We start from the raw sequence: 56,117 nt of genomic DNA, 5'->3' as shown, positions 1-56,117 counted from the left end.
GTCGCGGGAGGCTGACCGCAGGTTCATGCCGGCATCGATAACCAAGGTCATGACCACTTTCCTGTCGTTCGAATGGATCGAGGAAGGACGACTGGTGCCCCGTCAGGTGTTCACCGTCGATCCCGTAGTTTGGGATGAGTGGAATAATGTCGGGTCGACGATGTTCTTGCCGAACCGGGCCCGCGTGACCGTCGATGACCTGATCCATGGTGTGACCACGGTTTCTGCCAACGATGGCGCGGCAGCGCTGGCGCACGGCGCAGCAGGTTCGATCGAGGCCTGGGTTTCGGCAATGAATGCGAAAGCCCGCGAAACCGGAATGCGAGACAGCCACTTCGGAACACCCAATGGCTGGATGGACAATGGCAAGACCTTTACGACGGCACGAGACCTGGGGTTGCTCGCCGCTACGATGATCCGCAAGCATCCCTCGAAGTACCGTCACTACGTGGGCCGCACTGAGTTTACGTACAATGGCATTACACAGCCAAATCACGACCCGATCTCGGGCCGCGTACCGGGCGCCGATGGTATCAAGACCGGCTTCACTAATCAGGCAGGCTACGGGTTCCTGGGTTCAGCCGAGCGTAAAGGCCGTCGCCTTGTCATGGTTGTCGCAGGTAGTCCCCGGTCGTCAGTGCGCGATCGTGCCGCGCGCCAGTTGCTCGAATGGGGCTTCCAGGAGTTCGAACAGACGCGTCTATTGGCCAGGGGAGCGATCCTCGGAGAAGCGCAAGTGCAGGGCGGAGATACAGGAGCGGTCGACCTTGTCGCTCCTCAGGGTGTGTTCGTCAGCTTGCCAAAAGGCGCCGATCCCAAGGTGAAAATGACCATCACGTACCGAGGGCCATTGCGGGCACCGATAGCGGCAAACGAACAGGTAGCGGAGTTATTGGTCCAGGCAGACGGAATGCCCGAATATCGCGTCCCACTTCATGCAGCAGAGGACGTCGGTGAAGCGGGTATTCTGGATCAGGTAGCAAATGGGATTCGCGGATGGCTGCGATGACGCAGGGGCGGTTCATTTCTTTCGAGGGCGGCGAGGGCATGGGCAAATCGACCCAGGCGCGCTTGCTGGCGAACTTTCTTGAGAATTCCGGGACGAGTGTTGTCCTCACCCGCGAGCCCGGAGGAACGCCGGGTGCGGAAGCCATACGTGAGCTTCTCCTTCATCCCCCGGGCGAAGGCTGGGAAGCAGAAGCGGAAGCTTTGCTGTTCGCTGCTGCCCGTTCGGATCACGTGGCGCGACTGATCAGGCCGGCAATCCACGATGGCAGATGGGTGATTTGCGACCGTTACCTGGATTCGAGCCGTGCTTATCAGGGAAGGGCGGGTCAGGTCGGCGATGCCGCGGTTCGACAGCTCCATGCGATCGGAAGCCACGGCCTCCTGCCTGATGCGACGATCGTCCTTCGCGCTTCTACGCAACAGGTGGAACGCCGATTGCGCGAGAGGGATGGCGATGAGACTGATGCCATCGGAGGTCGCGAGAACAGCTATCACACGGCAGTAAATTCCGCATTCGAGGCCTTCGCTTCCGAAGAACCGGACCGCTTCCTGATGGTCGACGGCGAGGGGACGATCGAGGAAGTCCACCAGCGTGTTCTCGATGTGCTGTTTTCGTTCTTGCCGGAGAAGCGTTCTTGAGCCTTGTCGGTCATGAAGATGCGTGGGCGCAGTGGCGATCGGCCCTGGGCGGCGAGCGTATGCATCATGCCTGGCTGTTGGCCGGGAAGAAGGGGCTTGGCAAAGCGAGCTTCGCTCAGGCTGCGGCGAGGGAACTGGTCGGCGTCGATCCCGGATATGGCGATCATCCGGACATCCTGACCCTGACTTACGGTCCCAAGAACAAGGAAGAGGCGAAGAAGCGCGACGACGGTAAGCCATACGATCTGGCACGCGGTATCAAGGTTGAGCAGGTTCGCGAAATTCAGCGTCGCCTGACGACGCGGCCGACCATGGGGCCGCGTAGGGCGGTCATCATCGATCCGGCCGACGATATGGAAACAGGCGCATCGAACGCCCTCCTCAAGAGCCTTGAGGAACCGCCCGAAGGGACGTTTTTCCTTCTTGTAGCGCATAGCCCCGCTCGTCTGTTGCCGACAATTCGCTCCCGCTGCCGGACGGTTCGCTTTCCCACGCTGTCCAAGCAGGAAATAGATGCCTTGCTACGGGACCTGGCCCCGAATGCAGATATCGCTACGAGGGACGCGGCCATCGATGCGGCCGCCGGTTCCCCCGGGGCGGCGGTGTCATTCGTGGAGCGCGACCTGGGATCGGCAGCGCGTTTGATGCGGGCGATCATCGAAAAGGGCGACCGCGACTTTGCCCTTCGCGGGGAACTGGCTGGCGTCATCGGCGCCAAACAGGACATTCCGCGACTGCAGGCCATTCTCGATCTCGCCCGCGCTATGCTGGCGGAACGGGTCGACGAAGCAGGCCCCGATCCGCGCAAGCTGGTCGAGACACATAGCGAACTCGTGCGCCTGACAGGTGAACAGCCAACCTATAATTTCGACCCCGGTTTGCTTGCGATGGAAATCGGTACCTTGCTCGCCGCAGCAGGGGCGGCTAGCGAACGCCGCAATGGCTGAACCTTTCTATATTACCACCGCGATCCACTATCCCAATGGCAAGCCGCATATCGGCCATGCCTATGAAACGATCGCTGCCGATGTAATCGCGCGTTTTCAACGCCTGATGGGCCGCGACGTGCGGTTTCAGACCGGGACCGACGAACATGGGCTCAAGATGGCCCAGAAGGCCCGCGACCTGGGGAAGACCCCGCGCGAATTGGCCGACGAAATGTCGGGCGCGTTCCGGGATTTGTTCGACCGTCTCGATATCACGTACGACCGTTTTATCCGGACTACCGACGAAGATCACCACAAGGCGAGCCGTGCGATCTGGAAGGCCATGGAAGCCAAGGGCGACCTCTACCTCGATCGCTATGAGGGATGGTATTCGGTCCGTGACGAAGCTTATTACGACGAAAAAGAGCTCGTCGAAGGGGAGGGGGGCGAGAAGCTGTCTCCCCAAGGCACGCCGGTAGAGTGGACCGAAGAGGAAACGTGGTTCTTCCGCTTGTCCAAATATGCGGAACCGCTGCTTGAATTGCTGAGGACACCCGGCTTCCTTGAGCCGGCAAGCCGGCGGAACGAGATGATCGCCTTTGTCGAGGGTGGTCTGAAGGACCTGTCCGTCAGTCGCACCAGCTTCGACTGGGGCGTCAAAGTCCCGGGCCATGACAACCACGTCATGTACGTTTGGGTCGATGCACTGACCAACTACATAACCGGCGTTGGTTACCCCGACGGTGGTGAGGCGTGGGACAAATACTGGCCCGCCAGCCTGCATCTGATCGGCAAGGACATCGTTCGTTTTCACACGATCTACTGGCCCGCTTTCCTGATGAGCGCGGATATCCCGGTCCCAAAGCATGTGTTCGGCCATGGCTTCCTGCTCAATCGCGGCGTGAAAGAGTCGAAGTCGGCAGGCAACGTCACCGATCCGAACGAACTGGTCGACCTGTTCGGTGTCGACGCCCTGCGATACTTCCTCATGGCCGAAGTCGTATTCGGTAAAGATGGCAGCTATTCCGCCGAAGCACTTGTAAACAAAGTGAATGCGGAGCTCGCAAACAGCTTTGGCAATCTTGCGCAGCGAACCTTGTCGATGATCCACAAGAACATGGACGGCAAGTTGGAGGCGTTCGAGACGAACGGCGATGACAAGGCATTGCTGGGCACGGTTCAAAGCGCCTGCCGCGAAGTTCTGCCACAGGAATTCGAGGCGATGAATTTCAGCGTCGGCATCGAAGCCTGGCTCAAAGCTGTCTTTGCCTGCAATGCCTATGTCGACGAGCAGGCCCCGTGGGCTCTCAAGAAATCCGATCCGGAACGAATGCAGGCGGTCTTGCAGACGCTGTTCATCGCCATTCGGGATCTGGCAATTGCCATCCAGCCTGTCGTCCCGACCAAGGCAGCCGTCGTCCTCGACCAGCTAGGTGTTGCTGCGGACAGGCGAACTTACGCCGATCTTGCGGACGAGGGCTGGTTCTCCGCGTTGATTGTCGAGGGTCACTTAATCGAAAAGCCTACTCCGGCATTCCCGCGGCTTGAACTGCCAGAAATAGAAGCGGCGTCCTGATGCTTGTCGATAGCCATTGTCATCTCGAATACGAAGGTCTCGTCGAGAACCAGTCAGCCGTCCTCAAACGGGCTCGTGATGCAGGGGTAGGGGCCTTCCTCAATATCTCCACCAAGCGCGATGAGTGGGACCAGGTCATCGGCACCGCATCCAAGCAAAACGACGTTTGGGCCAGCGTGGGGATACACCCCCATAATGCAGATGATCATTCCGACCTGACCTGCGAAGAACTGCTCGCGACTGCAAGCCATCCTAAGGTAATCGGCCTCGGTGAGACAGGGCTCGATTACTATTACGATCATTCGGATCGCGCCGAGCAGCAGCGGCTGTTCCGCATCCACATCGATGTGGCGCGCGAGACTGGCCTGCCGGTCATCATCCACACTCGCGACGCGGAGGAGGATACCCTCGCGATCCTGAGTGACGAGATGGAGAAGGGGCGTTTTCCGGCTCTCATCCACTGCTTTACGGCCTCATCCGGGTTCGGAGAGGAAGTCCTGCGTCTCGGACTTTCCATCTCGCTGTCTGGGATCGTTACGTTCAAGAATGCCAAGGACTTGCAGGAAGTGGCGAAGGCCGTTCCCGCCGAACGGCTGCTAGTTGAAACGGACAGCCCGTTCCTTGCGCCGGTTCCGCATCGCGGAAAGCCATGCGAGCCGGGTTTCGTGCGGGATACAGCGGCGTTCATCGCGGAATTACGCGGTGACTCGATCGCCGAACTCGCCAGTTACACGACCGACAACTTCTATCGGCTGTTCTCCAAGGCCGCCGCATGAAGCTTTTGATGCTTGGCTCCGGTACGTCGACCGGCGTACCGCGCATCGGGAATGATTGGGGCGAATGCGACCCCACTAATCCGCGCAATAGGCGGACGCGGGTATCGATTATCGTCGAGAACGACGCTGGCAAGCGTATCCTTATCGATACGTCGACCGACCTGCGGGCTCAACTTCTGGCTAATGATATCGGCAAGGTGGACGCGGTATTCTGGACGCATGACCATGCGGATCATTGTCACGGAATCGATGATCTCAGGGTGATGCGATACGATCGCACCAATCCTCTTCCGGGCTACGCGAGCAAGGTCACTTGTGGGCGGTTGCGCAAGCGTTTCGACTATGTTTTCGAAGGCCAGTTCGGTTATCCGACCCTTATGGATTTGCAGGAAGTCGGCCAAGTACGCTTGGTTGCTGGTTTCGATTTCAAGTATGTAGAGATGCCGCACGGGCCCGTCACGAGCACTGGTTTCAAGTTTGAAGCGGACGGAAAATCAATTGGTTATGCGACTGACTTCAGTGAGATAACTAAAGAGATGGTTGCGTGTTTCAAGGGCACGGATCTACTCGTGGTCGACTGCCTCCGCCGGAGGCCGCATCCCACGCATGCTCACCTTGAAATGGCGATCGATTTTGCGCGCCGTTGCAAGGTCAAACGAGCCGTGTTGACGCATCTGGACAAGAGCATGGACTATGCGACTCTCGATGCCGAGGTTCCGAAGGGTTTCATCGTTGGATACGATGGTTTGGAGGTTACGTTATGATCGGTGGTGGCTGGGTCTGGGCTGCATTGATGGGCGCTTTGGCGATCGCGTATCTAACCGGAATGCGGCGCGATGGAATGACGGGCGGCAAGATGGTCCGGATTGCCTTGATCTGGGTAGCAATCATCGTTGTTGCATACATTCTGGTAAGCTGGCTGACAGGCATGGATTGAGGGTAACCTCGTGCATCAAGCTCGCCATATATTTAACATAATATATATTATCACATCGGGATAGGCATTTGGCGACCTCCGATACCAATGTAGACCTATCCCCCACTCAGGTAGACCATATGCCCCATGATATAGATCGCCTGCTTACCATTATGGAACGCCTGCGCGATCCGGTACGCGGTTGCGAATGGGACACGGCGCAAACCTTCGAAACTATCGCTCCGTATACAATCGAGGAAGCTTACGAGGTCGCCGATGCGATCGAACGTGAAGATTATTCCGATCTTAAAAGCGAGCTCGGCGATCTTCTATTCCAAGTGGTCTTCCATGCGCAGATGGCGTCCGAGGCCGGACATTTCGACTTCCGCGCTGTGGTGCAAACGATCTCGGAGAAGATGGAACGACGCCATCCCCATATTTTCGGCGACGAAGGCGGCGTAATGGAAGACGCGCGATGGGAAGATCTGAAAGCCGCCGAGCGCAGCGCCGCAGGCTCGGACAGCGCGATGGACGGTGTAGCCCAGGCCCTTCCGGCGCTGATGCGCTCCCAAAAACTGCAAAAGAGAGCGGCACGCCATGGTTTCGACTGGCCTGACACCGAAGGCCCACGCGACAAGGTTCTCGAAGAAATCGAGGAGTTGAGAGAAGCCGCTCCGCACGAAAAGGAGGAGGAAGCCGGTGATCTCCTCTTCGCTGCCGTAAATTTGGTGCGCGCCTATGGGCTTGACGCGGAGCAGGCTCTGCGCGCTGCGAATGCGAAGTTCGAACGCCGCTTTCGCGCTATGGAAGAGCTTGCTGGCGATGACTTCGAAACGCGTGATCTCGAGGCACAGGAAGAACTCTGGCAAGCTGTAAAGCGCGCCGAGAAGTCCTGATCATAGGCTTTCAAATTGTCCCAGCTCCTTGGGATTCAGCCGCACGGTGAAGCTCCGCATGGGGCCCTGGGGCCCCTCCTCCAGTGCTTCTTCCTCCAGAATGTCGCCATGGGCGTGCAACCAGGCGATTCGGCGGCCATCGCTTGCCGGAAGTTCGAAACGTCGCACCGTGGCGCGGGACGTCAGGATCTCGCCCACCCGATCGAGGAACTGGGGGACCCCTTCCCCGCTCAGTGCGGACACGGCAACGACATCCTCGGAAGCCTGCGAAAGCCCGCCGAGTTCTTCGGCCGCCTCCTCGTCCAGCAGGTCCCACTTGTTCCATACTTCCAGAATGGGGATCGCTTCGGAACCTTCTTCCGAATTGATCACACCAAGCTCTCTCAAAACATTGAGAACCTGCACTTTTTGTGCTTCTGCAGAAGGGTTGGACATATCGCGGACGTGGCAGATAAGGTCTGCCGCGGTCACTTCTTCCAAGGTCGCACGGAAGGCCGCCACGAGCTGGGTCGGAAGGTCCGAGATGAAGCCGACGGTATCGGAGAGGATGGCCTTTTCAACCCCGGGCAGAGCAATTGCGCGCATCGTCGGGTCCAGCGTAGCGAACAGAAGGTCCTCTGCCATGACCTCTGCACCCGTCAGACGGTTGAAAAGGGTGGACTTGCCGGCGTTGGTGTAGCCGACAAGGGCGATGACAGGCCACGGCGCTCGCTCCCGCCGTTCACGGTGCAGCCCTCGTGTCTTGCGAACCTGTTCCAGTTCCTTGCGCAAGCGCCCCATGCGCTGACGGATCATGCGCCTGTCGGCCTCGATCTGGGTTTCACCCGGTCCGCCGAGGAAACCGAAGCCGCCACGCTGCCGTTCGAGGTGGGTCCAGCTGCGCACAAGGCGGCTCTGCTGGTAATCCAGGTGGGCCAGTTCGACCTGCAGGCGCCCTTCGGCCGTGGCCGCACGTTCCCCGAAGATTTCCAGGATAAGGCCTGTCCGGTCGATGACCTTGCGAGCCAGCTTGTCTTCCAGATTGCGTTGCTGGATCGGGCTGAGTGCCCCATCTACGACAACCAGCTCCGCCTCGTTCTGGTCGCAGGCGATGCGGATGTTCTCCACCTGCCCCGACCCGAACAGGAGGTTCGGTTTTACGTCGCGGACCGGGAGGACAAAGCTGTCGGCCACGACGATACCGATTGCGAGAGCCAAGCCTTCGGCTTCTTCGAGGCGGCTTTGCGAGTCGAGGTCATAGGATACCCCACGGATATCCGGGCACACGACAAGGGCCCGCGCACCGCGCGAGACTTCGCCCATCAGATCGTCATCGAAGCTCAGTGTTCGTCCTCGTCCCAGTCCTCGGACAGGTCGACCGGGGTGGCGGGCTGAATTGTGGAGACCGCGTGCTTGTACGCAAGTTGCACATAGCCATCGCGTTCCAGCATCATGCAGAACAGGTCGTAGGCGGCGATCTTGCCCTGGAGCATGACACCATTCACCAGGAACATGGTCACCTGCGCCTCGGCTTCGCTGACCCGGCTAAGAAATACGTCCTGAAGCAAGCGCTGTTTCGCGCCGGAGCCCTGGCTGGCGAATTGTTCGGCGTCGACCGGCTGTCCGGGCATGATCGTACTGACTGCGTGCTTGTAGACGAGCTGGGACTGTCCATCGCGGCGCAGCAGGATCGAGAAATTGTCGAACCAGGTAACGATGCCCTGAAGCTTGACGCCCTTCACCAGGAATACCGTCACCGGCGATTTGTTCTTGCGCAGCAAGTTGAGAAATGCGTCCTGCAAGCTCGGGGCCTTGCCCTTGCTTTGCGGTTCCTGCGCTGCACGCGGTCGCGCAGATAATGTGCGGTCGCCGGCCATAATCATCGCTCCTTCTTTTTGGCGCCTGCATCTGCAAACGCAATCTGGACGCTCTTGCGGCGTCCGGGGTTCGGGCAACGAGTCCCGCAACCGCGGGCAATGTGACGTTTCCGCGCTTTTTGGGCAACAGGATAATTCTGTTGTCGCAAAAGTGGAAATTGTGTCCGAGCGCTATTTCCGATCGCTATTGCGACGTTCCGCCATTCCCAGAAGCTTGAGCTTGCGGTGCAGAGCCGAGCGTTCCATGCCAATAAAACTCGCCGTTTTCGAGATGTTGCCGGAGAACCTGCGGATCTGGATGGCCAGATATTCGCGCTCGAAACTTTCGCGCGCCTCCCGCAAGGGTGCCCCCATCAGCTGCGCCATTCCGCCGCTGTCGCCAAGTTTGCCGCCAGTCACTTCTTCGGAAAGCATGTCCGCTTCGACGGTGTCGAGATTCTCGCGCGGTGTGAGGATGATCGTGCGTTCCACGACATTGCGCAGCTGGCGGACGTTTCCGGGCCAGTCGTAAGCCTGCAGCGCAGCCATCGCTTCCTCGCTGATGTCGGGTGGACGGATGCCCTGCTCGATCGCGTAGCGGGCGAAGAAATGTTCCGCCAATGCGGGAATGTCATCGCGCCGCTCCGACAAAGAGGGCACTTCCACCGGCACCACGTTGAGGCGGTAGAACAGGTCTTCGCGAAACCGCTTCTCCTCCATTTCCGCCTCGAGTTCGCGTGCAGTCGATGAAACGACCCTGACGTCGACGCCGATCTGCCGCGTGCCGCCTACCCGCACGAAGCTCTGGTCGGTCAGCACGCGCAGGATCCGAGCCTGGGTCGAAAGCGGCATGTCCGCCACCTCGTCGAGGTAGAGCGTGCCACCGTCTGCCGTTTCCAGCAGGCCGGGCCGAACCAGCTTGCCTTCGGCTTCTTCGCCGAACAGCTCTTCCTCGAAACGTTCGGGCGTGATGCGGGCCGAGTTGACGACGACGAAGGGCTTGTCTGCCCGGGTGGACCAGCTGTGAAGCAAGCGCGCGGCTACTTCCTTGCCGGATCCCGCGGGGCCGCTGATCAGGACACGGCTGCCAGTGCTGGCGACCCGTTTGAGAGTGGCGCGAACGTTGTTGATGGCGGCCGAGTTGCCGGTGAACTCACCGCCCTCGCCCATGCCTTCGCGCAGGCGGGAGTTCTCGCGGCGCAAGCGTTCGGTCTCTGTTGCGCGCTCGACGAGGTGGAGCAGCCGTTCCGCCTCGAAAGGCTTCTCGATAAAGTCCATCGCACCGCGGCTTACGGCGGACACTGCGGTGTCGATGTTGCCATGGCCGGAGAAGATGATCACGGGCAGTTCGGGTTCGCGAGCCTTGATCGCGTCGAGGACCTCGAGCCCGTCCATCTGACTACCGTGAAGCCACACATCGAGCAGCACCAGGCTGGGGCGTTTCTCGTCGACCGCATCCAGTGCGGACGTGCTGTCAGCGGCGGTACGGCATTCGTAGCCCTCGTCGCTCAGGACGCCCGCCACGAGCTCGCGAATGTCGCGTTCGTCATCGACGATGAGAATGTCGAGTGCCATGATTATCTTCCTGCTTTCTCGGTATTCGTTCGGTCTTCGCCCAGGGAGGGGCCGCGATGCGGATCACGTGCGATCTTTAGCGTGACGCGCGTTCCGCCCTCCTCGATCGAGGAGAAATTCATTTCGCCACCGTGCTCTTCGACGATCTTGTTCACGATCGCGAGACCGAGGCCGGTGCCCTTCTCGCGCGTGGTCACGTAGGGTTCCAGGATGCGTTCCCGATCCTGGGGAAGACCGATCCCGTTATCGCTGATCGCGATGGCGATGAACTTCTCGTCTTCCGTCACTTCGACGGCGATTACGCCGCGGTAATCGGGTTCGGCATTCGCTGCGCGAGCTTCGATCGCCTCGGCGGCGTTCTTGAGGATATTCGTGACTGCCTGGCCCAACTGGTGGCGGTCGGCTTCGACCATCAGCGGGCCGTCAGTTTCGGTGCTCAGCCCGTAATTGATCTGCGGGTTCGCCACCTCCTGCAGGAACATCGACTGGCGCACAAGGTCGAGCGCATCTTCCTGCCGGAAAACGGGTTTCGGCAGGCGGGCAAAGCTGGAGAATTCATCCACCATCGTGCGCAATTCACCGACCTGCCGTACGATCGTGTTGGTCAGTTCATCGAACAAGTCGCCGTCCTGCTCGATCTGCTTGCGATAGCGGCGCTTGAGCCGTTCGGTCGCCAGCTGGATCGGGGTCAGCGGGTTCTTGATCTCATGTGCGATGCGGCGCGCGACGTCCGACCATGCGGCCTGCCGCTGGTCGAGCAGCTGACGGGTGATGTCCTCGAAGGTAATCACATGACCGTCGCCTTCGGGAACGAGACGTACGGCAAGCGTCATTAGCTCGCCGTGCCGCGAGTGGCTGACCACGCCGCGATCCAATCCTGCTTCGACGAGGACGGCGATCTGCGGCACCATTGCGTCGAGCGTTTCAGGATGTTCGCTGCCCTCGCCGCCTTCCAGAAGCATGTTCTGTGCGGGCGCGTTCATCAGAAGTACCCGACGCTTGCCGTCGATGGTGATGACCCCGGCGCTGACCGATTCCAGCACGGCCTCGATGAAGCTGCGGCGATCCTCCAGCTCCTCGTTCGCGCCGACGAGCGCGTCGGTCTGCTTCTCGATCTGGGCGGTCATGCGATTGAAAGCGCGGTAGAGCAGGCCGATTTCATCGGCTCCCGTCCGGCCTTCGACGCGCAGGGCAAAGTTACCTGCACCGACCTTGCGAGCTGCGCCGACGAGATCGGTCAGCGGCTCGACCTGCCGGTCCGCGAACCGCAGGGCGAACCAGACCGCCAGTCCGACGAGCGCGAGGCTGACGAAGAACAGCGCAAGGTTGAAGCGCAACTGGAGCGCCCTCGCCCGCTTGGTCAGTTCCTCGTATGCGGTAGAAATCGATCGGGCGCTTTCCCAGCTACGGAAGCTTGCCGCTTCGGCGTTGCGTGCCGTGTAAAGGTATATTCCGGCCGTACGGTCGATCGGTGCAACGGCCTCGATGCGCTCGGGACTGCCCTTGATGGCTACAGGTTCGCCGCCGCGCAGGGCGCGCAGGCTTCCCTCCGTGAAACCGACCGGATCGCTTGCCTGGTTGATCCCGTATACGACGGCGACCCGGGCTGTGCCATCGGGCATCGTTTGCATGATCGCGCTTTCGATGACGTCGCGCGGTTCGGCCTGGTAACGGTAGGCCAGCTGGAAATCGGGATCGGTGATCGAAACCTGCTGCAGGATCGAGCGCATATCCATCGCCATGGAAATGGTTTCCTGCCCCAGATCGAGCTGGTTGTCTTCGTAGTAGACTTCAGCCAGCTGGTTTGCGTTCTCCATCAACCCGCGTGAATTGTCCGAAAACCAGAAGTCCACGCCCGACTGGAACAGGACGGCCGCGAAGGCCGACACCAGCAGCGTCGGCACAGCTGCAATCATGGAGAAGAAGAACACCAGTCTCACGTGAAGACGCGCCGTGCTGCCTGCCGCCCGTCTCAGCGCCAGTCTGCGACCGGCGAGGACAAGCAGGGCCATTGCAGGCACCATTGTCCCGATCAAGAGGACCGCAACCTGCCTGCTCGGCAGCAGTTCGCCGGTCGGTGGAGCACGCGTGAAGGCGGCCCAGGTGGTGACCACCATTATGGCGAAAATCGCCACGGCGAAAATCTCCACCAAGGAAATCAGGTTGGCGCGGCGGGAGGCGACGACAAATCGCCGCCACCAACGCGGAGTGCGCTTCGGGGAAGAACCGGCCATAGTCGCCATCGTGGCTAGTTTACGACACCTCTGTTGCAGATATGCAAGACGAAAAACGACGAAATGAACATCAACGTCGTCGGACGTATCGCTCAGGCTCTATTTCGAGGTCGCTTAACCGCTTCCGAAGGGTGTTGCGATTTATGCCCAATAGCTGTGCAGCGCGCAGCTGGTTGCCCTCCGTTTCCTGCAACGCATGCTCGAACAGGGGCTTTTCGAAGGCGGCTAGCGCACTGTGATAGAGCGTGCCGGGGACGCTGGCTTGCGCGGACAACCACATCTGCAACGCAGTATCGAATGGCGTCGCGGCGCCTCGTGATGTCTCCTCGATCGCTGGAAGAGCATCGTCGACCGTTTCAGCGTCGATCACGTCTTCGCGCGCGGTCAGCGCCAGGCGGAAAACGACATTGCGCAATTCACGCACATTGCCTTTCCACCGCTGGGCTTCCAACCGCTTGATAGCACCATCGGAAATGCCGTGGTTCGGCAGGCCTTCCGCAACCGCCTGCCCCAAGAAATGCTTTACCAGCGCGCCCACGTCCTCGCGCCGTTCCCGCAAGGGCGGAAGATGGATCGGGACTACGTTGAGGCGATAGTAGAGATCCTCGCGGAACGAGCCGCTGGCGATCATCGGGCCGAGATCCTTGTTCGTCGCAGCGATAATCCGCACGTCGACCCCGATCTCCTGGCGTCCGCCGACGCGGCGAATCTTTCCGGACTGCAGCGCCCTGAGGAGCCGGGTCTGCGCTTCGGCAGGCATATCCCCAATCTCGTCGAGGAAAAGCGTGCCTCCGTTGGCCTGCTCGAACTTTCCGATCTGCTGCGATACTGCCCCTGTGAAAGCACCGCGCTCGTGCCCGAATAACTCGCTCTCCAGAAGGTCGTGCGGGATCGCGGCCATGTTTACAGCAATAAAGGGGCCAGTGCGGCGCGAACCCAGTTCATGGATCGCCTCTGCCACCAGTTCCTTGCCGGTACCGCTCTCACCGGTGACGAGGACCGAGAGGTCGTTGCGCAGGACGCGCGTGATCATCCGGTAGACGTCCTGCATCGCCTTGCTTCGCCCGATGAGCGGTAGCGAGCCCTCGCCCTCGCCCTCGAGACTGTCCGCGCTTTGTGCCGATCGTTTCGTGGCCTGACGAACGGCGTGGGTCAATTCATCGAGGTCGAAAGGCTTGGGGAAATATTCGAAGGCACGGCTATCGCTCGCCCTTACGGCGGTATCGAGCGTATTCTGGGCGGACAGCACGATGACCGGCATGTCGGGCGCTGCTTCATGGACATTTGCTATAGACGCCAGGCCATCCCCGTCTTCCAGCATGACGTCAGTAAGCATGACGTCAAAGGTGTGACCTGCAAGCAAGGCGTCACGCTTGCCTACGGTGCTGCACGCCGTGACGTCGAAGCCTTCGTCGCGCAACGCTTCTGTAATGACGGTGGCGATTGCGCGATCGTCTTCAACTAGGAGAACGCGGTTCGTCATCGATCAGTCATCCTTCTGCGCAACGGGCAGGTTTATGCGAAAGTGGGTGAGGCCTGCGCGCTCATCCCGTTCATGCGCGACCCTTCCGCCCATGTCGCGCAGGAGCTTGCGCACCAAGGCCAGGCCAAGGCCCTGCCCCTGCGACTTGCCGGATACGAAGGGTTCGAAAATCTGCTCCCGCAATTCAGGCGGCACGCCCCGCCCCATGTCGGTTACGGTTATCTCGACCGGCAGGCGAACAGGCTTGCCAAGACGGATGGCGGAAAAGACCAGTCCGCTAACGAAGCGTGTACGCACGACGACGCGGGCATCCTCCACCCCCATGCTGGCATCGCAGGCGTTGGCGAGCAGGTTTATCAAGACCTGTTCAAGCGCGCCGCGATCCGCCTCGACCTGCGGCAGGGAAGGATCGAATTCTTCGACCAGTTCGCAGGCGTTTTCGCGGCCCGCCCTGACGGTGGCCATTGCCCCGCGAATTGCTTCGTGGAGATTGCAGGGACCGGTCTCGACCGGGTTGGAACTGCCCAACTGCTGCATCCGGTCGATCAGGTTGGCTATGCGCGCAACCTCGCCTTCGATCATCGTGGCAAGCGGCTTGTCCCGCTCGCTGGCGCGCTTCGCCAAAATCTGGCTCGCCCCGCGAATGGCCGAAAGGGGGTTCTTGATTTCGTGAGCAAGGACTGCCGGTGCGCGTAGTTCGGTGCGGTCCTCGTCATCGTTCTCGTTTCCGCCCTGCCCTGCTTCGGAAACGGTGATGACACGCCATCCCGGATGGGCGTGCAAAGGCGAACAACTTAGATTGACGAGATGGTCGCGACCCGCTGCGCTAACCGTCAGGCCGCGCGCGATCAGCTGTGTGTCAGTTTCGAGGAGCGACTTTTCAACCCGCTCGGGAGCGATGCTCATGAGCTCGAGAAGCCTGCAGCCGATGATCCGCCGCGCGCTCCTTCCTAGCAATTCTTCTGCGGGCGGGTTGGCTTCATGCACGAGCCCTTCCGGATCGACCAGCAGGACGGCAAAGACCATTCCTGCAAGCTGTACCGACGCCGAGGGCGCTTCGCTCACGCTGCTCGCCGTTTGAGAAACGGTTCGTAGAAACGCTCAAGTTCGTCAAGTACGACAGGGGCTTGATCGATGAAGTTCACGCGATTGCGGAACTCGGCAGAGCCGTGCATCCCTTTCGTATACCAGCCAAGGTGCTTGCGCGCGATCTTCACGCCCACGTCTTCGCCGTAGAGTTCCAGCATATCATTGTAATGCTCGACCACGACTTCATACTGCTCATTGAAGGACGGACTTTCGAGCGTCTCGCCGGTGCGCCACCAGTGCATGACCTGAGATAGCAGCCAGGGCTTACCATAGGCCCCGCGGCCGATCATCAATCCATCGGCACCTGACTGGTCGAGGGCCTTGGCGGCATCGTCGACCGTGCAGATGTCGCCATTCACGATGACGGGAATGGAGACCGCATCCTTGACCTTGCGCACGAAGGCCCAGTCTGCACTGCCCTTATACATCTGGTTGCGCGTGCGGCCATGGACGGTGACCATCTTCACGCCGAGATCCTCTGCGATATGGGCCAACTCAGGTGCGTTGAGATCGCTGTGATCCCAACCCATGCGCATCTTCACGGTTACGGGCACGTTCACCGCCTCGACGGTGGCTTCCATCAGCTTGGTCGCAAGCCCGACTTCACGCATCAGGGCTGATCCCGCGAGTTGCCCCACGACCTTGCGAACGGGACAGCCGAAATTGATGTCGATAATCTCGGCGCCATTGCCCTCCTGGAGCTTGGCTGCCTCGGCCATGCTGCCTGGATCGCAGCCCACCAGCTGCATCGAAACAGGCTCTTCGGTCGGGTCCCAGGCGGCCTTCTGAACGGACTGCCGTGTTTCGCGGATCGCCGCCTCGCTCGCGATCATTTCGGTCACGTTGAGGCCCGAACCATACCGCCGCACCATCTTGCGGAAAGGCAGGTCCGTGACGCCCGTCATCGGGGCCAGAACGACAGGCGTGTCGATCCGGACGCGGCCGATGTCGATCGGTCTCGGTGGTACGGGCGGTTTGGGATGTGCGCTCATGAGTTGTGCGTGTGCCTAATAATTGGGCAGGCACATAGTGCGTTGCAGCGAAAACGGCAAGCGGCTAGCGGGCAAGGCGATGGCAAACCATCCCCCCCTCCCCACCTTCGCCGCGATCGTCGTCGCTGCTGGCAAGGGCATTCGTGCCGGCCAGCCCCTTCCTAAGCAGTTTGCGAGGTGGCGCGGCAAGCCTGTCGTGCGCCATTCGGTCGAGGCTTTTCTCGGCGAAGGTGCAAGTCAGGTGGTCGTTGCAATCCCGCCCGGCGGTGAAGCGCTTGCACGAGAGGCTTTGGCCGGTCTGGAAGTGTTGTTAGTCGAAGGAGGCAGCACCCGGCAGGAATCGGTCGCGAACGCGCTGGAAGCAATCGGGTCTGCAAATAGCGTCCTCATTCACGATGCCGCGCGCCCGGACGTCCCGCGTGCGGTGATCGCTGGCCTGCTGGAAGCGCTGGGAAGTCACGAAGGCGCGATCCCGACCCTGCCCGTCGTCGACAGTCTTGCGATCGAGGCCGACGGCCTGATGTCCGGTTCGGCGGATCGTAATGTCCTGCGGCGGGTCCAGACCCCGCAGGCTTTCCGCTTCGATGCAATCCGGAATGCTCACAGGGCTTGGACCGGCACGAGCGATGCGGGCGACGATGCGCAGGTCCTTCGCGCATGCGGAGGAGAAGTGACCCTCGTCGAAGGTGACGAGCGACTGAAGAAACTGACATTTGCGGAGGACTTCGTGACCCCATCCCTCGACGTGAGAACCGGCATGGGTTTCGACGTGCACCGACTGGTGCAAGGTGAAGAGCTATGGCTCGGGGGTATCCGTATCGACTACGAGAAAGGCCTGTCCGGCCACAGCGATGCCGACGTTGCCCTCCATACCATTGTGGATGCGCTCCTCGGTGCCGTGGCACGCGGCGATATCGGCGATCATTTTCCTCCGAGCGATCCGCAGTGGAAAGGTGCGAGCAGTGACAAGTTCCTGCTCCACGCCGTGAAGCTGGTTGGCGAGGCCGGGTATCGAATCGGCAACATCGATCTGACGATAATCTGCGAAGCGCCAAAGATCGGCCCCCATCGCGCTGCCATGAGAGCGCGGATCGCGGACCTCGCGGGCGTTGACATCGACAGCATATCGGTGAAGGCGACCACCACCGAAAGGCTGGGATTCACCGGTCGCGGCGAAGGTATCGCTGCGCAGGCAATCGCAACGGTAATCCGCAACTAGTTCAAGAGGTGAGCATGACGCTCCAGGCCCTACTCCCCGAAGAAATCGACGAACTCGCCAAGCGGGTGATCGAGGAGAATTCGGCCGCAGGACGCAAGGTCGTGGTGGCGGAAAGCTGCACGGGCGGGCTTGTTGCGGCAGCGCTGACCGAAATTCCCGGCTCCTCTGCCGTTCTGGACCGCGGGTTCGTGACCTACTCGAACGAATCGAAAATCGAGATGCTCGACGTCTCGCTCGATATCATCGAGACTTTCGGAGCGGTTTCGATCGCCTGCGCATGGGCCATGGCCAAGGGAGCATTGGCGCGCAGCAACGCCGATGTCGCCGTGGCCATCAGCGGCGTTGCAGGTCCCGGAGGCGGGACCCAGCACAAACCGGTCGGCACAGTGGTTTTCGCCAAGGTCGTGCGCGGACAAGAAGGCGAGCCCGAGGGCGAATTGAAGCGGTTCGAACCGACGTCGCGCGCCGACATCCGCAAGGAAGCGACCCTTTGCGCGCTTGATCTGTTGCTGCCTTAAAGGTTCGCCGCGGCGTTCTCGCGGCCGTAGAGGTCATCCGCCCGCTTCTCGAAGGCTTCGACCATCTTGCGAAAAGCCCGGTCGAAATACTGGCCGGCCAGCGCTTCGAAAACAGCATTGCGAAAGCTGAAATCGACGCAGAAATCGATTTCGCACCCGCCATCGGGCAGGCAGCGGAAGGTCCACTTGTTGTCGAGATCCTTGAGCGGACCGTCGACGTAGAACACTTCGATGAAGTCCGGTCGGCTCTTGACTACCCGTGACGTGAATTTCTCGCGGATCGCCTTGAAGCCGACGAGCATGTCGGCGACCATTTCGGTCTCGCTGTCGCTGCGTACCCGCGTGGCCACAACCCACGGCAGGAACTTCGAGTAGTTGCCAACATCGGCTACCAGGTCGAACATCTGCTCGCAGCTATAGGGGAGCCGCCGGGTCTCGGTGATGCCTGGCATCAGGCGGACGCCCTCGCCTGCTCCTTCGCAAGCTTGGCTTCACGAGCCGCCCGCATTTGCGCAAAATCGTCGCCCGCGTGATAGCTCGACCGCGTCAACGGACTCGAAGCCACCTGAAGGAACCCCTTTGCACGCGCGATCGAACCATAGGCTGCGAAAGCCTTTGGTGTGACGAAATCTTCCACATTGGCGTGGCGAGGCGTGGGCTGGAGGTACTGGCCCATGGTAATGAAATCGACGTCCGCGCTGCGCATGTCGTCCATCACCTGGTGCACTTCGAGGCGCTGCTCGCCAAGGCCGAGCATGATGCCCGACTTAGTGAAGATCATTGGATCGTGCGACTTCACTTCTTCCAGCAACCGCAGCGAGGCATAGTAGCGCGCGCCAGGGCGGATCGTGGGATAGAGACGCGGCACGGTTTCGAGGTTGTGGTTGTAAACGTCCGGTCCCGCCTCGCAGATTGCTTCGACTGCCGGGCGCATCTTGCCACGGAAGTCTGGCGTGAGGATTTCGATGGTCGTGTCCGGCGTTTCGCGACGCAGCGCCTTGATCACCTTCACGAACTGACCGGCACCGCCATCGGGCAGGTCGTCACGATCGACACTGGTGATAACGATGTGCTGCAAACCCATCTGGCCAGCCGCGATTGCGACATTCTCCGGTTCCATCGGATCGACGAGGCGCGGCATTCCGGTCTTCACATTACAGAAGGCGCAGGCGCGCGTGCAGACATCGCCCAGGATCATGACGGTGGCGTGCTTCTTGTCCCAGCATTCCCCGATATTGGGACAGGCCGCTTCTTCGCAAACCGTATTGAGCTTGAGGTCGCGCATAAGCTTGCGCGTTTCCTGATAACCTTTGCTGACGGGCGCCTTCACCCGGATCCAGTCCGGCTTGCGCTTCTTGCGCGGGCGTTCGTCTTCGGGAGCGGGAGCGGAAGAAAGGTCGTTCATTGCGCCGCCCATCTAGGCTTGCCGAGCCTCCCAAGCAACCCGTGGATATGTTGCCCATTGCTTACTTGCCGTCGCATCCGGCGCATTCTACTGAATCGCGTATGGATGCTGCAACACTAGAGACCTTCACATCACCCGTGATCCTGTTCTTCGTGCTGGGCATGCTTGCGGCCTTTGCGCGGTCCGAACTTGCGGTTCCGGAAGCTCTCGCCAAGGGGATGTCGCTTTACCTTATGGCGGCGATCGGCCTCAAAGGCGGGGTCGCCGTTTCGGAAAGCGGTGTCGACACGACGGTCGCCTTGGCCCTGCTAGCCGGTATTGGCGCAAGCTTTCTCATCCCATTGTTCGCTTTTGCAGTCCTCAAGGGATTTGCAAAACTCGATACGCTCAATTCCGGCGCAGTGGCGGCCCATTACGGGTCGGTCAGCGTGGTGACATTCGTGACCGCCGTCGAAGTCTACGAACTACGCGGCATCCCGCCGGGCGGTTTCATGGTCGCGGTAATGGCCGCAATGGAGACTCCCGCGATCCTCACCGGCCTGTTGCTCGCTCGCAAGGCGATCGACAAGAAGGATGCGAAGAACGATCAGGGCACAGGCGAACTGCTGCATGAGGTGTTTTTCAATGCATCGGTGGTGCTCCTTCTTGGAGCATTCGCTATCGGCATGATTTCCGGCGCCAGCGGATTTGCAGATGTCGAGCCGTTCTTCCAGGCAGGTTTCAAGGGTGTCCTGTGCCTGTTCCTCCTCGACATGGGTCTGATCGCGGCGCGGCGTCTGATGGATGCGCGGGCGATGACAGTCCGCCTCGCTCTCGTGGCGATAATCCTGCCCCTCGTGAATGGAGCGCTCGGAACGATCCTGGGTAGTGCAATCGGCCTCGACGTCGGCTCTGCAGCCGCACTTGGCGTCCTGTGCGCCAGTGCCAGCTACATCGCCGTGCCAGCAGCCATGCGCCTCGCCCTGCCCCAGGCCGATGCAGGCATCTACCTCACCATGTCGTTGAGTGTGACCTTCCCGTTCAACATCCTAATCAATATCGGCTTGATTGGCGCTCTGGCGAGCCGTCTGGCTGTCGCCTGAGGGAATTGATATGATCGAAACCGTCATCAGGAAACGCATCGAGATTTTGACCGACACGGCGCTCCAGCGCCGCGTTACCGACGCCATCGACCGTGCCGGCATTACCGGGTGGACGGTGACGCCTGTTCAGTCCGGCAAGGGCCGCGAAGGCCGCTGGCGCGAGGAACGCGTGATGGGCACGGACAAGGTGCTGATCCTGACGATTGCTCCCCAGGACAAGGCGATGGCCCTGGCAGAGGACATCGCGCCGATCCTGACCAGTCATGGGCTGTTACTGTCGATGTGGGACGTAGAGGTAATCCGCGGGGAGCGTTTCTGATGCCCGAGTTTACCGAACTACTGCGCGGTTATCATCGCTTCCGCGCCGACGGTTATCCCGAGCAGAGGGAACGGTATGACAAGCTCGTGGCCGAGGGGCAGAGCCCGAAGCTCATGATTATTGGCTGTTCCGACAGCCGTGTGGACCCTGCACAGATATTCGATGTCGATCCGGGCGAGATTTTCGTCGTGCGCAATGTTGCGGCGCTCGTTCCGCCCTACGAAGAATCTGCCGGCCAGCACGGGGTTTCGGCCGCTCTGGAATTTGCGGTCAATTTTCTCAAGGTTCGCCAGATTGTGGTAATGGGCCACGGTATGTGCGGTGGCTGCCAGGCTGCGCTGTCCCGCGACCTTTATGGGAATGCTCCGGGCGAAGGCGGGTTCATCGCGAACTGGGTTGGCCTGCTAGATGATGCGCGGGATGAGGTTGTGGCCAAGCACGGCACTGAAGGAGGGGAAGCCGAACGCGCAATGGAACTTGCGGCGGTTGGCGTCAGTCTCGCAAATTTGCGGACCTTCGCCTGCGTTCGCAAGCGCGAGGCCGATGGTTCGCTCAAGCTTCGTGGCGCTTTCTTCTCAATCGCGGAAGGCGTTCTCTATGTACGCGACGAGGAAACGGGTCAGTTCCAGCCCGCGAAGTGACTTGCGCGCGGGGCTCTGCACCGCCAAGGATCATCCATGCCTGAAAAACCCCTACAAAACATCGCCCTGCTGATCGATGCGGACAACACGTCACCCAAGGGGATCGATCCGGTGCTGACCGTGATGGCCGAACTGGGGCAAGTGAACATCAAGCGCGCCTACGGTAACTTTACCAAGCCGAATCTCTCGAATTGGGGGCCGCTGAGCCACAAGTACGGTATCCTTCCTTACCAGCAGTTCGATATGACAGCTGGTAAGAACGCCACGGATATGGCGATGACTATCGACGCGATCGACCTGCTTTACCAGGGCAAGGTCGATGGGTTCGGGATCATGAGTTCCGATAGCGATTTCACGCCGCTGGCAACTCGCCTCAGGCAGGATGGCTTGCTCGTCTATGGATTTGGCAGCAAGAACAAGACGCCCGATGCCTTCAAGAGCGCGTGCACGCGCTTCATCGACATCGACGCCCTGATAAAGGGCGCGTCTGACGAGCCTGATATGCCCAAACAGAACGGCAAGAAGAGCAAGGGCGGCATCGACGAGGAACTGGTCGAACTGCTCGGTACGGCATGGAAAGCGGCCCGGCGTGACGACGAAGGCTTCGCCCAGATGGGGGAAGTCGGCCAGATCGCAGGCAACCGGTCCAGCTTCGATGTACGCAATTACGGATTCAAGCGACTGTCGGACCTGTTCGAAGCAATCGAGCAGTTCAAGGTCGAACGCCGGGACAATACCGTCTGGGTCAAACGCCTGCGTTAGACAGGAAAACGGCGCGAACCCCGGTAGGGATCCGCGCCGCTCCTCAATCAGAAGATCGCAGGATTACATGCCGCCCTGCTGTTCGGCATAGATCGCCCACAGCTGAGCGATGGCTGCACGCTGGCCTTGGACAGCCTTGAAGCTGGCAAGTGCTTCGGCGCTCTTGCCCTGTTCCAGCTGCGCAATACCCAGGCGGGTGTTCGCGAGGTTGGAATCAACTCCCGCCAGGCCCAGTGCCTTGGTGTACAGCGCTTCTGCGGCCGCATAGTCGCCATAGCTAAGCGCAAGGTCTGCACCCGTCATGACCGTGCGAAGGTCCGAAGCGCCACGCGCACCTGTCAGGAGGCCCGTGAGGTCGGCGCGATCGGTCGCAGCGCGGTCGGTGGCCATGCCGAAGATTTCCGAAACATAGCTGTCCGTGCGCTTCAGGGTGCCCTTGGTGTAGCCTTCGTTGATGACGGCGGCGACTTCCCCGGGGAGTCGGCGATAGTCGGCGCTGTCGATGTAGTCGGCGTACATGCGTTCGTCACGCAGGGCATCGGCATCACGTGCCAGGCGCATGAGATCCAGGATTTCCGGGTTCTGCCAGCCACCGCCATAAGCGGTGATCGCAACGACCTCGCCCCAGTTCTGCTGGTTCGGGAAATGCTTGATGAAAAGCTGAGCGAACTGGTTCAGCTCGGCCTTCATTTGGTTGTTGTACGCCATCTGCAGGCCGCGGCGGACCCACTGCTCGTTGACCTCTTCGCCGGCCGCTTCTCGAGCGGCGATCGACGTGGCGAGGTAGTCCAGGCCTGCCTTGTAGTTCTCTTCCGTGAAGTAGGATTCGGCGATCAGACCCTCGGGCTGGCTCTGCGTAGCGCCAAGCTCGACAGCCTTCATCAGATAGGTCCGCGCCTTTGCGAATTCGTCCGCGTTGTAGGCGAGCTGGCCGGCAAGAAGATTGTACTGGCCGAGCGATTCCGGTGCAACCTTGCCGCTGGCAAGCATCAGTTCCACGCCTTCCTGCTGGAGGGCGCGATTTTCGAGGTTGGTACCGATGCTGTAGATCAGGTTGCCGGCAACCATGCGATCATCGTCGGTTTCCACCGCAGCGACGATTGCAGGGCGCTGGGTCGCGATGGCATTCCAGTCCGGTGCGCCACCATTCACCTGCTCCGAGAGAGGCTGGTAAACTGCGACAAATCCGTCGGAATACTTCTTCGCGTCGGCCTTATCGTCCTTCTTTTTCTTTTTCTGCGCGAAAGCCGGCTGCTCCAGCGCGACGGTCGCAGCTGTCCCGGTCGCGCCGAGGATCATGGCAAGGGCGAGCGCCGAAGACGTGCTCGAAGCCTTGGAAAGACGGGTGAAAATCATCATGTAACTCCCAAGAGTGGATAGGGGGAATGAGCGCGGAGGCGCCGAATTCACTCAACGGTGCGGCAATTGGCCGTTATACGCTCTCATTGCAAATCTTGTAGGGTTTTCGCGCTGAACGGACATTGAATGACGCCCCGACCCAGCATTCAGCAACACCGTGCGACCAGCAGCAAGACATATGTGGAAAAAGCGCCGGAATCAGCCCACTCCCTCCCCTTAAAATTGGCATGAGTCCGCCGCTTCCCCTAGAGTGACAGCTCGAACTGATCCCTCTATCGCAGATCATGGAAACACAGCGTTTTGTCTGACGAAACCGAATTGATGGAAAGCCCGGCACCGGGCCCCGAATACGCCCGCATCGACATCGTCGATGAGATGAAGACCAGCTATCTCGATTACGCGATGAGCGTGATCGTCAGCCGCGCCCTGCCCGACGTTCGGGACGGGCTGAAACCGGTTCATCGCCGTATCCTCTTCGCCAGCCAGGAAGGCGGCTTCGTCGCCGGCAGGCCTTACCGCAAGAGCGCGAAGATTGTCGGTGACGTGATGGGTAACTATCACCCTCACGGCGACGCCGCGATTTACGATGCACTGGCCCGCATGACGCAGGACTGGTCGCTGAGGGTGCCGCTGGTCGATGGCCAGGGTAACTTCGGCTCGATGGATCCGGATCCGCCGGCTTCCATGCGTTACACCGAGGCGAGGCTGGCGCGCGTCGCCAATTCCCTCCTGGACGATCTCGACAAGGACACGGTCGACTTCACCGACAACTACGACGGTTCGCGGCGCGAACCGACCGTCCTCCCCGCCCGCTTCCCGAACCTGCTGGTCAATGGTGCCGGCGGTATCGCGGTCGGTATGGCGACGAACATTCCGCCGCATAATCTGGGTGAGGTGATCGACGGCTGCCTTGCCTATATGGACAACCCCGCCATCACGAGCGAAGAGCTGTTCGAGATCATTCCCGGTCCGGACTTCCCGACCGCTCCGCTGATCCTCGGCAAAAGCGGTGCACGCGCCGCGTATACTACCGGTCGCGGCTCGATCCTGATGCGTGCCCGCCACGAGGTCGAAACGAAGGCCAAGGACCGCCAGTCGATCGTCCTCACTGCGATCCCCTACCAGGTCGGCAAGAACTCGCTGGTCGAGAAGATCGCGGAAGCCGCGAAGGACAAGCGGATCGAGGGCATTTCGGACATCCGCGACGAATCGAACCGCGAAGGTGTTCGCGTGGTTGTCGATCTCAAGCGCGATGCCTCTCCCGAGGTCGTGCTCAACCAGATCTGGCGATACACACCCGCGCAGGCCAGCTTCCCGGCTAATATGCTCGCCATTCGTGGTGGGCGGCCGGAGGTCCTCACGCTGCGCGAGTTCATCCAGGCATTCATCACGTTCCGTGAAGAAGTCATCACACGGCGCACGAAGTTCGAACTGAACAAAGCGCGCGAACGGGCGCACATTTTGCTCGGCCTCGTGGTTGCGGTTTCCAATCTCGACGAGATCGTCGCGATGATCCGCGGCTCGTCCAATCCCGCAGAAGCACGCGGAAAACTGCTCTCCAAGGAATGGCCGATCGGTGACATCGGGCAATATATCGCCCTGATCGAAGCGATCGAACCGTCCGATGAGCAGGACGGCGGTACCTATCGCCTTTCCGAACGCCAGGTGAAGGCGATCCTCGACCTCAGGCTGCATCGCCTGACCGCGCTTGGACGCGACGAGATCGGTGACGAGCTCAAGGAGCTCTCGATTGCTATCGAAGAGTATCTCTCCATCCTCGCTGACCGGGTGAAGCTTTATGGCGTCATGCGCGAAGAGCTTTCCGAGATCCGCGCCACTTATGCCACGCCGCGCATCAGCGAGATCGCGCCCGCCTGGGACGGGATCGAGGATGAAGACCTCATCGAACGCGAAGAGATGGTCGTCACGGTTACCCATGGCGGCTACATCAAGCGCACGCCGCTCGAAGCCTTCCGCGCCCAGGCACGCGGCGGCAAGGGGCGCTCGGGAATGGCAACGAAGGACGAAGACGCCGTCGTCGAAATGTTCGTCACTTCGACGCACAACCCCGTGCTTTTCTTCACGAATACCGGACGCGTTTATCGCATGAAGGTCTGGAAGTTGCCTGAAGGCAGCCCCCAGACCAAGGGCCGCCCGATGGTGAACCTTTTGCCGCTTGGCGATGAAGAGCGGGTCACCAACGTCCTCGCCCTGCCCGAGAACGAGGCCGAGTGGTCCAAGCTCAACATCGTGTTTGCTACCGAGCAAGGCATGGTCCGTCGCAACTCGATGGACGCCTTCACCAACGTGCCCAGCAACGGCAAATACGCCATGGGCTTCGTCGAGGGGAGCGGCGATCGCCTGATCGGCGTCGAGCTGCTGAGCGAGAACCAGGAAGTATTCCTCGCTTCGGATTCCGGCAAGGCGATCCGTTTCGCCGCCACTGACGCGCGTGAAACGAAGAGCCGGACCGGTATCGGTGTGCGCGGCATGACGTTGAAGAACGATGCCAAGGTCGTTTCCATGGCCGTGCTCGACCCGCTTTCGGCAGACATGGAAACTCGTGAAGCGTATCTTCGCGCAGCGCATTGGAAGAACAATGACGCGGTGCACACGCTGGACGCCGATACGGTCGCGTCGATGCAGGATGGCGAGGAATTCATCCTCACGCTTACGGCTAATGGCTACGGCAAGATCTCGTCGGCTTACGAATATCGCACCATCGGGCGCGGTGGTCAGGGCCTGACGAATATCGGCACGCCTGACAGTAATCCCGAACGCAACGGCCCGGTCGTCGGCAGTTTCCCGGTCAGGCACGGCGCTCAGCTGATGCTGGTCACCGACCAGGCCAAGTTGATCCGCCTCCCGATCGATTTCCGCCACGAGATCGAGAATGGTTTCGAGGACCACAAGGGCTTCTCCATCTCCGGTCGCGGGTCTTCTGGTGTACGGATCTTCGACGTCGCAAAGGGAGAAAAGATCGTCGGTGCGGCGTTGATCGATGAGACGGAAGAGCCGGAAAACGATGCGGAACAGGCCATCGCGGACGAAATCGCGGATAATGCCGCGAAGACGACAGAGCCCTATACCACCGCGCATTCCGACAAGAACATCGAAGGGGAACCCGGCGGGTGACGATTGCGGCGGTAAGAAGCGACGGGCCATTCGGCGCCAGGGTAACCGGCGTCGACTTGTCCCGCGACCTTTCTGCAGCAGACATCCAACGGATCCGCGAGCTTTGGCTCGAACACAAGGTCCTCGCTTTTCCCGGCCAAGATATGGGTGATGACGACCTCGAACGGTTTACCATCGCCATGGGCGGGTTCGGGGAAGATCCCTTTTTCGACCCCATTGAGGGCCGTCAGAACATTGCCGCAATCCTGCGCGAGGCGGACGAAACCAGTCCGTTATTCGCGGAAAACTGGCATAGCGACTGGAGTTTCCTCGAATGTCCGCCGGCCGGGACGTGTCTCCTTGCCGTCGATATACCATCGACCGGCGGAGACACGCTCTTCGCCGACCAGCAGGCTGCCTTCGATGCGCTTCCCGATGACCGGAAGGAGTTCCTGAGAGGCCTAACGGCCATCCACAGCGCCCAACTCGCCTATGCTCCCGACGGGACATACGGCGAGAGTGATCAGGGCCGATCGATGGCAATCCGACCCGATGAAAGCGCGCGGGAAACCAGGACACATCCATTGGTGCAGAAACACCCCGAAACCGGTCAGGAGTGTCTCTACTCAACACTGGGATACATTATCGGCATCGAGGGAATGGAGCAGGCAGAAGCGATTGCCCTCTTATCCGAGCTTGCCAAGTGGCAATCGCGCGACGATTTCGTCTATCGACACCAGTGGGAACCCGACATGCTCGTCATGTGGGACAATCGCGCAGTGCTGCACAAGGCAACCGGCGGATACGAGGGACAGCGGCGCGAACTGCACCGCACGACCATCGCGGCATGGCAAGTTTAGGCTTTTCCGGCCCTTAGCTCCGGATGTCGGAGAGTCTGCACCACGCCGGTCGCGATCAGGAATTGCCCACCGTAATAGAGCGGCCAGATAAGCCATTCCGCGACCTCATACGGTACCCTGCCCGCTTCCCTACCGAAGATCAGCAAATCTGAAACGACGAACAGCACTGCGCCTGCACCAACTCGGTAACGCGGAAAGTTGCTGGTCCAGGCTGCCGCCGCCATTGCGCCGACGAGGAAGCTGTATCCAGCAGCAAGCTGCCAGTTCGGGAGTGGATAGGTCAGCGACGCGGCCAGAATGGGCGTAAACACCAGCAAGGCTAGTGCCGCACCTTTCTGACTCCCGGTCGTGACCCCTCGTCGATGGCGCAGATACAGCCAGACAGCGATGAGGTGTCCGACCGCGAAAAGTCCACCTCCGATAAGGAAGCTGACTTCCAGCAAGGCATCGCCCATCGCTCCGAACGCCATGACGGCTGCAATCAGCCAAGCATCGAAGCCCTTCCCGCGATGCGCGGCATAGAGGGCGAGGAAGCCCACACCTGCGGCCTTCCATCCCATCAACCAGATCCCGCCGATCGGATCGTCCGCGACGAAATAGTAGCTCACGGCAGCGATGAGGCTGGCGAGCAGGTAGGGACGATGTTCGGATAATGCGCGTTTCGGCATGGATTCCCCTCTTTGCCGGTCGGTAATCCTTGATAGAGGGCATGTGCAAGCACTAGGTGCGCATCGCAATGACACACGACATCCAAATTATCGGCGGCGGGCTCGCGGGCAGCGAGGCAGCCTGGCAGTTGGCGAAGTCCGGTTTCAAGGTGCGCCTGTCCGAAATGCGCGGCAGCGGCGAGACCACGGCAGCCCACCAGACCGACGGGCTGGCCGAACTGGTCTGTTCCAACAGCTTCCGCTCTGACGATAGCGACAAGAACGCAGTCGGTTTGCTGCATGATGAAATGCGCAGGCTCGACAGCATCGTCATGCGCGCCGGCGAAGTTGCGCGGGTTCCTGCCGGCAGCGCCATGGCGGTCGATCGCGACGTGTTCTCGGCAGAGGTCCAGCGGACGCTGGAAGAACACCCCAATGTGACCGTGGTTCGCGAACGGGTCGATACCCTGCCCGCGTCTGGTCCTACCATCGTGGCAACCGGTCCCCTGACCGCACAGTCCTTGGCGGAAAGCATCGTCGGAGCGACCGGCCAGGACCGGCTCGCCTTCTTCGACGCAATCGCGCCCATCGTCCACCGCGACAGCATCGATATGTCCAAATGCTGGATCCAGAGCCGCTGGAACAAGCGCACCGAAGCCTCCAACGAAGACGGCGATTACATCAATTGCCCGATGACGAAGGAGCAGTACCTGGCTTTTCACCAGGGGTTGATGGACGGCGAGAAGACAGAGTTCCGCGAGTGGGAAGCCGATACGCCCTATTTCGACGGCTGCATGCCGATCGAAGTCATGGCTGCGCGTGGTGTGGAAACGCTGCGCTATGGTCCGATGAAGGGGGTCGGTCTCGATAACCCTTACGACACAACCGAAGAACACCCACAAGGGCGCTGGCCCTACGCGGTCGTCCAGCTACGTCAGGACAACAAGCTCGGCACGCTGTGGAACATGGTGGGCTTCCAGACGAAGCTGAAGTACGGCGCGCAGGTCGAGCTGTTCCGCACTATCCCTGGCCTGGAGAATGCCGAGTTTGCCCGACTTGGCGGCCTGCATCGCAACACCTTCATCAATTCGCCGCTGGTTCTTGATCGACAGCTTCGCCTCCGCGGCGCCGAGCACATTCGGTTCGCCGGGCAGATCACGGGTTGCGAAGGGTATGTCGAAAGCTCTGCCGTCGGCTTGATGGCGGGCATGATGGCTGCTGCGGACATGTCCGGGGCACAGTGGACCGCGCCCCCGCGCACCACCGCATTCGGCGCCTTGCTGAGCCACATCACCGGTGATGCAGAAGCTGACACCTTCCAGCCAATGAATGTGAATTTCGGTCTCTTCCCGCCGTTGCACGATGTGAAAAAGAAGCAGCGCAAGGAAGCCTATACCTCGCGTGCGAAGACCGAGATGGGCGAATGGATTGCAAACCTGGACGCAGTGCCCGCCTGATCAGCAAGCGCACCGGGCTTTGCGTTTGGTCGGCTTTGGACGGGTCGTCGCGAATTCGCCCGGCGTAAGCTCGTTATCGCCATTGGCGTCTGCGCCTTCGAACTTGTCGACTGTGGTAACGGCCCATTCCTCGAAGGTCAGCAGGTTATTGCCGTCCTTGTCGAGCTTCCTGAAGGCGGCACTTCGGGTAGAGAGCATTTCGGTACGCGAGATGCGCCAGTCGCGATCTCGATCGTAGCGGAAGAAGCGTTGTTGCTCCTTGGTAAGCTCGCTGGCTTCGGGCGGCGTTGGCCCAACCATATCGGAGGCATCTGAGGTGGGCAGCCCTTCGGGTGCAGCGTCTTCGATCAACAGCGAGGAAAGGTCTGGCGGAGGCGCGGCTTCCTCCACCTCAGCCCTGCCCTGGTACCAGAACAGGCCAAGGCCCATCGCAGCGAGCGTTATTAGAGCCCCGGTAATTGCGTGCTTCATTACTGCGCCCCCAGAATCCAGTTAAGTCACTGTCTAGCGGCCAGAAATCCCTATGCGCAAGGCCAGTAGTGCCGCACCGCGCCCTTCGAGCAGAGGGGCGCCTCCCAGCTCGATCGAACGTCCGGCCAGACCGGACAGGATGGCGAGGGGGCGCAGCCGTCGATGCATTGCCGCAGTGCGTTCGAGTTTTTCGGCATGTTCGAGCACGACGCGCCGTTCGCCGTGGTCGGACAGATGTGCAGCCAGGTCTGCCGAAGCCCAGCGATACCCGGCGTGCAGGGCCTTCTGCTGCTGGATTTCGCCCAGTTCGAGAGCGCGCGCGGCGTTCCCCCACGCACTGGCACGTCCCTCGCAGAACTGGCGCAAGGTCTCGTCATCGAGCACTTCTGCCACGAGCAAGGCTTCCCATCCATCGACGAGTGCCGAGAGATCATGCGCTCTCTCACCCCAGCCACCGCTGATCCGCTTGACCAGCGGCTCTCCCGACGGTCTTTCGCGTGCTGGTTTGACAAGGAGGTCACGCCACCACGCAAGGCGCATCTGGCCGATCATGGTTTCGCTGCTGCTGGCGACGACCCCTGCGAGCCGGCGGTCCAGCTCGAACATCGTTCGCAGGACATGTCGGTCCCGACCGCCTGCATAGGCAAGCGCAAGCTCGACTTCTTCGGCGAGGTCATGCTCGTTGTGTTGAGATCGGTCGACCATCGCATCGCCATGACGAAGATGGAGGCCGGGCGCAAGGCACCCGAAACCCGAGGGCTTCGAACGAACTCAGAGCTGCGGGTAGGACCGTTTCGTCAGGCGTACCGGGATCGTACCGAGGTCGACGAAGACGAGGTTCACGTAGATACCGCCGGTCGCTTCGAGGTCGACATAGTCCCTGCCCGACACATCCGTGCCATGCGTTATCGCGAGTTGGGCATTCCCGAATTGCTGGGCGCTTAGCAGGTGGTCGGTGAACTCGGTCTGCAAGTCGGCATCTGACGGCACCGGCCAGACCGAAACCGCCCTCGATGCCTCGTCGAGCGCAGATGACAGCGAGTTCTGGAAGAACAGGTAAATGCTCATATTGAGCGTGCCGAGAAGCATCGTCACGGTCAGCGGAAGCACCAGCGCGAATTCCACGGCCGCCGTGCCGCGATTGTCGAGGAGGAAGGTCTTGATCCTTTTCAGCATCATTTCGTCCTTATCGTAACCGAGCCGACGTGGTTCTGCTTGGTGGCGTAATCCGCGATACCCTTGATGTTGAGCATCGGCTCCCAGTCTTCGTTGACCGTGATGGTCATATAGGCCGTCTCGACCGCAGTCGGGTTGATACAGAATGGCGCGCCAACCACCTGCTTGACCCCGTCGCATTCGATCTGGGTCTTCACCTTGATGTTCCCAACGGGGAGGCCGGACGCATTCGCGATCGCCGCTGCCACAACGGGATCGGGCGGCACGGTTTCAAGCGTACCCATCACGTATTCGGCCCCCAGTTGGGCGGTCTGCTGCATTTCGACCTTGTGGCGATAACCCATGGCGAAATCGATGCCGCCAAGCGCCATTGCCAGCACAAGCGGCATGACGAGCGCGACTTCGATGGTCGCGTTTCCGCGGGTACTGCGGGCAAGCTTGGAAATAGTGGCGATCATTGGCGCAACCTCAGAAATTCGCTGCCATTGAAGGAGGCGACGCCCCGGCCTGCAGGACAGTTGTTGGTGACGCTGGTGTTACCGGTGAAGGTGATGAACCTGGACACGATCTGAAGGCAGTCGGTCGTCATGCTGCTGTTACCGCTGAACTCGACCATGTTGGTGGGTGCATAGATGCCGCCGTCGAAAACCGACTTGCTGTCACCGGTCAGGAAGAGACGGTTCTTGTTGGAGGCAACCAGTCGGCTGTCCTGGACAATGATCAGACCCTCGTAAGGTCCGCTGTCTGGGGCGGTCAGCTGGATCGACGAAGTACCTGCGATGGAGATGTCTCCGATCGCACTCGCGTTGAACGGATTGTCGGTGTTCGTAAATACGAGCGTGACATTCGTGCCTCGTAGGGTCGCGTTGCCGCCGACGCTAAGCCCCCTTGAACCGATGAAATAAGTCCCCGGGTCGAGCGTGACAGTAGCATTGTTCTGAATCTGGATGCCTTGATAGCAACCGAACGTGCCGAAATTCAGGCCGAGCGTGTTGCCGGGTCCCCTAAATGGCATCGGCCAATCGTTACACGTCACATTCGGCTGCGTATCGACGCCATCGAACGGGTCGGCAGCGGGCGGCGCATTATTGTTGATGGCCGTATCGCTCGTGACACCGCCCGAGTTGGTGACCGTTCCTACAGCGGACAATGCGCCGGCCTTGATCGTGTTCGTACCCGATGCGGTTGCATCGAAGTTCGAGTTGGAGGCCATCCCGCAGTTCATGCTGACCGTTGCCGATCCCGAGATCGTCAGGCCAGTCGAATTCTGGTCGAGCGCGATCATGCAGTTCGGGACTTCAGAGCTAGATTGTGCCACGGCTTCGACGCTGATTGTCGGAGCGTTCGCCAGGAACAGGCTGGAGAACGGCAGTTCGCGCGACGTGCTGAGCACGACGCGGACCATGCTGTTGTCGCCCGCGAAATCACCAGTCGTGGGCGGGGTCTCGATCGCCTCGATGGTGTAGATGTGCTGGTAGTTCTCGCCCAGGACCTTGGTGACCACGGTATTGACGTCTTCGCCATTTCTCATGGCGAGCGCACCCGCCATTGCGCCAGCATCGGCGGCGCTGTGAAGGTCGCGGCGCCAGCTGATCCACTGGGCAGCGTCGACAGCAAGGCCCATGGTGCCGACCATGGGAACAAGGGAGGCGGCCACGAGAACGAGCACGTTGCCACGTGTGTCGTCGCGAACCTGCTTTATAAACTGCACCGCTTTGCGAAGCATTGCGTACCCCATATCCAACTGTTCGAGGGTCCCTCATAAGGTCCACCGATGTCGGCGAGGTAAAGCAACAGCCCTAAAGACAAGTTAAAATGACAGGTCGTAGCACTCCGCAATACGGAGAACGCACCGAGTCCCGTGAGTTGGTCAGAGGTTAACGGAGCGCTTTGGCTGACGGCAAAAGCGAATCAGTCCGCGTTTCTTCGCGCGGACACCTCAGTCCCGGTAACAGACCTTCTTGGCTGCTTCGACGATCCGCGCGCTGTCGATCAGCGCCATCTTTTCGAGGTTCGCGGCGTAAGGAAGCGGCACGTCTTCATTGCACACGCGAGTGACAGGTGCGTCGAGATGGTCGAAGCCTTCCTCCATGCAGATCGCCGTAATCTCCGATGCGATCGAGCAAGTCGGCCAGCCTTCCTCTGCGATGACGACGCGATTCGTCTTGGCCAGGCTTGTCAGGACCGCTTCCTTATCGAGCGGACGCAGCGTGCGAAGGTCGATGACTTCGGCGTCGATCCCCTCGCCAGCGAGCTCTTCGGCTGCTTCCAGCGCGAGGCCTACGGCGATCGAATAGGACACGATTGTCACATCGCTGCCTTCGCGCATGATCCGTGCCTTGCCGATCGGCAGCACATGATCGTCGAGCTCGGGCAGTTCGAAGGTGCGGCCGTAGACCAGTTCGTTTTCAAGGAACACGACCGGGTCCTCGCACCGGATGGCGGCCTTGAGCAGTCCCTTCGCATCCGAGCTGTCGAAGGGCGCAATCACGATCAGACCGGGCACGCTGGCGTACCATGGGCCATAGTTCTGGCTGTGCTGCGCGCCGACGCGGCTTGCCGCGCCGTTGGGGCCGCGGAACACTACCGGACAACGCATCTGTCCCCCCGACATATAGTTGGTCTTGGCTGCCGAGTTGATGATGTGGTCGATGGCCTGCATCGCGAAGTTGAAGGTCATGAATTCGACCACCGGACGCAGACCGCCCATTGCGGCGCCTGCGCCGATCCCCGCAAAGCCGTATTCTGTGATCGGGGTGTCGATAACACGCTTGGGACCGAATTCATCGAGCAGCCCCTGGGTCACCTTGTAGGCACCCTGATACTGGGCGACTTCCTCGCCCATGACGAACACACGTTCGTCGCGGCGCATTTCCTCGGCCATGGCATCGCGTAAAGCTTCACGCACAGTGACTTTCGCCATGTTGGTGCCATGCGGGACTTCGGGGTCCTTCACGTCCGCCTTGCGCGAAGGCTTAGTGATTTCGGCTTCCGATGCGTCCTGGCCAACGTCCTTGCCTTCGCCCGGAACGTCATCGACCTCTGCCTGTGCGGGTGCAGCAAGATCGGAGGCTTCTTCGCCCTCGCCGGCCAGCATCGCGATCACGGTGCCGACCTTCACGCCTTCGGTGCCTTCTTCGACAAGGATCTTGCCCAGCGTGCCTTCATCGACCGCTTCGAATTCCATCGTGGCCTTGTCGGTTTCGATCTCGGCAATGATGTCGCCGATCTCGATCGCATCGCCTTCCGACTTGAGCCATTTAGCGAGCGTGCCTTCTTCCATGGTGGGAGACAGCGCGGGCATCTTCAGTTCGATAGCCATGGCTCAATACTCCTCCACCAGGACATCGGTGTAGAGTTCGGAAGCCTCCGGTTCTGGCGAATTCTCGGCGAAATCGGCAGCCTCGCTGACGACCTTGCGAATGTCCTTGTCGATGGCTTTCAAGTCTTCCTCTTTCGCGCCGTTTTCCAGCAGGACCTTTTTCAGGCCCTCGATCGGGTCCTTGTGGTCTTTCATGTCCTGCACTTCCTCGCGGGTGCGGTACTTGGCCGGGTCGGACATGGAGTGGCCGCGATAGCGATAGGTTTCGCATTCCATCAGGACCGGGCCCTTGCCGTCGCGCACGTGCTTGAACGCGATCTCGGCAGCCTGGCGGACCTCGAGGACATCCATGCCGTTGACCTTCATCCCCGGGATGCGGAATGCAGTGCCGCGGCGGTAGAACTCGGTTTCGGCGGAGCTTCGGCTGACCGCGGTCCCCATAGCGTACTGGTTGTTCTCGATGACGAAGACGATCGGCAGGTTCCACAGCGCCGCCATGTTGAAGGTCTCATAGACCTGGCCCTGGTTCGCAGCGCCATCACCGAAATAGGCAAGGCACAGGCCGCCGTCTTCGTTGTACTGGTGCGCAAGCGCCAGGCCTCCGCCAAGCGCGACCTGCGCGCCGACGATGCCGTGACCGCCGTAGAACTTATGCTCGGTCGAGAACATGTGCATCGACCCGCCCTTGCCCTTGGAGATGCCGGCTTCGCGGCCGGTTAATTCGGCCATGATGACCTTGGGATCGATACCGTAAGCGAGCATGTGACCGTGATCGCGGTAGCCGGTGATCACGCTGTCCTTGTCCCCGTCGAGCGCGGACTGCAGGCCGATGGCAACTGCTTCCTGGCCGATGTAGAGGTGGCAGAAACCGCCGATGAGCCCTAGGCCGTAGAGCTGACCCGCACGTTCTTCGAAACGCCGGATAAGCAGCATCTGTTCGTAGAAGTGCATCATCTGATCGGTGCTGGCATCGAAGCGCTGCTTCTTCTCCAGTTCTTCCTGCAGGGAATGCAGGACGAAATCCGTATCTTCAGCGGGACTCTTCTGGGCCTTTTCGGCTGCTTTGCTCTTCGGGGCCTTTGCCAAACTACAGCATCCTTTATCTTCCGGGGAGGAATATGGCTCAGCCTATAGGCATAGCGGCGCACACCGCGCAACGCCCAAGCTGCGCGCATACGAAAACCTTACGGAAATGAAGGCTTGGCGCCCGGCTCAGTCGTCGAGCTTGATGACGACTTCGTCCGGGTGGACGACGTTCAGCTGGCTGCGGAGCAATTCGCCTACCATATCGGGATCGGCATGATCCGGATGTAACAAGGCAACCTTGTTCTGCAACGCGGACCGTTCCTTCTGGAGAGCGGCCAGCTGCGCTTCGCGCTGGTCGAGAAGGCGGAGATTTTCGCTCCACGCCAAGAGACCGGACGGTCCGGCGACGGCAATTCCGCCCATCACGAGCAACGCTGCGAGCGCCGCAGTATACGACGCCTTCTGCCTTTGCCTTGTATTGAGTCTGACCTTGCCTCTCATCAAAGCCACAGAATCACAGTTAACCTTTACGCGCAAGGGCTATTTGCAGTCCCGTCAGTAGGAACGTGGCAGGCCAAGGACGTGCTCTGCCAGATAGCTGAGAATCAGGTTCGTGCTGATGGGGGCGACAGTGTACAGACGGGCCTCGCGGAACTTGCGTTCTACGTCGTATTCCTCGGCAAAACCGAAACCGCCCAGCGTCTGGACACACATGTCGGCTGCCGCCCAACTCGCTTCGCTAGCGAGCATCTTGGCCATGTTGGCTTCGGCCCCTGCATTACCGCCTTCGTCATAGACTTCGGCCGCATGGTGAACCATCAGTTCGGCCGCGCGCATCTGGGCATAGCAGCGCGCGATGGGAAACTGCACTCCCTGGTTCTGGCCAATGGGCCTCGAGAAGACCAGGCGATCCTTGGCATAGTCGCTAGCCTTCTCGATGAACCATTTCGCGTCGCCGATGCACTCCGCAGCAATCAGGATACGTTCGGCGTTCATGCCCGAGAGGATGTAGCGGAACCCCTTCCCCTCCTCGCCGATCAGCGCCGACGCAGGGATCCTCATGTCGTCGAGGAAAACCTCGGTCGTCGAATGGTTCATCATCGTCCGGATCGGTTTGATGATCATGCCATTCCCCACCACTTCACGCATGTCGACGAGGAAAAGCGAGAGGCCTTCCGTCTTCTTGGCCACCTCGTCACGCGGTGTCGTGCGGGCCAGCAAGACCATCAGGTCGGAATGCTCGGCACGGCTCGTCCAGATCTTCTGGCCGTTGATCACATATTCGTCGCCTTCCCGTTTGGCGAAGGTGCGCAGGGAAAGCGTGTCGGTGCCGCTCGTCGGTTCGGATACGCCGAATGCCTGTAAGCGCAGATCACCGTTGGCGATGCCCGGAAGGTAGCTGCGCTTCTGCTCTTCGCTGCCGTAACGAAGCAGCGTATTCATCACGTACATCTGGGCATGGGCGGCAGCGCCGTTGCAGCCGGATGCCTGGATTTCCTCCATGATGACCGCAGCGGAATCGAGTTTAAGCCCACTCCCCCCATATTCTTCCGGGATGAGCGCCGCCAGAAAACCCGCCCGGGTAATCGCATCGACGAATTCTGCCGGATAGGCTCGCTTGCGGTCTTTTTCCCTCCAGTATTCACCCGGGAAATCGGAGCAGACTGCGCTTACGGCGCGGCGGATTTCATCTAGGTCTTCTTTTGCCATCGATCGACACATGGACTCGTCTCGTCCGGAAGGCAATCCGTCGGAACAGGCCATCTCGCGCTCCGTTGGTTTCTTGACATGCGGAGCGCGTTTCCGTATTTGGTTTCTATTGAAACTAACTCAGATGACAGAGGATTGAGATGCCCGATCTTTTCGAAAACCCCATTGGCCTCGACGGCTTCGAATTCGTCGAATTCTGCGCCCCTGAAAAGGGCGTGATCGAGCCGGTTTTCGAAGCAATGGGCTTCTCCCATGTTGCGAACCACCGTTCCAAGGACGTCCAGCTTTGGCGCCAGGGCCAAATCAACCTGATCCTCAATTACGAGCCGAAGAGCGCCGCGTGGTTCTTCGCCCGCGAACACGGCCCGTCTGCCTGCGGCATGGGCTTTCGCGTCCGCGATGCGAAGAAAGCCTATGATGAACTCATCGAACGTGGTGCCGAACCGGTCGCGAACGAACCGGGCCCGATGGAACTGCGCATCCCCGCAATCCGCGGCATTGGCGGCGCGATCGTCTACCTGATCGACCGCTATTCCAGCGAAGACGGCGAAGGCCTGTCGATCTACGACATCGACTTCGAATATCTGCCCGGTGTCGAAAAGCACCCGGAAGGCGCAGGGTTCGATGTAATCGATCACCTCACGCATAACGTCTACAACGGCCGCATGAAGTACTGGGCGGATTATTACGAAACGCTCTTCAACTTCCGCGAAATCCGCTTCTTCGACATCAAGGGCGAATATACCGGCCTGACGTCCAAGGCGCTGACCGCCCCTGACGGCAAGATCCGCATTCCGCTGAACGAAGAAGGCGAAGGCGGCAAGGGACAGATCGAAGAGTTCCTGCGCGAATTTAACGGCGAAGGTATCCAGCACATCGCCCTCATCTGCGACGATCTCGTCAAGGCTTGGGACAAGCTGAAGGACTTCGGCGTTCCCTTCATGACGGCCCCGCCCGAAACCTATTACGAAATGCTCGAAGAGCGCCTGCCCGGCCACGGTGAAAAGGTCGATGAGCTCAAGATGCGCGGCATCCTGATGGACGGCACCACCGAAGGCGGCACCCCGCGCCTCCTGCTGCAGATCTTCGCAGAAGCGCAGGTCGGTCCGGTGTTCTTCGAATTCATCCAGCGCAAGGGCGATGACGGCTTCGGCGAAGGCAATTTCAAGGCGCTGTTCGAAAGCATGGAGCGCGACCAGATCAAACGCGGCGTGCTCAGCGTGGAGGATGCCCAGACCGTCGAAGCGGAGCCCGCCGAATGAACGACGTAGCAGGTCATCCCGTAAAGCTGGGCGGCGTTCACCACGCCGCCTACCGCTGCAAGGACGCAAAAGAGACTGTCGAGTGGTACGGCAAGGTGCTTGGCATGGATTACACCACTGCCTTCGCCGAGGATCATGTACCCTCGACCGGTGCGTATGATCCGTACATGCATGTGTTCCTCGACGCAGGTAACGGCAACATCCTCGCGTTCTTCGAACTGCCCAATCAGAAGGATATGGGCCGCGACGAAAATACTCCGGCCTGGGTGCAGCACCTTGCATTTAAGGTCGCATCGGAAGACGAATTGCTGGCGGCCAAGGAGCATATCGAAAGCCTCGGCATCGATGTGCTAGGTCCGACCCATCACGGCATCTTTAAATCGATCTATTTCTTCGATCCCAATGGCCACCGTGTAGAGTTGGCTGCCGATATCGGCACTGACGAACAATATGCCGAGCTCAAGCGCGTTGCCCCGATGATGCTTGAGGAATGGAGCGAGACGAAAAAGGCCCCTCGCCACGCCGACTGGCTGCATGAAATCGCGCGCCAAGAACACGGCAACGATTAAGCCTAAAGCGGGCAAACCCTATTAGTTTGCAATTCCGGAACCCTGCCGGAGGCATGACGTTGCCTCCCAAAGGGAGTTCTTCGGGTGAATTACATCGCAACGCTGCGCGACCAGCTGCAGGAAATGGGCACTGGCCTGGTTGAAGCGCTGCCCAGTTTCGCAATCGCGCTCATCATCATGTTCGTTACGTGGATCGTGGCGCGCTTCGCCGTGAAGATCTCGGACGCGATTGTCGGGCGCACGGAAATCCGCGCCAGCCTGAAGAACCTGATCGATACGCTGGTCCGCCTTGGCATCTGGCTCATTGGCCTGTTTATCGCAGCAGTCGTCGTCATCCCCAGCCTCACCCCGGCCAGCCTTTTGGCCGGCCTCGGCATCGGCGCTGTTGCCATCGGCTTCGCCTTCCAGGATATCTTCGAGAATTTCCTCGCCGGCGTGCTGATCATGCTGCGCGAGAAGATGCGTATCGGCGACATTATAGAGTGCGAAGGCATCACCGGTAAGGTGGAGCATATTACCCTTCGCGAGACCCACGTCCGCAAGCTGTCGGGTGAACTCACGGTCGTCCCGAACTCCATCCTGTTCAAGAACCCGGTGGAAATCTTCACAGACGAGGACCAGCGCCGTCACGACGTCGTCATCGGCGTCTCCTACGACACCAACCTTGACCATGCCGCAGACGTGATCCGCCGCGCCGTGGAAGAGGTCGAGGATGTGCTGGCCAGCAAGGGCGTTGACATCTTCGCGCAGGAATTCAATTCCAGTTCGGTCGATTTCCTTGTTCGCTGGTGGGCCGGTTCGACGCCGCGCGCCGGCTGGGAAAGCAAGGACAAGGTGGTCCGCGCCATCAAGGCGGCTCTTGATGATGCCGGGATCGAAATCCCGTTCCCCTATGTCACCCATACCTTCAAGGAGACGGTGCCTGTTAGCCAGCTTGGTGACAGCCGCAAGCCGACGCCCTAAGGGTTGCGAACAGAAACCGATCGGAGGCGCGCGCTATATCCGAATGGTGATGGGAGAGCCCGATGAAGATCCTTCGTACGCCCGCAGAACGTTTTACAGACATCCCCGACTATCCGTTCGCGGAAAACTGGATCGATATCGACCTTGGCGAAGGCTATTCCGCTCGCCAGCATTACGTCGACGAAGGGGATAAATCGGCGCCTCCGGTCCTGCTGCTCCACGGAGAACCGAGCTGGTCCTTCCTCTACCGCAAGATGATCCCCGTCCTGGTCGACGCCGGCTTTCGCGTGCTGGCACCCGATCTCATCGGTTTCGGGAAAAGCGATAAGCCCGACGATCCCGAATTCTTCACCTACCAACGCCATGTCGATTGGTTGAAACAGTGGAGGACGGCAGTCGAGCCGCGCCCTGCCGCTCTATTCGTCCAAGACTGGGGCGGCCTTCTTGGGCTGCGAATGGTGGCAAACGACCCCGCGCTCTTCACCTGCATCGTAGCGAGCAATACCTTCCTACCCGCTGGCGGCACGCCTTCCTCAGCATTCCTCGCCTGGCGCGAATTCGCGCGGTCCTCACCCGACTTCCGGATCGGCGCCCTCCTCGATCGCGCCACTGCTACCGAACGTTCAGAAGCCGAAATCGCCGCCTATGATGCGCCCTTTCCCGATGAACCATCCAAGGCTGCTGCACGCGCATTCCCCGGCCTAGTTCCAGTGGCGGACGGTATGCCCGGGGTGGAAGAAAACAAGCAGGCCTGGCCATCGCTTGCGGCATACGATCGCCCCTTCCTCACCCTGTTTGGCGACGACGACCCCATAACCAAGGGCAGCGAGAAATTCCTCATCGAGCGGATTGCCGGGGCCAAGGGTCTTGAGCACCGCACGCTGCCGAACTGCGGCCACTTCTGCCAGGAAGACCAGCCTGAAGAGCTTGCGGCCGGTGTGATCGCGATGGCCCGCAAAGCAGGCCAACTCGGGTGACGTCGAATGCGCTGATGACGCGCTCGCAAGAATATTTTCTAGCCATCGCTGCTGCGGTGGTCACCGCCAATGCCTACTACATTCACCCGATAATCGGAGAGGTCGCGTCCTATTTCGGGGTCAGCGAGGCAAGGATCGGGCTGGTCCCCGCTCTCAATCAACTGGCCCTGGCCGTCGGCATCCTCCTCCTCCTCCCCCTGGGGGACAGGTATTCGAACAGGCGTCTGACCATAGCCTTCTCCGTGGGCCAGACCCTGGGCCTGGCGGTCATGACGATCGCCGACACATTCAGCCAATTTCTCGCCGGATCGACCGCGCTCGGCTTCTTCACCATCGCGCCCTATCTGCTGCCGGCCTATGCTTCCAAACGTGTCGCCCCGGAACGCCTGGGGCAGGTCACGGCATTACTGACAGCCGGTGTGATCCTCGGGATCCTCATCGCCCGCGTTGGCGCCGGATGGATTGCGGAGCATTATGGCTGGAGGCTCGTCTACTGGATCGCGACGGGTCTTATGGTGAGCGTCACCCTCGCCCTTCCCTACCTGATGGAAGGCGGAGAGCGCGAACGGGGAAAAGCCAGTTACTGGTCCCTCGTCAGCTCGGTTTTCCCGCTCGCCAAACGCCATCGCGACGTCGTTCTGTCCGGCGGCATCCAGGCGCTAAACTTTGCACAATTCATTGCGCTCTGGCTGGCACTCGCGCTCTACCTCACGTCGCCAGAGGTGGGATATGGAACCGACACGGTCGGGTATCTCGCGGCGATCGCCGCCGTTTCGATTTTCTCGACCCCCAGGCTCGGGAGATGGGCCGATGTGGTTGGTGCCCGGAAGGCAAGGCTTGTCTTCGCGCTTATCCAGCTGATCGGGATCGCGTTATTCTATCCCTTGAGCGGATCGCTATGGGGGCTGATCATTCCGCTGGTGCTGGTAAATTTGGTTGGGCCAGGGATCGATGTCACCGGCCGCATGACGTTCCTGTCACTGGCCGCCGACCTGCGAACGCGGCTAACCACCATCTACATCGTCCTGATGTTCGTCGGCGGCGGGATCGGCAGCATTGCCGCCACCGCGATCTACGACATCTTCGGGTGGGGTGGCGTATGCCTCGGGCTGGTCATTTCTTCTGCAGCGCTCACGGCGCTTGCAGCATACTCTTACCGGAAAAATCGGTGAAATGGTGCGCCCGACAGGATTCGAACCTGTGGCCCCCAGATTAGGAATCTGGTGCTCTATCCGACTGAGCTACGGGCGCCCCGGCGCCCCGTATAGCGCCTGAGCTTTTCGTGGCAATCAGTTGAGTTCGTCGGGAGGCGCGATCGGGAAAAGGATCGGCGCCACCGCAATGCCTTCCGAGGCCAGGTCCTCTGCCTCTTCACGCGTTGCTTTGCCGTGGATCGGTGTCTCGTCGATCTCGCCGTAATGCTGTGAGCGCGCTTTCTCGGCGAATTTGTCACCGACCCAAGTGCTCTTTTCAAGCGCCTTGGCCTGCGCCTTCGCCAATGTTTCGAGAGCTTTCTTCACCTCGGCCGGCATCGGCGCGTTGGATAGCTGCGCCTCCGCCTTTGGCTCCTGGTCAGCGATCGCTGCCTTGGTGCTGTTTCCCTTGACCGGAACTGCCGGAGCCATGGGCGCCTTGCCCACGATGGAAGATCCGCATTCCGGGCAATCCAGCAGGCCGCGCTCCCTCTGCCGATCATAGTCGGCAGACGATCCGAACCACCCTTCGAAGCGGTGGCCATTGTCGCAGTGAAGGTCGAATACGATCATGGGCGCCTAAATGGCGATTTCTCGGCGATTGGCAAGGCTGGGAACCTGTGCACGGACGGTTTGTATCCGGCTGAGATCGATGTCGGCAAAACCCACCTCGGGGCCGCCCTCGCCCATATCCAGTATCACTTCGCCCCACGGATCGACGACAAGGCTGTGCCCATATGTTTCGCGCCCGTCCTCGTGATACCCGGACTGAGCAGCGGCGATCACGAAGGCGCTCGCTTCGATTGCCCGGGCACGTTGCAGGACATGCCAATGCGCCTTGCCGGTGGGAACGGTGAAGGCTGCAGGGGTTGCAATCACATCGCACTCGAGGCGCCCAAGGGCCTCGTAGAGTGCGGGAAAGCGCAAGTCGTAACAAATAGTGAGGCCAAGTTTCCCTACAGGGCAATCTACGGTCACAACCGTGTCACCGGGTCGATAGGCGTTCGATTCCCGCCAGCTTTCGCCGCTATCTAGGTCCACGTCGAACATGTGCATCTTGTCGTAACGCGCGGCGATATTGCCCGTATCGTCGATGACGAAGGCGCGATTGGCCCACTTGCCCTCGCCCGCATCGACAGCAAGGGATCCGAGATGGACCCAGAGACCATTCTTGGCTGCTTCGTTACTGACCGCAGCCAGAACCGGATTTGCGCTCTCGTCGACAATGTGTCCCGCCGCCCGTTTGCGATCGCGATCCAGCAGTCCCGACATTTCAGGAGTGAAGATCATCTGTGCGCCGCCCTGCGCAGCAGAGGCGATCGCGCCGGTCAAAGTTTCAGCGTTGCGAGACGGATCTATCCCGGTCGTCGACTGGAAAAGCGCGATCCGCGTCATTCGGCGGCCAAAAGCGCGTCCAGCTTGCCGGCGCGTTCGAGAGCGGCGAGTTCATCGGACCCTCCGACATAGGTCTCACCGATAAAGATCTGCGGCACCGTCCGGGCATTCGGCGCACGTTCGAGCATCTCGTCGCGCTTGGGACCACCCATGGTGATATCGTGCTCTGAGTATTCCGCACCCTTGCTGTCGAGCAGGCTCTTCGCGCGATAGCAAAAGCCGCAGCCGAACTTGGTGTAGATATCGATTTGTGGCTGGCTCATCGCGTGTCCTTAAGGGCTTGGTTTAGGGGGACAGGCTTAGCCGACTGGTCGGCGGCTTGAAAGCGTTTGGTCGCTGCCTATCTTGGTCTTGTCGCTGCACGACGCAGCGATGTCGGAGCGCCGGTTACGGGCTCCACATACTGTCAAATTGCTCAACAGAGGATTTGTTTCAATGAACCGTTTTGATACCACACCTTATCGCCGTTCCACCGTTGGTTTTGATCGCCTGTTCGACCTGATGGAACGCCAGGCTCGTAACGCCGGTGGCGATAACTATCCCCCCTTTAATATCGAGCGCCGCGACGATGACGAATATCGCATCACGCTGGCAGTCGCGGGCTTCCGTCCCGAAGACCTCGATATCACGGCGCAACAGAATCTGCTGACCATCCACGGGCGCAAGCGCGACGATCAGCCCGAAGGCGACATGCTGCATGTCGGAATTGCGAACCGCGGCTTCGAACGTCGGTTCGATTTGGCCGATTACGTGCGCGTAGAAAATGCCGATCTGAAGGACGGCATGCTCATCATCGACCTCGTCCGCGAAGTACCCGAGGCGATGAAGCCCAAGAAGATCGCGATCGGCGGGCAAAAGCCGCTCGAAATCGTCAAGGGTGACGATGACAGCGAAGCAGCCTGAAGACTTTCCGATCCTGAAAACGAAAGGGGGCGGTACCCGAAGGTATCGCCCCCGCGACGTCTAGCGCCGCCAAGCCCCTAATTCGGTTGTCCGGGTCGCAGAAGACAACCGAGTTCGAGGCAAGCCCACCGCTTGCTGGCGCAGCGTTAGTCTGAAAATTCAAGGATCTGCGACCGCTGTGCCCAACAGTGTCTGCATCAAATGCAACAAAAGATAAAGGCCCCCTTTTCCGGGAAAAGGAGGCCACTGTCGCGTTGGTACAAACTGTACAAAGCCGCCATGTGTGAAAACAAACGTTTACGTTCACATAGGGTTCGAAAAATTTTTTAGACGAGTCGCTCCTGATCCAGCGCAGCACCGATGAAACCGGCAAAAAGTGGATGAGGATCAAAGGGTTTGGACTTCAGTTCGGGATGAAACTGAACACCAACGAACCACGGATGGTCTGGCCGTTCGACGATTTCCGGTAGCAATCCGTCGGGCGACATGCCGGAAAAGATCAGGCCCTGCTTCTCAAGCGGCTCGATATAGGCTCCGTTGACTTCATAGCGATGGCGATGGCGCTCGGAGATCTCGCTCTTGCCGCCATAGATCGCGGAAACATGGCTGTTCGCGGCAAGTTTCGCATCATAGGCACCAAGACGCATCGTCCCGCCGAGGTCGCCGCCTGCTTCGCGCTTCTCCAGTCCTTCCTGCGTCATCCATTCCGTGATGATGCCGACGACCGGCTCTTCCGTCTTGCCGAACTCTGTCGAGCTGGCCTTGTCGAACCCGGCCGAACGCGCACCTTCGATGCAGGCCATCTGCATTCCCAGGCAAATGCCGAGGAAGGGCACCTTGCGTTCGCGCGCAAAGCGCACGGCAGCGATCTTTCCTTCGCTGCCGCGTTCACCGAATCCGCCGGGGACGAGAATGCCGTGCATCGGCTCGAGCTGGGCTGCGATATCGCTATCGCCCTGTTCGAAAACCTCCGCGTCGATCCACTTGATGTTGACCTTTACGCGGTGCGCCATGCCGCCGTGAACAAGCGCTTCGTTCAGCGACTTGTAGGCGTCCTGCAGGCCGACATATTTGCCGACTACGCCGATCGTCACTTCGCCTTCTGGATTGGAATGGCGGTCCACCACATCGTACCAGCGCGAAAGGTCAGGTTCGGGCGCATCTGTTATGCCGAAGCCACGCAGGACCTCGGTGTCGAGACCTTCGCCATGATACTGGAGTGGCACCGAATAGATCGACGGCGCGTCGAGAGCGGGGATTACCGCTTCTTTGCGTACATTGCAGAAGTTCGCGATTTTCTGGCGTTCGCCGTCGGGAATCGGATGTTCTGCGCGGCACAACAGCACATCGGGCTTGATCCCGAGGCTGGCGAGTTCACGGACCGAATGCTGGGTTGGCTTGGTTTTCAGCTCACCCGCTGCCGCAATGTAGGGCACCAGCGTCACATGGACGCTGAGCGACTGCATGGGTTCGAGCTCGTTACGCAGCTGGCGGATCGCCTCCATGAAAGGAAGGCTCTCGATATCGCCGACCGTCCCGCCGATTTCGCACAGGATGAAATCGTGATCGTCCTGACCGGCAAGGGCGAATTCCTTGATCGCGTCGGTCACATGAGGGACCACCTGCACGGTCGCCCCGAGGTAATCCCCGCGACGTTCTTTCGCGATGATCTGCTGGTACACGCGGCCTGAGGTGATGTTGTCGCCCTGATGCGCGGAAACGCCAGTAAAGCGTTCGTAATGCCCGAGATCAAGGTCGGTCTCGGCGCCGTCATCGGTCACATAGACCTCGCCATGCTGATACGGGCTCATCGTGCCCGGATCGACATTGAGATAGGGATCGAACTTGCGGATGCGGACCTTGTACCCGCGCGCCTGCAGAAGCGCTGCGAGGCTCGCAGCCATGAGACCTTTGCCGAGCGAGGAGACCACGCCGCCGGTGATGAAAATATACCGCGCCATGGGAGTTGGGCCTTAAGCGTGGGGAGTGAGTCGGCGCAAGGATAAAGACGCGCAGAAATGCGCGCCGTCCACAGACGCCAGCGAAATAATTTGTTTTTGGCTTAGTCGGCCAGCGGGTCGACCGGCTCTGCAGGTGCAGCATCCGGTGCAGGAGCGGCGCCCGGTCCACCCAGCGGATCGACGGTTTCTGCCGGGGTAACCGAGCGATCGAGAGTCGACTCCACGCCGTCCACGCCGACGCCCTCAACGGCCATCGCGGCGAGTGCGATCGATAGCACGACGAAAGCCACCGCCAGCCACTTGGTCGAGCGGGTCAGGAAGTCCGCTGCACCGCGAGCGCTGAGCATTCCGGACGGACTACCACCAATACCCAGGCCACCGCCTTCGCTGCGCTGCATGAGGATGACGCCAACGAGCGCTGCCGCGACAATCGCCTGAACGACGGTGAGGAAGAGAAACATGGGTATCTATCTCGATCAATTGAATTTGACGCGCAGCATCTAGGCGTGCGCGCGCGAAACGGCAAGGTTTGGGAACTAGGCGTCTTCTGCTTCGGATGCAGCGACGACGATCCCGAGGAAGCTTTCCGCCGAAAGGCTGGCACCGCCTACCAAGGCACCGCCAACTTCGGGAGTCGCCAGGATTTCGCGAGCGTTGTCCGGATTGACCGAGCCGCCATAGAGGATGCGGACCTCTGCCGACTGCTCTGCGCCATAAGTCTCGTCGAGAAGCTTTCGGATTGCCGCGTGCATCGACTCGATGTCGTCGGTCGTGGCCGTGCGACCGGTGCCAATCGCCCAGATAGGTTCATAAGCAACGGTCACGCGGTCTGCGGCATCGTCGATCTTGGGAAGACTTGCGCGCAACTGCCCAAGGACAAACTCCTCGGCCTTACCCGAATCGCGCAGCTCCAGGCTTTCTCCGCAGCAAAGGATGATGCGCAGGCCGGCCTCAAGAGCGCTCTCGATCTTGGCATTGATCAGTTCGTTCGATTCGCCGTGGGCACCGCGACGCTCGCTATGGCCGAGGATGACGAACTTGGCGCCAGCGTCGGACAGCATGGTGGCGGAGATATCACCGGTGTGCGCACCTTCGGCGCCGGGATGGCAATCCTGTGCGCCTACGCCGATCTGCTCCGCCTCGCGGTGCACGGCGTGGATCAATGTATAAGGCGGGGCAACGGCCACTTCAGCTTTCATGTAACGCTGAGCGGCACGGTCGATGGCGCGCGCTTCGCTGAGCATCGCGCGCGTCCCGTTCATTTTCCAATTACCAACAATATAGGGCCGTTCGGCCATGCAAATTTCCTGTCACGTCATCGGATCTGGCTGGCGCTATATAGAGAGCACGCGCACAATCGCCAGACCGGGCTTGTAATTGCGTCAAAAGCGGACAGCACCTGTTGCGGGGAGGTCGCATGGCGGATAAAGCGCCGTGCTCGAAACGGTATTGCATCGTGTCCCTCGCGGGTGCGGCGCGCTCCAAAGCATCGAAGAGGCATTCCCGCAAGCCATGCTCACTTTTTTCCGGAATTTCTTTAAGACGAAGGTCGGCCTAGCCATCGCCCTCGCCTTTCTCGGCCTGATCGGCTTCGCCTTCGCCAGCATGGACGTGTCCAGCACGGGCGCGTTCGGTGGCGTTGCCGGGGGTGATCGCGTCGCCGTTGTCGGCGGCGAAAAGATTTCGACCTCGGCACTCAATGACGCCGCAGGCGAAGCGTTGCGCCGTGTCCGGCAGGAAAATCCGGATGCGACCATCCAGACCCTGCTTTCCGGCGACGGACTCGATAACGTCCTCGACGGGCTGATCGATCGCTTCGTGCTTATCGCCTGGGGCGAAGAGAACGGCCTGCGTGCGGGTCGCAATCTCGTGAACAGCGAGATCAGACAGATTCCCGGCGCTCGCGGCCCGAGCGGCAATTTCGAGGAAAGCGCCTACCAGGCATTCCTCAATGCGCAGAGCATCACCGATTCCCAGCTGCGCCAGCAGGTCCGCACATCCTTGTTCTTTCGCCAGGCGGTCATTCCGGCAACCTATGGGACCATCGTCCCCGATTCCATCGCCGAAACCTATGCGCGCACCTTCAAGGAGCGTCGTCGCGGTTCGGTAGCCGTGATCCCGGCCGCCGCATTTGCGCCGACCGGCAATCCCACCGACGCCCAGCTGCAGGACTTCTACTCCAAGAACGGGCAGCGCTTCGTACGGCCCGAACGCCGCACCTTGCGCTACGCCAGCTTCGGAGCAGACGCTCTCGGCGACACGATCGAACCGACTGATGGTCAGATCCAGGAATATTTCCGCGAGAATGCGGAAGCCTACGCTGCACGCGAAACGCGCAGCTTCACCCAGCTGATCGTTGCCACGCGTCAGGGCGCCGAGGCAATCGCCGAACGCGTCCGCGGCGGACAGAGCTTTGCAGCTGCCGCATCGGCCGCAGGTTTCCGCACCGCGCAGCTGGAAGACCAGGAGCGCGCCACGGTACGTGAGCAGGCGAGTGCTGCTGTTGCGGATGCCTATTTCGCCGCATCCGAAGGCGGCCTTACCGCCCCTGCCCGCAGCCCGCTTGGCTGGCACATCGCGCGTGTCGATGACGTGACCCAGGTAGTAGCCAAGAGCGTCGCAAGCGTCCGCGGCGAGATTGCCGACGTCTTGCGCGAACGCAATCGCCAGCGCGGTATTGCCGAACTCGCGACGACGATCGAAGATCGCCTGGCCGACGGTGCATCACTGACTGCCGTTGCCGAAGAACTGGATCTCGAAATCCAGTCGACGCAGCCGCTGACCGCGTCAGGCTTTGTCTATGGAACCGAGCAGCGCGCGCCGGATGCATTGCAGCCCACGCTCGATTTTGCCTTCCAGATCGAGGAAGGCGAGCCTGAAATCGCGGCCCTGCCCGACGGCCAGAACTTCATCGTCTACGAAGTTGCGACGATCACGCCTTCCGCGACTGCCCCGCTTGCCCAAATCCGCGAGAACGTGATTGCCGAATGGCGCCGCGTGCGGGGCAACGAAGGCGCCCGTGCAGCTGCCGAGCGTGTTCTGAAACGCGTCGAAGGTGGGGCCACACTTTCGGCCGCACTTGCCGCCGAAGAAGTGACGCTGCCCAACCCGGACACCCTCAACATCACCCGCGAGGAAGTTGCGCAGATGCGCAACGCGAATGTCCCGGCACCCGTCGCATTGTTCTTCTCCATGGCAGAGGGCACTTCCAAGAAGCTGGAAGGCAGCCAGGACCAGGGCTGGTACATCGTTTCCCTCGATGACATTTCGCTGGGCGAGCTCGAGGAAAACGATCCGCTGGTCACCCAGGCGAAATCCCAGATTTCGCAAGGTTGGTCGGCCGAACTGTCGGAGCAGATTATCACCGCCATGCGCGCTGAAGTGGGTGTCGAACGCAATCCCGATGCAATCACGGCCGTGCGCCGTCAGTTGCTCGGCGAAACGAACTGAGACCGCACTTGGCGAACCATCTCGAGGGAACCGAACGCGCCCGGACAGAGCTCGAAGCCGGTCGCCCTTCTCTCGTCTGGCGCAAGGTCGTTGCCGATACGGTGACTCCGGTAGGCGCTGCGCTTAACCTCATGGAGGACGGACGCGGCGACTTCCTGCTCGAGTCTGTCGAAGGCGGAGAAGTTCGAGGGCGCTACAGTCTGCTTGGCCTCGACCCGGATCTGGTGTTTCGCGCGGAGGGAGAATACGCGGCAATCAATCGCGCCTGGCAACAGGACCGCGCAAAATTCGACGCGTGCGAAGCGCCTACCCTTGGCGCCCTGCGCGAGTTGTTGGGCGAATGCCGCTTTGACGTTCCCGAGGAATTGCCGCCTGCACTTGCGTGTCTGGTCGGGTACTTCGGGTATGAAACCATCGGCCTGGTGGAGAAGCTTCCGCAGGCCAAATCCGCGCCTCTCGAAGTGCCCGATATGCTTTTCGTGAGGCCGACGCTCATCCTCATCTTCGACAATTTGTCGGACCAGCTGTTCTGCATCGCACCGTTGTGGCCCGGTAAGGCCGACCACGATGTCCTTCTCTCCCGTGCGGCAGATAGGATCGACACGGCTCTTGCACGATTGGGCGGTGCCACCGCACCAGCCCGCACTGATCCGGGTTCACTTCCCGACATCGAGCCGCAGCCCACGATGGCAGCACACGACTACGAAGCGATGGTAGTGCGCGCGAAGGAATACATCGCGGCAGGCGATATCTTCCAGGTCGTCCTTTCCCAGCGTTTCACGGCGCCCTTCCCGCTCCCTCCGATCGCGCTCTATCGCTCGCTTCGGCGCGTGAACCCGTCGCCGTTTCTGTATTTCCTCGATATGCCGGGATTCGCCATCGTCGGGTCCAGTCCGGAAATCCTCGTCCGCGTCCGCGATGACGAGGTCACAATCCGGCCCATCGCAGGCACGCGGCCACGAGGCGCAACCCCCGCGCTCGATCGCGAAGCGGAAGCCTCGCTCCTCGCCGACCCCAAGGAATTGGCCGAGCATCTCATGCTGCTCGACCTGGGTCGCAACGACGTCGGACGCGTGGCGGAGAGCGGTACGGTCACGGTCACGGATAGCTACACGGTCGAACGCTACAGCCACGTCATGCACATCGTCAGCAACGTCACCGGCAAGCTCGACAGCAGGTTCGACGCGCTCGATGCCATGTTTGCAGGATTCCCCGCCGGTACAGTCAGCGGTGCACCCAAGGTGCGAGCCTGCGAAATCATTGCGGAACTGGAACCGGCCAAACGAGGTGCATACGCCGGCGGTGTAGGATATTTCGCGCCCGACGGCACGCTGGACAGTTGCATTGTTCTGAGGACCGCAGTTGTCCAGGACGGTACGATGCACGTCCAGGCAGGCGCAGGGATCGTCGCCGACAGCAATCCGAGCTATGAACAACGAGAATGCGAAGCCAAGGCAGGTGCGCTATTTGCAGCAGCGCGCGATGCCATCCGCCTCGCCAAGGAACCCGGTTACGGTCAATGAAATACCTTCTGGTCGCACTCCCAGCCCTGATCCTTTCCTCTTGCGAGCCGCCTCCTGCCGGTGAGCCGGTGACGCGCACGCGGATCGACGGCCAGCCCGGAGCATCACCTTCTGCATCGGCCTCACCATCGGAGACGCCGTCCGTCGCCTCGGAAGTCGAGAGCGCGTGCCGTTCGATCATCTTCGAGGACACGTCGCTTACGCACTGCCTTGCGGTGCCATCTCGCCACCGGATCGCAATGACCCTGGGGCCAGATGGCGGCGAGCCCTATCGTAGCCTTTCAGCCTACTCGAAAGATCGCGGTGAAGATGGCCTCGCATTCGCGATGAATGCCGGAATGTACGACGATGACGGCCGCCCGATTGGATACTTCGTGGTCGATTCCCAGCGCCTGAAAACGCTCAACACGGCGGACGGGGAAGGCAATTTCCACATGAAGCCGAACGGCGTCTTCTTCGGCACCGGCGACAAATGGGAAATCCGCACCACCGAGGACTTCCTGGCCAATGTGTCCGATCGCCCTGAATTCGGCACCCAGTCGGGACCGATGCTGGTCATCGATGGCAAGATCCATCCGGAAATCACGCAAGACGGGCCCTCGCGATATGTTCGCAACGGCGTCGGTGTCGACGAGCGTGGCCGAGCGCATTTCGTTATTTCAAATGCCCCGCTTTCGTTCGGGAAGCTGGCCCGCTTCTTCAGGGACGAGTTGAACGCGACCGATGCCCTGTTCCTCGACGGGAATGTGTCGGCGCTTTGGAACCCCGCTACCGAGCGGCTCGACACCGGCGCACCGATCGGTCCGATCGTGGTCGTCGAGAGGAAGGATACATCGGATGACGAATGATTTGCGGACCCTCTATCCGGAGATCGAACCCTACGAGACCGGAATGCTCGACGTGGGCGAAGGCCATTCGCTGTATTACGAACGCGTTGGCACACCCGGTGCAAAGCCTGCTGTTTTCCTGCACGGTGGCCCGGGTGGCGGGATGAGCCCCGACCATCGCCGCCAGTGGGACCCCGAACTCTACGACGTCCTGCTGTTCGACCAGCGCGGGTGCGGGAAATCGCTGCCCTTCGCCGAGATCGAAAACAACGACACCTGGCGCATCGTCGAGGATATCGAACGCCTCCGCGAAATGTGCGGCCACGAGAAATGGCAGGCGTTCGGCGGCAGCTGGGGCTCGACACTGGCGCTTGCCTATGCGCAGAAATATCCCGAGCGCGTCAGCGAGCTGGTCTTGCGCGGCGTCTTTCTCGCCCGCGCCGAAGAAAAAGGCTGGCTCTATAGCTACGGCGCGAGCGAGATCATGGCCGAAGCCTGGGACGATTTTATCTCGATCATCCCGGAAGACGAGCGCGGCGACCTGGTGAAAGCCTACTACGCGCGCCTTACGAGCGATGACGAGAACACCAGGCTGACGGCAGCCAAAGCGTGGTCGATCTGGGAAGGACAGGTGGCAACGCTGCTGCCCAACTCCGACCTACTCGACAGCTTTGCCGACGCCTCGAAGGCACTGCCTTTCGCTCGCATCTGCGCACGATATTTCCTCAACGATTTCTACTTGGAGGAAGCGCAATTGCTCCGCGATGTCGGCAAGATCGCCGGGATACCCGGGATCATCGTTCAGGGCCGCCACGACATCTGCACCCCGCCGACCAGCGCATGGGCGTTGAAGAAGGCATGGCCGGAAGCAAAGCTGCACATCGTTCACGATGCAGGGCACAGCGCCAGCGAACCTGGCATCGTCGACGGGCTTGTGCGCGCGACGGATACGCTCGCCGGCAAGCAGGCCTGACGCCGCGCGACGCAAAGCTTGCTTGAAACCCGTCGTCCGCACCGCCATTGACGAGCCGAATGACCGAAAACCGATCCATCCTCGTCGTCGACAATTACGACAGCTTCACCTTCAACCTGGTCCATTACCTCATGGAACTGGGCGCCGAGGTGGAGGTGGTCCGCAATGATGCGATTACCGCTTCGCAGGCGCTGGACCGCGGTGCTGCGGGCTTCCTGATCTCTCCGGGGCCATGTACGCCCAACGAGGCGGGCGTCAGTCTCGATCTGGTGGCTGCTGCGGCCGGTGCCGGTACCCCGCTTTTGGGAGTATGCCTGGGCCATCAGGCAATCGGGCAGCACTTCGGGGGCAAGGTCGTTCGCGGCGGCTTGATGCACGGCAAGACCAGCCCGGTCACTCACGATGCGACCGGCGTTTTCGAAGGCCTGCCTTCGCCGTTCCTCGCGACCCGCTACCACTCGCTCGTGGTCGAAGATATTCCTGATACCCTGCTGGCCAACGCGCATAGCGAAACCCCGGGTCTCGACGGCAGCAGCGTCATGGGCTTCCGCCATCGAGACCTGCCGATCCACGGTGTCCAGTTCCACCCCGAAAGCATCGCGACAGAGCACGGACACGCCTTGCTCGCAAATTTCCTCAAGATTTGCGGTATTCCCGCGAAGGTTCCGGCATGAAACAGCTCCCCTCTGCAGACACCCATCTCGATGCGGCCCAATCGGAAGAGGTTTTCGGCTGGATCCTCGATGGCGAAACCAGCGACGAGGAGATTGCCAGGTTTCTCGTCGACATGTCTGCGCGCAGCGAAACCGCAGAGGAGATCGCCGGCGCTGCGAGGGCCCTGCGCGCACGGCTGATCCCGATCGAAGCACCCGAAGGTACTGTCGACTGCTGCGGCACTGGCGGTGACGGCCACCACACGCTCAACGTATCGACCGCGGTCAGTCTCGTCGTCGCATCCTGCGGCGTTCCTGTCGCCAAGCATGGCAACCGTGCAGCAAGCTCCAAATCGGGTGCGGCAGACACGCTGGAGGCTCTCGGCCTCGACATGGACGCAGTGGGTCGCACTGCAGAAAAGACGCTCGAGAAGCTGGGCATCTGCTTCCTGTTCGCCAAGAACCATCACCCCGCCATGGGACGCATCCAGCCCATCCGCCAGAAACTTGGCGTTCGCACGATCTTCAACCTGATGGGGCCCTTGTCCAATCCGGCAGGCGTGAAACGCCAGCTCATCGGCATCGCCCGCCCCGCTTATGTCCCGATTTATGCACGGGCCAAGGCTACTCTCGGAACGGAACGCAGCTTCATCGTATCCGGTGATGAAGGGCTCGATGAACTGTCACTCGCGGGCGGTAACGAACTTGCCGACGTACGCGACCACGATTTCGAGATGCGCCGGGTCGTCGCGGTGCAGGCCAATCTTGCCCACGCTCCCGTCGAGGCCATTCGCGGGGGAGATCCGCTGCACAACGCAAAGGCTCTGGAAGCACTGCTGTTTGGGACACCTGGCGCCTATCGCGATGCGGTGCTCTTCAATGCCGCCGCTACCCTGATCGTGGCGGGAAAATCGGACGACTGGACAGAAGCCGCCGAATTCGCAGCCGAGGCAATCGACAGCGGCCGTGCCCGCAAGCTCCTGACCGACTGGATTGCACTGGCGCAATGAACAAGCTCGACGAAATTTGCGCTACGAAGCGCGAAGAAGTCGCGGCGCGGCGCAAGACCGCGACGCTCGACGAACTAGACGGCCGCGCGGCCGGGCAGACAGAGCCGCGCGGGTTCATGAAAGCGCTCGAAACAGCTCAGCGATCGGGTTTCGGCTTGATCGCGGAAATCAAGAAAGCTTCACCCTCCAAGGGATTGATCCGAGACGATTTCGCACCCGCCGACCATGCGCGCGCTTACGCCGCCGGAGGGGCGAGTTGCCTGTCGGTGCTGACCGACGCGCCTTATTTCCAGGGACACGAGGAGTATCTGATCGAGGCGCGCGCAGCATGCGACCTACCTGTGCTGCGCAAAGACTTCATGGTCGACCCCTGGCAGGTTGCCGAGGCCCGCGCACTTGGGGCCGACGCTATTCTCATCATCGTGGCCGCACTGGAAGACGGCGCGATGGCCGAGATCGAAGCTGCGGCCATCGAGCGCGGCATGGATGTCCTGGTCGAGGTACATGACGAGGAAGAGCTTGCCCGCGCGAGCAGCCTCCAATCGCGCCTGCTTGGCGTCAACAATCGTAATCTGAAGACCTTCGAGACCGATCTCGCCACGACCGAACGGCTTGCTTCACTGGCCCCGAAGGATGCTCTACTCGTCGGTGAAAGCGGCATTTTCACGCACGCCGACTGCCTCCGCCTGTCCGCATCCGGCGTGAACAGCTTCCTCGTCGGGGAAAGCCTCATGCGGCAGACCGATGTCGAACAGGCAACCCGCCTCCTGCTCCATGGCCCGCAAGCGGCCGAGGCATGAGCAAGCTTACGCACCTCGACGAGGATGGCGCGGCGCACATGGTCGACGTGTCGGGGAAACAGGTCACACGGCGCTCCGCCACTGCGGAAGGCCGTATCCTCATGACATCCGATGCCCTTGTCGCGATCACTCAAGGCGATTTGCCCAAGGGCGACGCGATTGCCGCGGCCCGCATCGCAGGGATCATGGCGGCCAAGAAGACCGGCGAGCTGATCCCATTGTGTCATCCGCTCGGCCTCGAAGCTGTGAAAATCGAGTTCCACCCAGAAGACGATGCCATACGAGTCGTTGCCACAGCCTCGCTGAACGGCAAGACCGGTGTGGAGATGGAGGCGCTGACCGCCGCGAGTGTTGCCTTGCTCACCCTATACGACATGGGCAAGGCGCTCGATAAAGCGATGCGTATCGATGGTATCCGCCTCATCGCCAAGACCGGCGGCAAGTCCGGGGACTGGTACGCCCGGGACTGAAACGGGAACGCTTGTTCCGCCGCAATCACCTCCAAAATGGCTGAATTGCTTGACTTGCGAAAATTGGTTGCCTAATTGTTCCACATTCGTTCACAAGGTTGTGAACAGGAATATGGGAGTGACCTATGCTGACCGCAAAGCAGCATGAACTGATC

General features: G+C 60.6%; 58 protein-coding genes and 1 tRNA gene (2 of these 59 only partly in view). 32 read left to right on the top strand and 27 right to left on the bottom strand.

Features of this window, described 5'->3' with window-relative positions; genetic code table 11:
- The 8 genes from CVE41_RS14500 to mazG all read left to right on the top strand — a co-directional run.
- Positions 1-1,009, top strand: partial view of a D-alanyl-D-alanine carboxypeptidase family protein gene (locus CVE41_RS14500; protein WP_232725724.1) — the 3' portion only. The gene continues 134 nt to the left of window position 1, outside the view; only the last 1,009 of its 1,143 coding nucleotides appear in the window; its start codon lies beyond the left edge, outside the window; it ends in the stop codon at positions 1,007-1,009.
- A complete protein-coding gene (gene tmk / locus CVE41_RS14495; protein ID WP_100261560.1) occupies positions 1,006-1,647 on the top strand; it encodes a dTMP kinase in 642 nt (213 codons plus the stop codon). The genes CVE41_RS14500 and tmk overlap by 4 nt, the downstream gene beginning before the upstream one ends.
- On the top strand, positions 1,644-2,594 hold the full coding sequence (locus tag CVE41_RS14490; RefSeq protein WP_100261292.1) for a DNA polymerase III subunit delta': 951 nt from the start codon (positions 1,644-1,646) through the stop codon (positions 2,592-2,594). The genes tmk and CVE41_RS14490 overlap by 4 nt, the downstream gene beginning before the upstream one ends.
- Positions 2,587-4,149, top strand: a complete 1,563-nt coding sequence (gene metG / locus CVE41_RS14485) for a methionine--tRNA ligase (RefSeq protein WP_100261291.1) — start codon at positions 2,587-2,589, stop codon at positions 4,147-4,149. The genes CVE41_RS14490 and metG overlap by 8 nt, the downstream gene beginning before the upstream one ends.
- Entirely contained in the window at positions 4,149-4,925 is a 777-nt protein-coding gene (locus tag CVE41_RS14480) for a TatD family hydrolase (RefSeq protein ID WP_100261290.1), read from the top strand. The genes metG and CVE41_RS14480 overlap by 1 nt, the downstream gene beginning before the upstream one ends.
- Entirely contained in the window at positions 4,922-5,689 is a 768-nt protein-coding gene (locus tag CVE41_RS14475) for an MBL fold metallo-hydrolase (RefSeq protein WP_100261289.1), read from the top strand. The genes CVE41_RS14480 and CVE41_RS14475 overlap by 4 nt, the downstream gene beginning before the upstream one ends.
- Positions 5,686-5,862 (top strand): hypothetical protein, encoded by a 177-nt coding sequence (locus CVE41_RS14675; protein ID WP_157799526.1) that lies wholly within the window; start codon positions 5,686-5,688, stop codon positions 5,860-5,862. Before CVE41_RS14475 ends, CVE41_RS14675 begins: the two co-directional genes overlap by 4 nt.
- Before the next feature lie 119 nt (positions 5,863-5,981).
- A complete protein-coding gene (mazG, locus tag CVE41_RS14470) occupies positions 5,982-6,737 on the top strand; it encodes a nucleoside triphosphate pyrophosphohydrolase (protein ID WP_100261288.1) in 756 nt (251 codons plus the stop codon).
- Here mazG and hflX read toward each other — a convergent pair whose 3' ends face one another.
- The 7 genes from hflX to dusB form a co-directional block, all read right to left on the bottom strand.
- Positions 6,738-8,039, bottom strand: a complete 1,302-nt coding sequence (gene hflX, locus CVE41_RS14465; RefSeq protein WP_100261287.1) for a GTPase HflX — start codon at positions 8,037-8,039, stop codon at positions 6,738-6,740.
- A 17-nt stretch (positions 8,040-8,056) separates the two neighbouring features.
- Positions 8,057-8,593 carry an RNA chaperone Hfq gene (hfq, locus tag CVE41_RS14460; protein WP_100261559.1) on the bottom strand — a complete coding sequence of 179 codons (537 nt, stop codon included), beginning with the start codon at positions 8,591-8,593 and terminating at the stop codon, positions 8,057-8,059.
- 171 nt (positions 8,594-8,764) lie between these two features.
- Entirely contained in the window at positions 8,765-10,147 is a 1,383-nt protein-coding gene (gene ntrX, locus CVE41_RS14455) for a nitrogen assimilation response regulator NtrX (RefSeq protein WP_100261286.1), read from the bottom strand.
- 2 nt (positions 10,148-10,149) lie between these two features.
- Positions 10,150-12,390: a sensor histidine kinase gene (locus CVE41_RS14450; RefSeq protein WP_100261285.1), complete on the bottom strand. Its 2,241-nt coding sequence runs from the start codon at positions 12,388-12,390 to the stop codon at positions 10,150-10,152.
- Between the two features lie 61 nt (positions 12,391-12,451).
- Positions 12,452-13,864, bottom strand: a complete 1,413-nt coding sequence (locus CVE41_RS14445; protein ID WP_100261284.1) for a sigma 54-interacting transcriptional regulator — start codon at positions 13,862-13,864, stop codon at positions 12,452-12,454.
- Between the two features lie 3 nt (positions 13,865-13,867).
- On the bottom strand, positions 13,868-14,929 hold the full coding sequence (locus tag CVE41_RS14440) for a two-component system sensor histidine kinase NtrB (RefSeq protein ID WP_232725723.1): 1,062 nt from the start codon (positions 14,927-14,929) through the stop codon (positions 13,868-13,870).
- The gene (gene dusB / locus CVE41_RS14435; protein ID WP_100261283.1) at positions 14,926-15,945 is read right to left on the bottom strand and encodes a tRNA dihydrouridine synthase DusB; all 1,020 of its coding nucleotides are present in this window, start codon (positions 15,943-15,945) and stop codon (positions 14,926-14,928) included. The genes CVE41_RS14440 and dusB overlap by 4 nt, the downstream gene beginning before the upstream one ends.
- Before the next feature lie 79 nt (positions 15,946-16,024).
- Between dusB and CVE41_RS14430 the strand changes: the two genes are divergently transcribed.
- Together CVE41_RS14430 and CVE41_RS14425 are read left to right on the top strand one after the other, a co-directional pair.
- Positions 16,025-17,164: a bifunctional 2-C-methyl-D-erythritol 4-phosphate cytidylyltransferase/2-C-methyl-D-erythritol 2,4-cyclodiphosphate synthase gene (locus CVE41_RS14430; RefSeq protein ID WP_100261557.1), complete on the top strand. Its 1,140-nt coding sequence runs from the start codon at positions 16,025-16,027 to the stop codon at positions 17,162-17,164.
- Between the two features lie 14 nt (positions 17,165-17,178).
- A complete protein-coding gene (locus tag CVE41_RS14425; protein WP_100261556.1) occupies positions 17,179-17,682 on the top strand; it encodes a CinA family protein in 504 nt (167 codons plus the stop codon).
- Here the strand turns inward: CVE41_RS14425 and CVE41_RS14420 are convergent.
- Complete coding sequence (locus tag CVE41_RS14420) at positions 17,679-18,134, bottom strand: type II toxin-antitoxin system RatA family toxin (RefSeq protein ID WP_100261282.1); 456 nt, start codon at positions 18,132-18,134, stop codon at positions 17,679-17,681. The genes CVE41_RS14425 and CVE41_RS14420 overlap by 4 nt on opposite strands.
- On the bottom strand, positions 18,134-19,087 hold the full coding sequence (gene lipA, locus CVE41_RS14415; RefSeq protein ID WP_100261555.1) for a lipoyl synthase: 954 nt from the start codon (positions 19,085-19,087) through the stop codon (positions 18,134-18,136). Before lipA ends, CVE41_RS14420 begins: the two co-directional genes overlap by 1 nt.
- Positions 19,088-19,188: 101 nt before the next feature.
- Between lipA and CVE41_RS14410 the strand changes: the two genes are divergently transcribed.
- The 4 genes from CVE41_RS14410 to CVE41_RS14395 are packed head-to-tail and all read left to right on the top strand — an operon-like array spanning position 19,189 to position 21,891.
- Positions 19,189-20,169: a sodium-dependent bicarbonate transport family permease gene (locus CVE41_RS14410; RefSeq protein ID WP_100261281.1), complete on the top strand. Its 981-nt coding sequence runs from the start codon at positions 19,189-19,191 to the stop codon at positions 20,167-20,169.
- A 10-nt stretch (positions 20,170-20,179) separates the two neighbouring features.
- Positions 20,180-20,488, top strand: a complete 309-nt coding sequence (locus CVE41_RS14405; RefSeq protein WP_100261280.1) for a P-II family nitrogen regulator — start codon at positions 20,180-20,182, stop codon at positions 20,486-20,488.
- On the top strand, positions 20,488-21,129 hold the full coding sequence (locus CVE41_RS14400; RefSeq protein ID WP_100261279.1) for a carbonic anhydrase: 642 nt from the start codon (positions 20,488-20,490) through the stop codon (positions 21,127-21,129). The genes CVE41_RS14405 and CVE41_RS14400 overlap by 1 nt, the downstream gene beginning before the upstream one ends.
- A gap of 36 nt (positions 21,130-21,165) precedes the next feature.
- Positions 21,166-21,891, top strand: coding sequence for an NYN domain-containing protein (locus tag CVE41_RS14395; protein WP_100261278.1), 726 nt, complete (start codon positions 21,166-21,168; stop codon positions 21,889-21,891).
- A 63-nt stretch (positions 21,892-21,954) separates the two neighbouring features.
- Here CVE41_RS14395 and CVE41_RS14390 read toward each other — a convergent pair whose 3' ends face one another.
- Positions 21,955-23,250, bottom strand: coding sequence for a hypothetical protein (locus CVE41_RS14390; protein ID WP_100261277.1), 1,296 nt, complete (start codon positions 23,248-23,250; stop codon positions 21,955-21,957).
- Positions 23,251-23,550: 300 nt separating this feature from the next.
- Between CVE41_RS14390 and gyrA the strand changes: the two genes are divergently transcribed.
- Both gyrA and CVE41_RS14380 read left to right on the top strand, forming a co-directional pair.
- Entirely contained in the window at positions 23,551-26,385 is a 2,835-nt protein-coding gene (gene gyrA, locus CVE41_RS14385; RefSeq protein ID WP_100261276.1) for a DNA gyrase subunit A, read from the top strand.
- Positions 26,382-27,224, top strand: a complete 843-nt coding sequence (locus tag CVE41_RS14380) for a TauD/TfdA dioxygenase family protein (RefSeq protein ID WP_100261275.1) — start codon at positions 26,382-26,384, stop codon at positions 27,222-27,224. Before gyrA ends, CVE41_RS14380 begins: the two co-directional genes overlap by 4 nt.
- Here the strand turns inward: CVE41_RS14380 and CVE41_RS14375 are convergent.
- Positions 27,221-27,892, bottom strand: coding sequence for a lysoplasmalogenase (locus CVE41_RS14375; RefSeq protein ID WP_100261274.1), 672 nt, complete (start codon positions 27,890-27,892; stop codon positions 27,221-27,223). The two genes, CVE41_RS14380 and CVE41_RS14375, sit on opposite strands and share 4 nt — an antisense overlap.
- A gap of 68 nt (positions 27,893-27,960) precedes the next feature.
- On the opposite strand from CVE41_RS14375, the gene trmFO reads away from it, so the two are divergent.
- Positions 27,961-29,328, top strand: a complete 1,368-nt coding sequence (trmFO, locus tag CVE41_RS14370) for a methylenetetrahydrofolate--tRNA-(uracil(54)-C(5))-methyltransferase (FADH(2)-oxidizing) TrmFO (protein ID WP_100261273.1) — start codon at positions 27,961-27,963, stop codon at positions 29,326-29,328.
- On the opposite strand, the gene CVE41_RS14365 is transcribed toward trmFO, so the two are convergent.
- From CVE41_RS14365 to CVE41_RS14325, 9 genes are all read right to left on the bottom strand, one after another.
- Positions 29,329-29,799: an EF-hand domain-containing protein gene (locus tag CVE41_RS14365; RefSeq protein ID WP_100261272.1), complete on the bottom strand. Its 471-nt coding sequence runs from the start codon at positions 29,797-29,799 to the stop codon at positions 29,329-29,331.
- A gap of 33 nt (positions 29,800-29,832) precedes the next feature.
- Entirely contained in the window at positions 29,833-30,504 is a 672-nt protein-coding gene (locus CVE41_RS14360; RefSeq protein WP_100261271.1) for a hypothetical protein, read from the bottom strand.
- A gap of 66 nt (positions 30,505-30,570) precedes the next feature.
- The gene (locus tag CVE41_RS14355) at positions 30,571-30,978 is read right to left on the bottom strand and encodes a TadE/TadG family type IV pilus assembly protein (protein ID WP_157799525.1); all 408 of its coding nucleotides are present in this window, start codon (positions 30,976-30,978) and stop codon (positions 30,571-30,573) included.
- Complete coding sequence (locus tag CVE41_RS14350; RefSeq protein WP_100261269.1) at positions 30,975-31,433, bottom strand: TadE/TadG family type IV pilus assembly protein; 459 nt, start codon at positions 31,431-31,433, stop codon at positions 30,975-30,977. Before CVE41_RS14350 ends, CVE41_RS14355 begins: the two co-directional genes overlap by 4 nt.
- Complete coding sequence (locus tag CVE41_RS14345) at positions 31,430-32,701, bottom strand: pilus assembly protein TadG-related protein (protein ID WP_157799524.1); 1,272 nt, start codon at positions 32,699-32,701, stop codon at positions 31,430-31,432. Before CVE41_RS14345 ends, CVE41_RS14350 begins: the two co-directional genes overlap by 4 nt.
- 213 nt (positions 32,702-32,914) lie before the next feature.
- Positions 32,915-34,297, bottom strand: coding sequence for a pyruvate dehydrogenase complex E1 component subunit beta (locus CVE41_RS14340; RefSeq protein WP_100261267.1), 1,383 nt, complete (start codon positions 34,295-34,297; stop codon positions 32,915-32,917).
- A 3-nt stretch (positions 34,298-34,300) separates the two neighbouring features.
- The gene (gene pdhA / locus CVE41_RS14335) at positions 34,301-35,383 is read right to left on the bottom strand and encodes a pyruvate dehydrogenase (acetyl-transferring) E1 component subunit alpha (protein ID WP_100261266.1); all 1,083 of its coding nucleotides are present in this window, start codon (positions 35,381-35,383) and stop codon (positions 34,301-34,303) included.
- 126 nt (positions 35,384-35,509) lie between these two features.
- Positions 35,510-35,824 (bottom strand): FtsB family cell division protein, encoded by a 315-nt coding sequence (locus tag CVE41_RS14330; RefSeq protein ID WP_100261265.1) that lies wholly within the window; start codon positions 35,822-35,824, stop codon positions 35,510-35,512.
- A gap of 54 nt (positions 35,825-35,878) precedes the next feature.
- Entirely contained in the window at positions 35,879-37,033 is a 1,155-nt protein-coding gene (locus tag CVE41_RS14325) for an acyl-CoA dehydrogenase family protein (RefSeq protein ID WP_198507678.1), read from the bottom strand.
- A gap of 140 nt (positions 37,034-37,173) precedes the next feature.
- On the opposite strand from CVE41_RS14325, the gene hppD reads away from it, so the two are divergent.
- From hppD to CVE41_RS14300, 5 genes are all read left to right on the top strand, one after another.
- Complete coding sequence (gene hppD / locus CVE41_RS14320; RefSeq protein ID WP_100261263.1) at positions 37,174-38,295, top strand: 4-hydroxyphenylpyruvate dioxygenase; 1,122 nt, start codon at positions 37,174-37,176, stop codon at positions 38,293-38,295.
- Positions 38,292-38,864 carry a VOC family protein gene (locus tag CVE41_RS14315; protein WP_100261262.1) on the top strand — a complete coding sequence of 191 codons (573 nt, stop codon included), beginning with the start codon at positions 38,292-38,294 and terminating at the stop codon, positions 38,862-38,864. The genes hppD and CVE41_RS14315 overlap by 4 nt, the downstream gene beginning before the upstream one ends.
- A gap of 84 nt (positions 38,865-38,948) precedes the next feature.
- Positions 38,949-39,827 (top strand): mechanosensitive ion channel family protein, encoded by an 879-nt coding sequence (locus CVE41_RS14310; protein WP_100261261.1) that lies wholly within the window; start codon positions 38,949-38,951, stop codon positions 39,825-39,827.
- A gap of 62 nt (positions 39,828-39,889) precedes the next feature.
- A complete protein-coding gene (locus CVE41_RS14305; RefSeq protein WP_100261260.1) occupies positions 39,890-40,804 on the top strand; it encodes a haloalkane dehalogenase in 915 nt (304 codons plus the stop codon).
- 14 nt (positions 40,805-40,818) lie between these two features.
- Complete coding sequence (locus CVE41_RS14300; protein ID WP_198507677.1) at positions 40,819-41,976, top strand: MFS transporter; 1,158 nt, start codon at positions 40,819-40,821, stop codon at positions 41,974-41,976.
- Positions 41,977-41,978: 2 nt separating this feature from the next.
- Here CVE41_RS14300 and CVE41_RS14295 read toward each other — a convergent pair.
- The 4 genes from CVE41_RS14295 to grxC form a co-directional block, all read right to left on the bottom strand.
- Positions 41,979-42,055 (bottom strand) — tRNA-Arg (locus CVE41_RS14295).
- 38 nt (positions 42,056-42,093) lie between these two features.
- Complete coding sequence (locus CVE41_RS14290; RefSeq protein WP_100261258.1) at positions 42,094-42,570, bottom strand: DUF1178 family protein; 477 nt, start codon at positions 42,568-42,570, stop codon at positions 42,094-42,096.
- Positions 42,571-42,576: 6 nt separating this feature from the next.
- A complete protein-coding gene (locus tag CVE41_RS14285; protein WP_100261257.1) occupies positions 42,577-43,392 on the bottom strand; it encodes a carbon-nitrogen hydrolase family protein in 816 nt (271 codons plus the stop codon).
- Positions 43,389-43,655 carry a glutaredoxin 3 gene (grxC, locus tag CVE41_RS14280; RefSeq protein WP_100261256.1) on the bottom strand — a complete coding sequence of 89 codons (267 nt, stop codon included), beginning with the start codon at positions 43,653-43,655 and terminating at the stop codon, positions 43,389-43,391. The genes CVE41_RS14285 and grxC overlap by 4 nt, the downstream gene beginning before the upstream one ends.
- A 172-nt stretch (positions 43,656-43,827) precedes the next feature.
- On the opposite strand from grxC, the gene CVE41_RS14275 reads away from it, so the two are divergent.
- A complete protein-coding gene (locus CVE41_RS14275) occupies positions 43,828-44,295 on the top strand; it encodes an Hsp20 family protein (RefSeq protein ID WP_100261255.1) in 468 nt (155 codons plus the stop codon).
- Positions 44,296-44,621: 326 nt separating this feature from the next.
- Here CVE41_RS14275 and CVE41_RS14270 read toward each other — a convergent pair whose 3' ends face one another.
- The 3 genes from CVE41_RS14270 to tpiA all read right to left on the bottom strand — a co-directional run bounded on the left by CVE41_RS14270 (position 44,622) and on the right by tpiA (position 47,554).
- Positions 44,622-46,256, bottom strand: a complete 1,635-nt coding sequence (locus tag CVE41_RS14270) for a CTP synthase (RefSeq protein WP_100261254.1) — start codon at positions 46,254-46,256, stop codon at positions 44,622-44,624.
- A 101-nt stretch (positions 46,257-46,357) separates the two neighbouring features.
- Complete coding sequence (gene secG / locus CVE41_RS14265; protein ID WP_090479255.1) at positions 46,358-46,717, bottom strand: preprotein translocase subunit SecG; 360 nt, start codon at positions 46,715-46,717, stop codon at positions 46,358-46,360.
- Positions 46,718-46,792: 75 nt separating this feature from the next.
- Complete coding sequence (gene tpiA, locus CVE41_RS14260; protein ID WP_100261253.1) at positions 46,793-47,554, bottom strand: triose-phosphate isomerase; 762 nt, start codon at positions 47,552-47,554, stop codon at positions 46,793-46,795.
- A gap of 214 nt (positions 47,555-47,768) precedes the next feature.
- Here tpiA and CVE41_RS14255 point away from each other — a divergent pair, with 214 nt between their 5' ends.
- From CVE41_RS14255 to lexA, 9 genes are all read left to right on the top strand, one after another.
- Positions 47,769-49,706, top strand: a complete 1,938-nt coding sequence (locus tag CVE41_RS14255; protein WP_100261252.1) for a peptidylprolyl isomerase — start codon at positions 47,769-47,771, stop codon at positions 49,704-49,706.
- Positions 49,707-49,714: 8 nt separating this feature from the next.
- The gene (locus CVE41_RS14250) at positions 49,715-51,229 is read left to right on the top strand and encodes an anthranilate synthase component I family protein (RefSeq protein ID WP_232725722.1); all 1,515 of its coding nucleotides are present in this window, start codon (positions 49,715-49,717) and stop codon (positions 51,227-51,229) included.
- Positions 51,226-52,077, top strand: a complete 852-nt coding sequence (locus CVE41_RS14245; protein ID WP_100261251.1) for a phosphodiester glycosidase family protein — start codon at positions 51,226-51,228, stop codon at positions 52,075-52,077. The genes CVE41_RS14250 and CVE41_RS14245 overlap by 4 nt, the downstream gene beginning before the upstream one ends.
- Positions 52,067-53,029, top strand: coding sequence for a prolyl aminopeptidase (pip, locus tag CVE41_RS14240; protein ID WP_100261250.1), 963 nt, complete (start codon positions 52,067-52,069; stop codon positions 53,027-53,029). Before CVE41_RS14245 ends, pip begins: the two co-directional genes overlap by 11 nt.
- Before the next feature lie 59 nt (positions 53,030-53,088).
- Complete coding sequence (locus CVE41_RS14235) at positions 53,089-53,703, top strand: anthranilate synthase component II (protein ID WP_100261249.1); 615 nt, start codon at positions 53,089-53,091, stop codon at positions 53,701-53,703.
- Positions 53,700-54,692: an anthranilate phosphoribosyltransferase gene (trpD, locus tag CVE41_RS14230; RefSeq protein ID WP_100261248.1), complete on the top strand. Its 993-nt coding sequence runs from the start codon at positions 53,700-53,702 to the stop codon at positions 54,690-54,692. Before CVE41_RS14235 ends, trpD begins: the two co-directional genes overlap by 4 nt.
- Entirely contained in the window at positions 54,689-55,492 is an 804-nt protein-coding gene (gene trpC, locus CVE41_RS14225; protein ID WP_100261247.1) for an indole-3-glycerol phosphate synthase TrpC, read from the top strand. The genes trpD and trpC overlap by 4 nt, the downstream gene beginning before the upstream one ends.
- Positions 55,489-55,962 (top strand): cyclic pyranopterin monophosphate synthase MoaC, encoded by a 474-nt coding sequence (gene moaC, locus CVE41_RS14220; RefSeq protein WP_100261246.1) that lies wholly within the window; start codon positions 55,489-55,491, stop codon positions 55,960-55,962. The genes trpC and moaC overlap by 4 nt, the downstream gene beginning before the upstream one ends.
- A gap of 125 nt (positions 55,963-56,087) precedes the next feature.
- Positions 56,088-56,117, top strand: the start of a protein-coding gene (lexA, locus tag CVE41_RS14215; RefSeq protein WP_100261245.1) for a transcriptional repressor LexA. Its footprint extends 675 nt past the window's final position; only the first 30 of its 705 coding nucleotides appear in the window; its start codon is at positions 56,088-56,090; its stop codon lies off the right edge, out of view.

Source organism: Qipengyuania seohaensis (genome assembly GCF_002795865.1).
Taxonomy (GTDB): Bacteria; Pseudomonadota; Alphaproteobacteria; order Sphingomonadales; family Sphingomonadaceae; genus Qipengyuania; species Qipengyuania seohaensis.
This window is presented reverse-complemented; position numbering and strand designations above follow the sequence as displayed.

Coding starts and splice junctions, on each gene's coding strand:
- tmk (WP_100261560.1), top strand. CDS start 1,006: ATGACGCAGGGGCGGTTCATTTCTTTCGAGGGCGGCGAGGGCATGGGC.
- metG (WP_100261291.1), top strand. CDS start 2,587: ATGGCTGAACCTTTCTATATTACCACCGCGATCCACTATCCCAATGGC.
- CVE41_RS14480 (WP_100261290.1), top strand. CDS start 4,149: ATGCTTGTCGATAGCCATTGTCATCTCGAATACGAAGGTCTCGTCGAG.
- CVE41_RS14475 (WP_100261289.1), top strand. CDS start 4,922: ATGAAGCTTTTGATGCTTGGCTCCGGTACGTCGACCGGCGTACCGCGC.
- CVE41_RS14675 (WP_157799526.1), top strand. CDS start 5,686: ATGATCGGTGGTGGCTGGGTCTGGGCTGCATTGATGGGCGCTTTGGCG.
- mazG (WP_100261288.1), top strand. CDS start 5,982: ATGCCCCATGATATAGATCGCCTGCTTACCATTATGGAACGCCTGCGC.
- hflX (WP_100261287.1), bottom strand. CDS start 8,039: ATGGGCGAAGTCTCGCGCGGTGCGCGGGCCCTTGTCGTGTGCCCGGAT.
- hfq (WP_100261559.1), bottom strand. CDS start 8,593: ATGGCCGGCGACCGCACATTATCTGCGCGACCGCGTGCAGCGCAGGAA.
- ntrX (WP_100261286.1), bottom strand. CDS start 10,147: ATGGCACTCGACATTCTCATCGTCGATGACGAACGCGACATTCGCGAG.
- CVE41_RS14450 (WP_100261285.1), bottom strand. CDS start 12,390: ATGGCGACTATGGCCGGTTCTTCCCCGAAGCGCACTCCGCGTTGGTGG.
- CVE41_RS14445 (WP_100261284.1), bottom strand. CDS start 13,864: ATGACGAACCGCGTTCTCCTAGTTGAAGACGATCGCGCAATCGCCACC.
- dusB (WP_100261283.1), bottom strand. CDS start 15,945: ATGAGCGCACATCCCAAACCGCCCGTACCACCGAGACCGATCGACATC.
- CVE41_RS14430 (WP_100261557.1), top strand. CDS start 16,025: ATGGCAAACCATCCCCCCCTCCCCACCTTCGCCGCGATCGTCGTCGCT.
- CVE41_RS14425 (WP_100261556.1), top strand. CDS start 17,179: ATGACGCTCCAGGCCCTACTCCCCGAAGAAATCGACGAACTCGCCAAG.
- CVE41_RS14420 (WP_100261282.1), bottom strand. CDS start 18,134: ATGCCAGGCATCACCGAGACCCGGCGGCTCCCCTATAGCTGCGAGCAG.
- lipA (WP_100261555.1), bottom strand. CDS start 19,087: ATGAACGACCTTTCTTCCGCTCCCGCTCCCGAAGACGAACGCCCGCGC.
- CVE41_RS14410 (WP_100261281.1), top strand. CDS start 19,189: ATGGATGCTGCAACACTAGAGACCTTCACATCACCCGTGATCCTGTTC.
- CVE41_RS14405 (WP_100261280.1), top strand. CDS start 20,180: ATGATCGAAACCGTCATCAGGAAACGCATCGAGATTTTGACCGACACG.
- CVE41_RS14400 (WP_100261279.1), top strand. CDS start 20,488: ATGCCCGAGTTTACCGAACTACTGCGCGGTTATCATCGCTTCCGCGCC.
- CVE41_RS14395 (WP_100261278.1), top strand. CDS start 21,166: ATGCCTGAAAAACCCCTACAAAACATCGCCCTGCTGATCGATGCGGAC.
- CVE41_RS14390 (WP_100261277.1), bottom strand. CDS start 23,250: ATGATGATTTTCACCCGTCTTTCCAAGGCTTCGAGCACGTCTTCGGCG.
- CVE41_RS14375 (WP_100261274.1), bottom strand. CDS start 27,892: ATGCCGAAACGCGCATTATCCGAACATCGTCCCTACCTGCTCGCCAGC.
- trmFO (WP_100261273.1), top strand. CDS start 27,961: ATGACACACGACATCCAAATTATCGGCGGCGGGCTCGCGGGCAGCGAG.
- CVE41_RS14365 (WP_100261272.1), bottom strand. CDS start 29,799: ATGAAGCACGCAATTACCGGGGCTCTAATAACGCTCGCTGCGATGGGC.
- CVE41_RS14360 (WP_100261271.1), bottom strand. CDS start 30,504: ATGGTCGACCGATCTCAACACAACGAGCATGACCTCGCCGAAGAAGTC.
- CVE41_RS14355 (WP_157799525.1), bottom strand. CDS start 30,978: ATGATGCTGAAAAGGATCAAGACCTTCCTCCTCGACAATCGCGGCACG.
- CVE41_RS14350 (WP_100261269.1), bottom strand. CDS start 31,433: ATGATCGCCACTATTTCCAAGCTTGCCCGCAGTACCCGCGGAAACGCG.
- CVE41_RS14345 (WP_157799524.1), bottom strand. CDS start 32,701: ATGCTTCGCAAAGCGGTGCAGTTTATAAAGCAGGTTCGCGACGACACA.
- CVE41_RS14340 (WP_100261267.1), bottom strand. CDS start 34,297: ATGGCTATCGAACTGAAGATGCCCGCGCTGTCTCCCACCATGGAAGAA.
- CVE41_RS14330 (WP_100261265.1), bottom strand. CDS start 35,824: ATGAGAGGCAAGGTCAGACTCAATACAAGGCAAAGGCAGAAGGCGTCG.
- CVE41_RS14325 (WP_198507678.1), bottom strand. CDS start 37,033: ATGGCAAAAGAAGACCTAGATGAAATCCGCCGCGCCGTAAGCGCAGTC.
- hppD (WP_100261263.1), top strand. CDS start 37,174: ATGCCCGATCTTTTCGAAAACCCCATTGGCCTCGACGGCTTCGAATTC.
- CVE41_RS14315 (WP_100261262.1), top strand. CDS start 38,292: ATGAACGACGTAGCAGGTCATCCCGTAAAGCTGGGCGGCGTTCACCAC.
- CVE41_RS14305 (WP_100261260.1), top strand. CDS start 39,890: ATGAAGATCCTTCGTACGCCCGCAGAACGTTTTACAGACATCCCCGAC.
- CVE41_RS14300 (WP_198507677.1), top strand. CDS start 40,819: ATGACGCGCTCGCAAGAATATTTTCTAGCCATCGCTGCTGCGGTGGTC.
- CVE41_RS14290 (WP_100261258.1), bottom strand. CDS start 42,570: ATGATCGTATTCGACCTTCACTGCGACAATGGCCACCGCTTCGAAGGG.
- CVE41_RS14285 (WP_100261257.1), bottom strand. CDS start 43,392: ATGACGCGGATCGCGCTTTTCCAGTCGACGACCGGGATAGATCCGTCT.
- grxC (WP_100261256.1), bottom strand. CDS start 43,655: ATGAGCCAGCCACAAATCGATATCTACACCAAGTTCGGCTGCGGCTTT.
- CVE41_RS14275 (WP_100261255.1), top strand. CDS start 43,828: ATGAACCGTTTTGATACCACACCTTATCGCCGTTCCACCGTTGGTTTT.
- CVE41_RS14270 (WP_100261254.1), bottom strand. CDS start 46,256: ATGGCGCGGTATATTTTCATCACCGGCGGCGTGGTCTCCTCGCTCGGC.
- secG (WP_090479255.1), bottom strand. CDS start 46,717: ATGTTTCTCTTCCTCACCGTCGTTCAGGCGATTGTCGCGGCAGCGCTC.
- tpiA (WP_100261253.1), bottom strand. CDS start 47,554: ATGGCCGAACGGCCCTATATTGTTGGTAATTGGAAAATGAACGGGACG.
- CVE41_RS14255 (WP_100261252.1), top strand. CDS start 47,769: ATGCTCACTTTTTTCCGGAATTTCTTTAAGACGAAGGTCGGCCTAGCC.
- CVE41_RS14245 (WP_100261251.1), top strand. CDS start 51,226: ATGAAATACCTTCTGGTCGCACTCCCAGCCCTGATCCTTTCCTCTTGC.
- pip (WP_100261250.1), top strand. CDS start 52,067: ATGACGAATGATTTGCGGACCCTCTATCCGGAGATCGAACCCTACGAG.
- CVE41_RS14235 (WP_100261249.1), top strand. CDS start 53,089: ATGACCGAAAACCGATCCATCCTCGTCGTCGACAATTACGACAGCTTC.
- trpD (WP_100261248.1), top strand. CDS start 53,700: ATGAAACAGCTCCCCTCTGCAGACACCCATCTCGATGCGGCCCAATCG.
- trpC (WP_100261247.1), top strand. CDS start 54,689: ATGAACAAGCTCGACGAAATTTGCGCTACGAAGCGCGAAGAAGTCGCG.
- moaC (WP_100261246.1), top strand. CDS start 55,489: ATGAGCAAGCTTACGCACCTCGACGAGGATGGCGCGGCGCACATGGTC.